The organism is Rhodoferax sp., assembly GCF_030646845.1.
In the GTDB taxonomy this organism is placed as follows: Bacteria; Pseudomonadota; Gammaproteobacteria; order Burkholderiales; family Burkholderiaceae_C; genus Rhodoferax.
The window spans coordinates 1-55,346 of sequence record NZ_JAUSLE010000007.1 but is presented as its reverse complement, the minus strand read 5'-3'; the positions used below and the strand labels follow the sequence as shown (position 1 = coordinate 55,346).

The window sequence follows — 55,346 nt, the reverse complement described above, 5'->3', positions numbered from 1 at the left end:
GACAGAAGCTGCAATCGGTCATTGGCGACCTGCAGTTGGTCCAGCGTGTTGTTCAGCTCTGTGGTGCGCGCCTTCACGCGCTGTTCCAGCTGGCGGTTGGCTTCTTCCTTGCCCCTGATCAGGGCTTCCTGTGACGCGCGCGCCTTTCGCTCGTGGGCCAGTGCCACGGCCTGGGCATTGACCCGCAGTGAGCGATCGGTATTGATGCGGTCTGCCAGCGTGAATGACAGCAGCACCACGAGCAGGACGATGCCAATTTGGGGCGCATGGTTGGTCCAGGCATTGAACGGTATCAAGCCGAATTTGCTGGCACTCAGAATGCCGATGCCGATCAACACGGCGGTCCAGGCCAGGCAATAGAAGCGTGCAAATCTGGCGCCACGCCACCACCGCCAGTAGCCCACGGTCAGCGCAATCACTGAGGCCAGTGCGCCAAGGATTGCGCCGATGCGGACTGTCACGTTGTAGGGCAGCACAAATGTCAGCACCAGCATCAGGGCGCTGGCGGTCGTCAGAACGCGCAGCAAGTAGAAGGCCGGCATCGAAAAGCTGCGCAGCTTGAGAAAGCTGCGGGCGAATAGGCAGGCGAACAAGGTCGCGCTGGAAATGAAGGTCGAGATGGCGAAGCTGTTCCAGCGAATGGCGCGCGGCCAGACGTAGGCAAAGGTGTAGCCGGTCATCGTGAAGTAAAAAAGCAGGAAGCTGGCAACGAAGCAGATGTAATAAAGGTAGTCAACGTCCCGCGTGGAGAAGAACACAAACAGGTTGTAGACAATCATGATCAGCAGGATGCCGATCACAGCGCCTTGTATGAGACTTTCGTCGTTGCCGGCCTCATGAAATTGGACCAGGTCCCAGATTCGAAACGGTGCCTCAATTGTTCCCGTCGAGGCCAGGCGGATGTAGATCAGGTTGGCCCCCGGCGCCAGGGTCAGGGGCATGATGAAACTCGGGTGGCGAACGGGCCGCTGTGCGAAAGGTTTCTCGTCACCCAGGGCGTAGCTGGTCTTGAGTTGCCCGCCTGCGTAATGGTAGAGCTGCACGTCGTCGATATACGGCTTGGGTAACTCGACGAGACGCCTAGCCTCTTGCGCGCCCTGGTTGTCAATCTGGAAACGAAACCAGTACGCGTCGTCGGTGAAACCAAAATTGGGAGACTGCCGGCTGATGGTTTGCCAGGGCTGGGCGGATGACATGACCTGCTGGCGTGTCAGGGCCCGGGAACTGTCCACCAGGACACCCATCTGGACGCCAACTTCGATGCGTCCGGGTGTCTGGGCTGAGACCTCAAAAACCGGAAAACTGGGAGCTGGACCGCTCTGGGCCATCACCTGCGCTGCAGCCGTCAGGCCAAAGGCACATGCCAGCAACCAGACAGCAGCCGCTCTTGAGTTGAAAGCGACTGCTATCCAGAAGTGTGCAAAAGAATAAGGTTGACGAGCCTTGACCCCGGCACTGGCTCTACAGTTAGGGCTGCTTGGTTCCCCATCTGACCCGGTTGGCCGCTTCACCATGCGGGAAGGCCCGTCAACCGATATTGTAGGGCAGAGTGACCGTCTCGTGCTTGCGCCATCTGCGCCATGCTGGTCACGCGAGTTCACGGATATGACGGGCAACGACCAAAAGCTGGGCCTTGTCCATGCGCACAATGAACTTTCGGCTCACCGAATTGATGAGCATCACCGCGCCGGACATGCCCAGACGCGCGGACTGCTCGACGACAAAGCCGACCTGGGCCAGTTTGAGAGCCCTCAGGTAGTAATAGTCCATGCCAGCCTGCGTCAGATCCGCCACCAGATCGGCCAAGGCGTCACCATGATTTGCCTTGTCAGGTGCTGCTTCAAGGGCAGCCAGTACGGCATGGGTTTTTGCTCGCAGCGCCTTCGAATGGTGGAAGCGCAGGGAGGGTTCGGCTGTGGCAGGGGCTGCCGCGGCTTTACTGCTGGCGGCAGGTTTGACGGTCTTGGCTGATTTCGCGGATGCCGCTGGCCTGGGTGCCGGTTTGGGCGCAGATTTTGCGGCGGTTTTTGCTGAACTGGCCATGATTTTTAGTCCATCTCTGGGCGCGGCGCAGCGGATTGAAGCGTTCACGCATGTATCGATCTTACGCTGCTGCCGGGGCGGGGCGAGGCAATCGGCGCGAAACGGACCTCTGGCTCTATCGTGGGTCGACAGCCTTAGAATCAAAGCATGTCCTATCTAGTGCTCGCCCGCAAGTACCGCCCCCGCAATTTCACGGAAATGGTGGGGCAGGACCACGTGGTGCAGGCGCTGACCAATGCGCTCACTACCCAGCGGCTGCACCATGCCTATCTGTTCACCGGCACGCGCGGCGTAGGCAAAACCACGGTGTCGCGCATTCTGGCCAAGTCGCTGAACTGCCAGGGGCCGGATGGTCAGGGCGGCATCACGGCCACGCCATGTGGCGTGTGCCAGGCCTGTACCGACATTGATTCGGGCCGCTTTGTGGACTACACGGAGCTCGACGCGGCCTCGAATCGGGGTGTGGACGAAGTGCAGTCGCTGCTGGAGCAGGCCGTGTACAAGCCGGTGCAGGGGCGCTTCAAGGTGTTCATGATTGACGAGGTGCACATGCTCACCAACACGGCTTTCAATGCCATGTTGAAGACGCTGGAAGAGCCGCCCGAGTATCTGAAATTTGTATTGGCCACGACTGATCCGCAGAAGGTGCCGGTCACGGTGTTGTCGCGCTGCCTGCAGTTCAATCTGCGCCCCATGGCCCCTGAGACCATCCGCGAGCACCTGCAGACGGTCCTGCAAACCGAGAACGTGCCGGCCGATGTGCAGTCGCTCAAACTGCTGGCCCGCGCGGCGCGCGGTTCCATGCGTGATGCCTTGAGTCTCACGGACCAGGCCATTGCCTTCGGTGCCGGCCAGCTGACTGAGGCCACCGTGCGTCAGATGCTGGGCAGTGTGGATCGCTCCTATGTGTTCCGCTTGCTCGAGGCCCTGGCCCACGGCGATGGCAAGACGGTGGTTGAGACCTCCGAGACCTTGCGCCTGAACGGCCTGAGCGCAGCCTCCACCCTGGAAGAAATGAGCGCGGTGCTGCAGCGCATGGCGGTCTTGCAGGCAGTACCCTCTGCTGCCGCCGAGACCGATGACACCGACCCGGAAGCGGCCGACATGGCCCGCCTGGCCGCGCTGATGCCTGCGGACGAGACGCAGTTGCTCTACAGCATCTGCCTGCACGGGCGCGGTGAGCTGGGGCTGGCGCCAGACGAATATGCGGCGCTGACCATGGTGCTGTTGCGACTGCTGGCCTTCAAGCCGCAAACGGGCCAACGGCCGGTGGCTGAAAAAAAAACTCTGAATAGTGCGCCGATCGAGGCGTCACGGGCGGTTGCGGCGCCTGCACCGGCAGCGCGACCCGTTCCGGTTCGACCCGTGCCCCCGCCACGGCCCGTGAGCTTGCCCGCGACGGTTGCACAGACTGTGCCGGCGGCCACTCAGTCGCGGGTCCCACCGTGGGAGGATGAGCCAAATATGGCTCCAGCCTCCGCAGAACATGCGCCGGTTGCTACAAAAAGTGAAGTTAATCCGGAACGCTCGCCGGAGCCACCGCCTGGCCAGCAGTTGCACGTGGTCACCACGCCCGTGGCGGCGGATCAGGTGCGGGATTATGAACAAAACAAGGCGATAGCCCCCGTCCAGTCAGCGCAAGATGCTACAAAAATAGTAGCAATTCCAGTGCGGGTGCAAGCGGATTCACGCATCGAAGCGGTGGCGGGTCAAGCCGCGGCCGTGGTGCTGATCCCTACCGAAGAGGGCGACTTCTGGCACCTGACGGTGCAGCAACTCATTGCCGGTGATGCCATCACCGCACTGGTGCGCGAGCTGGCATTGCAGTCGCAGCTGGTGGCGCGTGACACTGACCAGTGGCTGTTGCGGGTAGAGCGCGAGTCGCTCAACCAGCCTGGCAGCCGCGACCGGCTGGCGACTGCCTTGCAAGCGGCGGGTCACGGCGTGCGCCTGGTCGTGGAAATCGGCCGGGTCACCGACAGCCCGGCCCGGCGCAACGCGGCGGCGGCGGCCGAGCGGCAACTGGCGGCCGAAAAAATCATTTTTGACGATCCGTTTGTGCAAACCATGATGCGTGATTTTGGGGCGAAAATCGTGCCCGGCAGCATCAAGCCGGGTTGACCTAGATCGCCGGGCTCACCCGTTCAACGCATTTCAGTTTCAAACCTAAACCCAAGGAATATCCATGTTCAACAAAGGACAACTCGCCGGCCTCATGAAACAGGCTCAAGCCATGCAGGACAACATGAAAAAGGCCCAGGACGAACTGGGTTTTGTTGAAGTCACCGGAGAGTCGGGGGCGGGCCTGGTCAAGGTCACCATGAGCTGCAAGCACGACGTCAAGCGCATCACCATCGACCCCAGCCTGCTGGCGGAAGACAAGGACATGCTGGAAGACCTGGTGGCGGCAGCATTCAATGCAGCGGTGCGCAAAGCCGAAGAAACTTCGGCCGAGAAAATGGGCAAACTCACGGCCGGCATGCCCGGCCTGCCGGGCGGCATGAAGTTCCCATTCTGACCCTGCATGGCGGATACCAACTCAGTTGACGTCCTGATCCAGGCGCTGCGCCGCTTGCCAGGGGTGGGGGTGAAGTCGGCTTCACGCATGGCGTTTCACTTGCTGCAGCATGACCGGCCGGGCGCGCTGGAGTTGTCCCGTGCCCTGCAGTCCGCTGCCGAGTCTGTGCGGCATTGTGAGCGTTGTCACACGTTCACGCAGGCTGACATTTGCGCCACCTGCCTTGACCCGCGACGCGACGCCTCCAAGCTGTGTGTGGTGGAGACTCCGGCCGATCAGTCGGCACTGGAGCGCACCGGGGCCTACAAGGGGCTGTACTTTGTGTTGATGGGCAAACTCAGTCCGCTGGACGGCATTGGTCCCAAAGACATCGGCCTCAAGAAGCTGTTTGACCGCGCCTGCGATGGCACCGTGCAGGAAGTGATTCTGGCCACCAACTTCACGGCCGAAGGCGAGGCCACAGCCCACGTGATCAGTGAAGGTCTGAAGGACAAGGGTCTGCGTTTGACCCGCCTGGCGCGCGGCGTGCCGGTCGGCAGCGAGCTGGAATATGTGGATCTGGGCACCATCGCGCACGCGCTGGTGGACCGGCGCTGAGATATTCTGGCGTTATTTCAACAAGAGAATTGCATGACTTTCGCCCGTTTTACCGTTGCCTACGGGTGCGTCCTGATTGCCGCACTGCTTCCTATTGTTTGTGCGGCCATCGCCAAGTCAGGCATGTTTGGCAAACCCCGGCGCGAGGGTGGTTTTGACAATGACAATCCGCGCGCCTGGCTGGCCCGCCAATCCGATTGGCGCGCGCGCGCCAATGCGGCGCAGGCCAATAGCTTCGAGGCCCTGCCATTTTTTATCGGTGCCGTCATCATCGCCCACCAGTTGGGGGCGCACCAGGCCCGTCTGGACGTGCTGGCTTTTATCTACGTGGTTCTGCGAATGCTGTTCATCATGATGTACGTGGCGGGTCTCTCCACCGTGCGCAGCCTCGTCTGGACCCTGGCGTTTGCCGTGAACATCGGCATTCTCTTCGTCGGCTACCGTTAATCCTAAGTACAAACCCCTGCGGGATGTTCCCGATGCGGGGTTCGCCGTGGCTGACTAAGCTCATGACGAGTCAGAGGGAGAGGAATCGCCATGAAAAACATCGAGCTCAACCGTCGCACTTTTGCGTCTGCCGCCGCATTGTCGGTAGCGTCTTTGGTTGCGCCGGCACTGTGGGCGCAACCGCGGCTGGAAAAAACAAGGATTTCCATCGCCGTGGGGAGCAAGGCAGCCTTCTGTTACCTGCCGCTGACCATCGCTGAACAGCTCGGCTATTTCAAGGCAGAGGGCCTGGAGGTTGAAATCAGCGATTTCGCCGCTGGCTCGCGTGCTTTGCAGGCTGTTGTTGGCGGCTCGGCCGATGTGGTTTCGGGTGCCTATGAGCACACCATCAACCTGCAGTCGAAGGGTCAGAGATTCCAGGCCTTTGTGCTGCAGGGCCGTGCACCGGCCATCTCCATGGGGGTATCGCTCAAAAACATGCCCAACTACAGGACGGTGGCAGACCTCCGGGGCAAGAAGATCGGCATTTCGGCGCCAGGCGCATCGACCAATATGGTGGCCAATCTGATCCTGTCGCGTGCCGGTCTCAAGGCGGGCGATGTGAGCTTCATTGGTGTGGGCACGGCCGCAGGCGCGTTGAGCGCTTTTCGCGCCGGCCAGATTGACGCCATGAGCAATGTCGATCCGGTGATGACGATGCTGGAACAAAAGGGGGAGATCCGCATCATTGCCGATACGCGCACACTCAAAGGCACGTCCGATGTTTTTGGGGGCCCCATGCCGGCCGGTTGCCTGTACGCGCCACTCGAATTCATACAGAAAAACCCCAACACCGTGCAAGCCCTGACCTATGCCATGGCGCATAGCCTCAAGTGGCTGCAGACAGCGGGCCCCAGTGACATCATCAAAGCGGTTCCCGAATCCTACCTGCTGGGAGATCGGGCACTGTATCTGGCAGCGTTCAACAAAGTGCGCGAGGCCATTTCGCCTGACGGCATCATCCCTGACGAGGGTCCGCGTACCGCCCTGAAGGCGCTTGCCAGTTTCGATCAAGCGATCAAGGCGGACAAGATCGAACTCTCGAAGACCTACACCAACGAGTTTGCAAGGATGGCCAAAGAGCGCTACAAAGCCTGAGGCCCGCGTGTCCGACATCGCTTCTGCGGACACGGCAAATTGCGCGCCCGAATTTGCTACTGTTTGGCAACGCGGGTGGCCTTGACCGATTTTTGTCGCGCCTGCTGGACGGGCTTGCTCGTCCGATTTCCCTTGCTCCGGATCGATGTCTTGGCCCGCACCGGCAGAAACAGGACAATCTGTTGTCCGGCCTTGAAGGCTGCAGACGCGCTCACCTTGTTCCATTCGGCGACGCTGTCGGGGCTGACCCGGTAGCGCTTGGCCAGGCTTGCCACAGAGTCTTTTTTCCCGGCCTTGAGCACGGTTCGTTTCAATAGGATCTCAGGCGCCAAAGAGAGCTGGCCGTTGTCAGCCGCATGCGCTCCCACATCGGTCTCAAGGTGTTTTGAACGTGGCACCAGCAGGCTGGAGCCGGCCTTGATCACCACCCTGGGTGGGATGTTGTTGACACTGCGCAGCTCGACTTCCGTCATCCCAACCCGTTTGGCCGCATCGGCCGGCTTCATGGTGGTGGGCGCCAGCCAGACGGTCCAGCTGGCCAGGCGGCCGCCTCCGTAGGCTTCCAGATTTCTCTCAAATACCGAGGCGTTGTCCCATGGCAGCAATATTTGTGGCGTGCCTGCTGCCAGGATGACGGGGCGGCTGGCCGACGGGTTGAGCGCCTTGAAGTCTTCGAGTGAAACCTCGGCCAGCTTGGCTGCCAGCGCCACGTCGATATCGTGTTTGATATCCACCGTCTGAAAATAGGGATGGTTTCCGATGTCGGGCAGGCGAGAGTTGAACGCTTGCGGGTTAGCCACGATGTTTTTCACAGCCTGCAGCTTGGGCACGTAAAAACGGGTTTCCATGGGCATGTTGAGGTCGGTATAGGCGGTTCCCTGTCCCGCGCGCCGGTTTTTGGCGATGGCTCGGCCCACACTGCCTTCACCCCAGTTGTAGGCGGCCAGCGCCAGATGCCAGTCGCCAAACATGCCGTGAAGCTTTTGCAGGTAGTCCAGTGCTGCGCGGGTCGAGGCCAGCACGTCACGCCGGTCATCGCGGAAGGCATTCTGCTTGAGCTCGAAGTGCTTGCCGGTGGCTGGCATGAACTGCCACATGCCGGCTGCTTTGGCACTGGATACGGCCTGAGGGTTGAAAGCGCTTTCAATAAAAGGCAGCAGCGCCAGTTCGGTCGGCATGTTGCGCAGCTCCAGTTCCTCAACAATGTGGAACAGGTATTTATTGGAGCGTTCGGTCATGCGCAGGATGTAGTCGGGCCGGGTGCTGTACCACTGTTCGCGGTCGTGCACCAGGTCATTCTCCAGGTTGGGCATGGCAAACCCGCGCCGGATGCGCTCCCATAAATCGGCGGGCGGGGCCAGCTGGGCAACGGCTCTCGATGCGGCCTGGGCAGCTGTGATCGGCTGCAATACCCCACCGGGGATGACGGACCGGCGCGTGTTCGCGGCGGAGTCGCTGGTTGAACCCGTGGCACCGTAGATGGCGCCCGGGTCTGATGTGGTCGTCACGCCAGGGCTGGCACAGCCTGTCAGTATGACCAGGGCGGCCAAGCCCAAAACAGCAAAAAGTTTCATTGGTACTCGTTTTTCCATTGGCGAAGAGCGGCAAAGATGCTCACCTCGTCGCTGGCTGTTGCGTCAAATGCCTTGGCCGCCTGGATGATGCTGGCTTGGCGGGTGCGCAAAAAAGGGTTGATCTGACGCTCCAGCAGGATGGTGGAGGGCAGGGTGGGCTGCTGGCGGGCCCGCAAAGACTGGGCCTTTGCCGTGTAGTCGGCCAGCGCCTCATTGTCGGGGTCGACTGCGCTGGCAAATTTCAGGTTGCTCAAGGTGTATTCGTGCGTACAACACACCCGTGTGGCGCCTGGCAGGGCGGCCAGTGTGTCCAGCGACGCGAGCATCTGGGCCGGGCTGCCTTCAAACAGGCGCCCGCATCCGCCGCTGAACAGCGTGTCGCCACAAAACAGGAGGGGTGCTTCATCCACGTTCGCACAAAAATAGGCTATGTGCCCCGCGGTGTGTCCCGGGACATCGATCACATCGAAAGTCAATCCAAGAGATTGAAGCTGATCGTCGCCGGCGAGCCGGGTCAGCGGCTCAGGCATGACTTCCCGTGCAGGGCCAAACACTCTGGCGCCTGTGGCCTGGCGTAAGGCATTCACGCCGCCGGTGTGATCGGGGTGATGGTGCGTGACTAGAATGGCCTCCAGTCGCACGCTTAATCGCTGCAGGGCCTCAAGCACGGGTTGTGCATCACCGGGGTCAACCACCAGCGCTTGATGTCCGTCATGCAACATCCAGATGTAGTTGTCAGTGAAGGCGGGTAGTGGAATTAACTTCATGAACGATCAAATTATAGGTTTGCATGACTGGTTTCAGACGCCACCTGGGCGTTATCTGCTGGCGTGGGAACGTGCCCAACTGGATCTGGCCGTGGCCGATATTTTTGGTTTTCACGCGTTGCAGCTGGGTTTGACCGAACTGGACGCCCTGGCCGCCAATCGCATGCCGCATCGGTGGCTGGCCACCCAGGTTCCGGCGCCTGGGGCGGCCATTGTGACTGATTTCTCGGCCCTGCCGTTCCCGGCGAATAGCCTGGACCTGGTGGTGCTGCCGCACTCGCTCGAATTGGCGCCCGACCCTCACACCACCCTGCGCGAGGTTGAGCGGGTACTTGTGCCGGAGGGCCGGGTTGTGATCTGTGGTCTGAATCCTGTCAGCTTGTGGGGTCTGCGGCAGCGGCGTGCACACCTGTACCATCGGTTTGGCTTTGGCAAAATGTTTTTGCCTCAAGATGAGTTCATCGGCTATTGGCGCTTGCGCGACTGGCTTCGACTGCTGGGTTTCGAGGTGGAAGTCGGGCGGTTTGGCTGTTACCGGCCATCGCTCTCCAGTGAAAAGTGGCTGCAGCGTTTTGCGTGGATGGACCGGGCGGGTGATCGCTGGTGGCCAATTCTGGGCGCCGTGTATTTCCTGGTGGCCGTCAAGCGCGTGCACGGCATGACGCTGCTGAGCCCGGCCTGGAAGGCTTCCAGAGCGCTTGCATCTGCTCCTGCTTCTGTAGCAAATGGTGCAACTTTGGTAAGGGCTGAAGCCCTGAATGACAACAAAATGAGAGGCGTTGATTGAACACGATTGAAATTTACACCGATGGCGCCTGCAAGGGCAATCCGGGGCCAGGTGGTTGGGGTGTGCTGCTCAAATCGGCGGGTACGCAAAAAGAGCTGTTCGGTGGTGAGATGGGTACCACCAACAACCGCATGGAAATGACGGCGGTCATTGAAGCGCTGGCGGCCTTAAAGCGCCCCTGCCACGTGACGCTGCACGTAGACAGCCAGTATGTGCTCAAGGGCATGACGGAGTGGATTGCCGGCTGGAAAGCCCGGGGCTGGAAAACCGCCGCCAAACAACCGGTGAAGAACGTCGACCTGTGGCTGCGGCTGGACGAATTGGTCACGACATCGGGCCACAAGATTGACTGGCGCTGGGTCAGGGGTCATGACGGCGACCCTGGCAACGAGCATGCAGACATGCTGGCCAACCGGGGTGTTGAGCAGGCTTTGCGGCAGCGCTGAAGCCTCGACGTGCGCGGGGGTGTAAAGAGTCTGCAAAGTTGGGCTCCGGCCCTATTCAAGCAGGGACACTACGTAGTCTGGCTCGCGCGGGTACTGCTACATTGACAGCCTGATGTCACCGTTCTGGTTTTCTTGTCGGGTTTACTTTCCCTATCGTTGAGAAAAAACGCGTTCATGGCAAAAAAAATACTGTATCCGGTCGTTGCAGTGATCGGTATCGCGGCGGCGTCGGGGGCGGCTTGGTGGTATCAGTCGAAGCCCAAAGGTGCCCCGGAGATCGCTGGTGTGCCCGCTAACGCGTCCACCGTCGCAGGTGTGGAGGTCGCCCAGGCCAAAAGACTCGCGTTGCGCGACGCTGCCCAATCAGTAGGCAGCCTTCAATCACGCCAAAGCGTGATGTTGCGCCCCGAGGTCGCCGGGCGAATCAAGTCGCTGGGCTTTCGCGATGGGGCGCAGGTGCGCAAAGGTCAAGTGCTGGTGCAACTGGATGACACCCTGCAGCAGGCCGAGGTCAAACAGTCGTTGGCACAGGTCTCGATCGCGCAGGCGGCCCTCAAGCGCAACCAGGAGCTGGTGGCGGAAAACTTTGTGGCGCAGCGGGTCGTCGAGGAAAGCTCTGCCAATCTGCAGGTCGTCGAGGCGCAACTGACCTTGTCCCAGGCGCGCCTGTCGCGCATGGCCATTCTTGCGCCATTCAATGGCACGGTGGGTATCCGCAACGTCAACGTGGGCGATTACGTGAAAGACGGCGCGGATCTGGTGAACCTGGAAGACATCAGCAGCATGTATGTGGACTTCCGGCTGCCCGAGCGCTATCAAAGCAAGCTCAAGCCGCAGCAACCGGTGGAGCTCGCGCTCGATGCCTTTCCGGGACGGGCCTTCACGGCGCGCGTCGAGGCCATCAATCCACTACTGGACGCCAACGGCCGGTCTGTCAGTGTGCGTGCGGTCCTGCCCAATACCCTGGGGGAGACTGGGCAGGGTGGGCAACGTGCGGTCCGTCCATCTGGCAGTCTGGCGCCGCTTCGACCCGGTATGTTTGCGCGTGTAACCACCGTTTTTTCGGTCAATGAATCGGCCCTGGTCGTGCCTGAAGAAGCCATCGTGCCCCAGGGTGGGCGCCAGTTTGTGATCAAGGTCGTGACGCCGGAAGCGGTGCCCGGGACGGTTGCCGCGACTTTGCCGTCAGACACCAAATTCGTCTCGCTGCGGCAGGAGGTGAAGCTGGGTGTGCGCCAGCAGGGCATGGTCGAAATCACCGGAGGCTTGACGGAAGGCCAGACGGTGGTTGTGGCCGGGCAGCAGCGTTTGCAGCGTGACGGCACGCCGCTGCGCATTGTGACGCTGGGCCAGCCGGCCCAGGGTGCAGCGTCTGCGTCGGTATCTGTCGCGGCTTCGGTATCGGCATCGGCTCCAGCCGCCAGTCGTTGAGCGGTATCGGAGAGCACCATGCAACTGGCTGAAACCTCCATTCGGCGCCCGGTGTTTGCCACCGTGCTGTCCTTGCTGATTGTGCTGATTGGGGCCGTGTCTTTCAACCGGCTCTCAGTGCGCGAATACCCCAAGATTGATGAACCCGTGGTGTCAGTCTCAACTGCGTTTTCGGGTGCCTCCAGCGAGGTCATGGAAGGTCAGGTGACTAAGGTACTGGAAGACTCACTGGCCGGCATTGAAGGCGTGGATGTGATCACCTCGACCAGCCGGCAGGAGCGCAGCCAGATCTCGATCCGCTTTGCCCTGACCCGCGATGCCGACTCGGCCGCGGCCGATGTGCGTGACAAGGTCACGCGCGTGCGCCAGCGCCTGCCCCAAGGCATCGATGAGCCCGTGATCGCGAAGGTGGAGGCCGATTCTTTTCCCGTGATCTTTCTGGCCCTGAGTTCAGACACGCACACGGCCCTGCAGCTTTCCGAGATGGCCAACACGCTGGTCAAACCGGTGCTGCAGACCGCGCCCGGCGCGGCTGAAGTCAATATTTACGGCGAGCGCAAGTTTGCCATGCGCATCTGGGTTGACCCTGACAAGCTGGCGGCCTTTCGGCTCACCATTCAGGATGTTGAGGATGCCTTGCGGCGCTCCAATCTGGAAGTGCCTGCCGGGCGCATTGAGAGCAGGCAACGTGAGTTCAACGTGACGACCGCCACCGACCTGCGGCGTCCACAGGAGTTTGCGCAGGTGGTGATTCGGACCGTCAACGGCTTGCCGGTGCGCATTGCCGACGTGGCTCGTGTGCAGCAGGCGCCAGCAGATGAGCGTTCCAGTGTGCGTCTGAATGGGCGCGATTCCGTGGGTGTGGGCGTTGTTCGCCAAGCGACCGCCAACCCATTGGATCTTTCCAGGGGTGTACGGGATCTCATGGTCAAGGTGCAGCGCGACTTGCCGCCAGGTGTGCGAATCGATGTGGCCAATGACAATTCGGTGTTCATCGACCGTTCGATCAAGGCGGTCTTTCAGACGATCCTGGAAGCCACTGTATTGGTGGCACTGGTGATCTTTGTGTTTTTGCGCACGCTTCGGGCCTCGCTCATTCCGTTGATCACCATACCTGTTTCGCTGATTGGCTCATTTGCGCTGATGGCTCTGGCCGGTTTCAGCGTGAACACGCTCACCTTGCTGGCCTTGGTGCTGGCCATTGGCCTGGTGGTGGATGACGCCATCGTGATGCTGGAGAATATCTATCGGCATATTGAAGAAGGCATGGCGCCTTTCCAGGCGGCAATCAAGGGCGCCCGCGAGGTGGGCTTTGCGATTATTGCAATGACCATGACCCTCGTGGCAGTGTATGCGCCGCTGGCGTTTGCGCCCGGTCGCACCGGACGGCTGTTCACCGAATTTGCCCTGGCTTTGGCCGGAGCAGTGGTGGTGTCGGGCATTGTGGCGCTGACGCTGTCGCCGATGATGTCTTCATTGCTGCTCAGACACAACCCCAATCCGTCCCGTTTCGACCGGGGCATGGAAGGTGTCCTGCAAGCCGTGACCCGGGGCTACGGCCGCGTATTGGACTGGACGCTCAGACGTCGCTGGCTGGTGTTGATCGTGATGGTTGGCAGTGGTGTGGTGTCGTGGGTGGTGCTGGGCGATATCAAGCGCGAACTGGCCCCGATTGAAGACCGTGGCGTGGTGCTGGCGCAGGTCAGTGCACCGGACGGCGCGACACTTGACTACACCAACCGGTACGCCAGGGCGATCGAGAATATTGGCCAGAGCTACCCGGAGTTTGACCGCATATTCGCGAATGTCGGCAACCCGACGGTCGCGCAGGGCAGCATCTTCTTTCGCGCCAAGCCCTGGGAGGAACGCAAACGGACAACCCAGGAGATGGCGCGCGAGATGACACCACGGGTGTCTGCCTTGTCGGGCGTGACGGCGTTTCCGATCACACCGCCTTCGCTGGGGCAGGGCTTTCGTGAGCGGCCAATTAACTATGTGATCATCACATCGGACAGTTATCAGAACTTGTCCCAGGCCGTGCGGGAATTCCAGGCTGAGTTGGCCAAGAATCCGGGCTTTGTGCAGGTGGACACCGATCTGCGGCTGAACAAGCCGGAGATCAAACTGGAAGTAGACCGCGAACGCGCCGCCGACATGGGTGTGGGAGTGGACTTGATTGCCCGGGCGGTGGAGACCATGCTCGGTGGTCGCAATGTGACCCGTTACAAACGCGGTGGCGAGCAATATGACGTGATTGTGCAGACCAACCCGAGCGGCCGCGAAACGCCCGACGATATTGAGAAGATTTTCGTGCGCGGCAAGGGCGATGCCATGATTCCGCTCTCCGCTCTGGTGAAGATCAGCGAGGTGGTGGTTCCCCGCGAACTCAACCATTTTGGGCAGCGCCGCTCGGCGTCTATCACCGCCAACCTGTCCTCCAATTATTCGGTGGGCGAAGCACTCGACTTCATGGACGCCACAGCCAAAAAAGTGCTCAAACCTGGCTATGCCACGGATTTGAACGGCATCAGTCGCGAGTTCCGCAAGTCGGCGGATTCACTCTCCCTGGTTTTTGTTTTGGCTCTGGTGTTCATCTTCTTGGTCCTGGCTGCGCAGTTTGAGAGTTTTGTGGACCCGTTTGTGATTCTGCTGAGCGTGCCGCTGTCCATGGCCGGTGCTCTGCTGGCCCTGAAGTGGTCGGGTGGAACATTGAACGTGTTCAGTCAGATCGGCCTGATCACGCTGGTGGGTCTGATAACCAAACACGGCATTTTGATCGTGGAGTTTGCCAACCAGTTGCGCGAGCAGGGGCTGGACACGCTGCAGGCCATCAAGCGCTCGGCCTCGCAGCGGCTGCGCCCCATCATGATGACGACCGGTGCCATGGTGTTGGGCGCTTTGCCGCTGGCATTGGCTACTGGCGCGGGGGCCGAGAGTCGCCGCCAGATTGGCTGGGTGATTGTGGGTGGCATGAGCCTGGGCACTCTGCTCACGATCTTTGTGGTGCCCACCATGTACACGCTGCTGGCCCGCAAACTGGCTCCCGGTCCCCGGACTGAACCAGCGCTTGTGACCCCGCGGGCTGCGTCGGATGTGACCTGAATCAGATCACGCCGTCAAACATCATCACATCGACTTCGTCGCCCACAGTCACATTGCCCTGCGAGTGATGCAACACGATCAGGCCGTTGGCCCTGACCATTGAACTCAGCACGCCCGAGCCCTGGTTGCCCGTGGTTCTGACGCGCAGTGAGCCGTCGGGCGCGGTGGTTACGGTGCCGCGCTGGTACTCGGTACGGCCCGGTTTCTTGCGCAGGGCCTCCAGGCTGCGCGCCTTGAGCAGCGGTGGCGAAGCAGCCGTTTCGCCCATCATTTTCAGGAGGGCGGGGCGTACGAACGCCAGAAAAGTCACCATCACCGCCACCGGGTTGCCTGGCAGACCAAAGAGTACCGATTTTCCGATACGGCCCACGGCCATCGGGCGCCCGGGGCGCATCGCGATCTTCCAGAAGGCGACGTCGCCAAGCTTCTTCATCATCGCCTTGGTGTAGTCGGCTTCCCCCACACTGACGCCACCGCTGGTGATGATGGCATCGGCCTCGCCTGCCGCGCGGATGAATGCCGCCTCCAGCAGGGCAGGCTCATCGCGCACCACGCCCATGTCGATGACTTCGCAACCCAGGCGGGTCAGCAAGCCGAACACGGTGTAGCGATTGCTGTCGTATACGGCGCCTTCACGGGGCGGCTCGCCCAGGCTCAAAATCTCGTCTCCGGTAGAGAAGTAGGCCACACGCAGTTTGCGACATACCGGCAGCAATTCAATGCCCAAACTGGCCATGAGCCCAAGCGCAGCGGGCGTAAGCAGCTCACCTTTTTGTAGCGCCGGATGGCCCGCCAGGAGGTCTTCGCCAAGTTTTCGGCGGTTGTCGCCAATTGTTAATAAACCTGCAGGGACAACGATCACCTCGGGCTTTGTCGCAGCCTCGGTCGCCACGGTTGTCGGTTCAATATGGCGTGTCACGAACTCTTGCGGCACCACCGTGTTCAGGCCCGGCGGCATGATGGCGCCCGTCATGATCTTCACGCACTCACCCGGTTTGACGATGCCCGGCCAGGCTTTTCCGGCCAGCGCGGTGCCGACGACCGTTAGGCTAAGGGGCGCTTGTGCTGACAGTTGCGCCCCATCAAAGGCATAGCCATCCATGGCGGAATTGTCGTGGGCTGGCACGCTGATGGGCGAGATCACGTCCTGCGATAACACGCGCCCCAACGCCTGAAAGATTCCGACCTCTTCATGGTCAGCGACGGGCTCGATCAGGCGCGACAAGAATGCGTTGACATTACTGGCGCTCAAGGCCTGGGGGTCATAGCCTTCCAACTCAGCTGCGATGCTGGCAATGCTTTTCATGCTCAGGTGTTTTCCAGTTCGCGCAACTCCGCCAGCGTATTGGTATTGCAGAACGCCCGCGGGTCGTCACCGGGCAAATCAAAAGGTACGACCACCGTCTTGTGCAGGGCAGTCCATGCGTCAATCTTGCGGCCACCGTCCTGGGTGAACTTCACCAGGCTTTCCAGCAACTCCACGCGCAGTAGACAAAAGACAGGCTGGGGGCGGAGCTTCACATGGCCATCCTTGTCGACTTCAGGTGCGGCTGCCATGGCGATATCGGCGTCCTCCGACTCCAGCGCCTGGGCCAGCCGTGGTACGAGATCGAGTGGCAACAAGGGTGTGTCGCATGGCACGGTGACGAGCAAGGGCGTTTCACAGCGTTCAAGCCCGGTGAGAAAGCCCGCCAGTGGCCCCGCATAGTCGGCCAAACCATCAGGCCAGACCGCCGCGCCAAAAGACTCATAGGCTGCGAGATTGCGGTTGGCGTTGATCATGATCTGACCTACGCCCCCGCCCATTTGCAGGCGGGTCAGTGTGTGCAGGGCCAGCGGCATGCCGTTGAAGGCCTGCAGGCCCTTGTCCACGCCCCCCATGCGGGAGCCACGTCCACCGGCCAATATGAGGCCGGTAATGTCATTCGGGTTGATCAAGTCACCCTCCTATGTAGCTCATTTCGACCCGTCGGACCCCGGTCCCGCCATCGGGCGCCATGGCGCTTCGCAGTTCAGAATAACGATCCGTGCGGCCCTGCCAGATATGACCCACGGCAGAAGCCAGATCAGTGTCCGATTCTTTGGCACGAACCAGTGAACGCAGGTCATAGCCCTGGGCGGCGAACAGGCACAGATACAGTTTGCCTTCGGTCGACAGTCTGGCGCGGTTGCAGTCACCGCAGAACGCCTGCGTCACACTGCTGATGACGCCGATTTCACCCGCTGCCTTGTCGTGCTGACCCGAAGCGTCTGCATAGCCCCAGCGCTCGGCGGTCTCGCCTGGAGAAGACGGGTCGAGTTGCACCAGTGGCAGTTCGGCGTGGATGAGTTTGACTACATCCGCTGAAGGCAGCACCTCGTTCATGCGCCAGCCATTGGTGGCTCCCACGTCCATGTACTCAATGAAGCGCAGCACTATGCCGCTGCCCTTGAAATGCCGCGCCATGGGGAGAATTTCGTGCTCATTGGTGCCGCGCTTGACCACCATGTTGATCTTGATCGGACCCAGACCGGCGTCACGCGCCGCTTCAATGCCTGCCAGCACGTCGGCCACGGGAAAGTCCACGTCATTCATGCTGCGAAACACCGCATCATCCAGCCCGTCCAGGCTCACCGTCACGCGTTGCAGGCCCGCCGCCTTGAGGGCCCGGGCTTTGCGGGCCAGCAGCGAGCCGTTGGTGGTGAGCGTCAGATCCAGCGGACGGCCTTCGACCGTGCGCAATGCCGCCAGTTGTTCAATCAGCAACTCAATGTTCTTGCGCAGCAGGGGTTCGCCGCCAGTGAGTCGGATTTTTTGCACACCGTGGGCCACAAAAACTTTGGCTATTCGGGTGATCTCCTCAAACGACAGCAGGTCGCCGTGCGGCAGGTAGCTGTAGTCTTTGTCAAAGATTTCCTTCGGCATGCAGTAGTTGCAGCGGAAATTGCAGCGGTCCGTCACACTGATGCGCAAATCGCGCAGGGGCCGCCCCAGCGTGTCGGAAAGCAGGCCGGTTGCCGCGATGCGGGTCTTCGGCGCCAAGGCCGCAGCGGGGGTGAGCAGGGACGCCGAGCGCTGGTCAATCAGCGGCACGACGCGCGGCGTGTGGCGTTCAGTCATGGATGTAATCGCGCATGGCGCCAGAGTTAAACACAGCGCGCACCGTCAACCTCAAGACATACGCCACTGATAAACGCCGCTTCGTCGCTGGCCAGATATAAAACGGCGTTGGCTACATCCAGCGCCGTGGAGAAGCGGCCCAGAGGAATGCTGGTGAGAAATTTCGCCTTGCGTTCGTCGGTCAGGGGGCCGCCCGCAAATTCGGCAGCCAGACCTGTATCCGGGTTAAAGACCGGGTTGATGCAGTTCACCCGGATGTTGTCCGGTCCCAGTTCCGCGGCCAGTGACTTGGAGGTGGTAATCACCGCGCCCTTGGAGCCGTTGTACCAGGTCAGGCCGGGGCGTGGGCGCACGCCCGCCGTCGAAGCGATATTGATGAAGCTGCCGCCGCCCTGGGCGCGGAACACCGGCGTGGCGTGAATGGTGGACAGGTAGATGCTTTTCACGTTGACGGCATAGCACTTGTCAAACTCATCTTCGCTGACTTCGAGCGCGGGGCGATTGCGGTGCGTCCAGCCTGCGTTGTTGACCATCACGTCCAACCTGCCGTAACGCTGAACCGCGGCGGCCACCAGAGCCTGGACGTCGTCAGACTTCGTCACATCGGCCGCAAAAAACGAGGCGGTATTCCCCGTCGCCAAGATCTCGGCGACGACTTTTTCGCCAAGCACTGGATTGATGTCGTTGACAATAACCTTGGCGCCCTGTGCGGCCAGCCGCTTGGCGATGCCTTCGCCAATGCCTCCGCCAGAGCCGGTCACGATGATGGATTTGTTTTGGACGCGCAGGGTCATGTGTCTGGATATTGGTTGATGGTGCGGCGAATTGGCCTGTACGAAATGCGTATGTCAGCCCGCATCCTGAAAGCGGACTGGTGCCATGCTTCAGACCGAATTTTGGCACGTTTTCCGTGCACAGGCCTGACGGATAATGGCAGTCGAAATACCCATTCGAACCCTAGGGGCTGTGATTGATGACTCTCGACGACTTACTCGCTTCCGACACGGCGCTGCCCAGCATCCCGAAAATCATCGCGTTGCTGCTCAACGAGCTGGATCGCCCGGAACCTGATCTCAGAAAAATAAGCCAGCTGATCAATACCGACCCGATCCTGACGACGCGCTTGCTGCAGTTGGCCAACTCAGCGCAGTTTCAGTTGTCCAGCCAGATCAGCAGCGTGTCAGAGGCGCTCGCCCTGATGGGCCTTGATCAGGTTCGATCTCTGGCCACGGCAGCCGCTATTGCCGGTGCGTTCAGGGCGATCCCCGGCCTCGATATGAATCAGTTCTGGCGTTACAGCCTGAATGTGGCCAAATTGTCGCGCACACTGGGCGGCATGGTTCGGCAAAAACAGCCAGTGGCGTTTACTGCCGGGTTGATTCATGCCACTGGCGAACTGGTGATGCACCTGGGGATGCCGCAAAAAATGGCGGTCCTTAGCCAGGAGGTTGCGCCGCTCGGTCTGAAACGAGCCGCCGCCGAACGAAATTTATTGGGTTATTGCTACGCCGATGTGGGGGCCGGTTTTGCGCGAACCTGGAATTTTCCTCAGACCATTGTCGACGCACTGCAGCATCATTGCGCACCTTTCGAGAACGGCGTCTACGAGCCGATGGCCGGTATTCTTCATCTGGCGGCGTGGCGGGCCCGTGCCAAGGAAGCAAACTATGACCAGCACGACTTGACCCACAATTTCCCTGATGTGGTCGCGTTGGCACTCGGTATTGACATTGACATGGCGCTGCAGCAGGACCCGATTGACTGGACGTCCAGAGCAGAGGTCGCAGTGCTCGTTTAGCGGGTACTCTTGCGGATACGACCGGCCCGCGAGCAGCAGTCAGCGCAGGGGGGCTATCTGGGTGGGCGCAAAGTTGGGGGCGTGGCTCTGTGGGTCGGTTGGCACCGGGTTCGGTTTGGGGGCTTTCGCCGGACGCCTGGTATGGCGCCGGTCCAGAACGGGAACAATCCCGTCATCGGCCTGAGTCAGGGCTGGTTTAAGCCAGGATTTCGGGTCTGGCATCCGGGTGAAAGGACAGCCGCAATCGGGTGAAAAACGCCATGACACAATGTAGCCGGAATGATCGATGGACGGATCAAATCGATCCAGCCCGAGCAGCAATTGCTGTTGAAGCGTCGGGGCATAACGCAGCAGTTGCTCGTTCCATTTCATGACGATCAGTTGGATATGCAGCTCTTCTGCGCTGGGCGGGCGCGTGATGATGAAGACCTCACAGGCCAACCAGCCGGGGGGGATTCCGTGAAGCCGCAGCGTGTCTTTCAGGACGACCCGGATCAATTCGCGGCGAACGTTGCTGTGCTGCTGTTCACTGGAAGGTGCAACCGACACCGGTGCCGCGGGGGGTGGGCGGTCGTTTCCCGAGCGGGTGTTTTTCAGAAACTTGAACATGGTATTCCCCTCGGTTTGCAGACTTTATCAAGTTTAGCCGGGCTGGTTTGAGCGGACTGTGCGAAAAGTGGCGGAAGTCGCGAGTTTTTGCGACGGTTATCCGTGCTTGATCGCCACCGTCTTGAGCGTGGTAAAGCCATGGAGTGCCTCAAACCCTTTTTCGCGACCGTGGCCACTGGATTTCACGCCGCCAAAAGGGAGTTCCACGCCGCCACCGGCGCCGTAGTTATTGATGAAAACCTGACCGCTTCGGACGCGCCTGGCCATGCGAAATTGACGTGCCCCCTCAGCCGTCCAGACGCCGGCCACCAGACCAAAGGGTGTCGCGTTCGCCAACTCTACGGCATGGTCTTCGTCGCGAAACGACATGGCGACGAGGACTGGGCCAAACACTTCTTCCTGGGCCAGGCGGTGCATGGCTGGTACGTCGCGCAGCAGGGTGGGGGCCTGGTAGAAGCCGGTCTGTGGTGCTTCATCGACGACTTTGCCTTGGGCCACCATCTCAATATTGGCGACTTGGGCGTCGCTCAAAAAATCCCAGACACGCTGTTGCTGGCTCTGGCGAATCAATGGCCCCAGATCCAGGTCCAACGTAGCCGGGCCAACGCGCAGCTTTTCAAATTCATGTCCCAAACGCTCCAGCAGGGACTCGTAGATGACGTGATCAACCAGCAAACGCGAACCCGCTGAACAGGTTTGTCCTGCGTTTTGCACGATGCCGTTGATGATTGCGGGAACAGCTGCGTCAAGATCGGCATCGGCAAAGACGATCTGCGGGCTTTTCCCACCCAACTCCAGCGTGACCGGGCAATGGCGCTGTGCTGCGACCTGGCTGATGAGGGTACCGACCGAAGGGCTGCCTGTGAAGCTGATGTGGTCAATGCCCGGATGGCGTGCCAACGCGTCGCCCACTTCATGGCCATAGCCGGTCACGATGTTGATGGCGCCGGCCGGGAAACCCACTTCCGCCGCCAGTTGCGCCACACGCAGGAGTGACAGGCAGGCATCTTCTGCAGGTTTGATGACACATACATTGCCTGCAGCCAGAGCACCGCCTACGCTTCTGCCAAATATTTGCATCGGATAGTTCCACGGGATGATGTGACCCGTGACGCCATGTGGCTCGCGCCAGGTGAGCACGCTGTAGCCATCCTGATAGGGAATGGTTTCACCATGCAGCTTGTCACAGGCACCGGCGTAAAACTCAAAGTAACGGGCGAGCGCGGCCGCATCGGCGAGTGCCTGACGGGTGGGCTTGCCACAGTCGCGCTGTTCGATCAACGCGAGCTCTTCGGCATGTTCCGTGACCTTAAGTGACAGCCGCATGAGCAGGCGACCACGCTCGGCGGGACTGAACTTGCGCCAGACGGCCTCCAGACTCTGTCGCGCGGCGCGCACCGCGAAGTCAATGTCTGATGCGTTGCTGCGTTGGATTTCGTCGAAAGGCTGGCCATCCGACGGGTCCAGCATGGCAATGGTTCGACCAGACGATGACGGCAGTGACGCGTTGGCGATGTAGTTGAGTTGCATGAGCCTGATTCTCGACCATAAACGGTGCGCCTTCCCCCATCCGGTTTACTGGCTTGTTATGATGGCCGGACCCATTTCTTGCAGGGGGCCCAATGGGTTAGTGTTGACCTCGATCTCGTTGACGCGGGGCTGTCCGCTCCATGCGCGATAGACCACTAAATCGTTCACCAGCAAAACCAAGGCGTTGAAGCGCCATCCGGTAGTTTCGGTCCGGCGCGAAAAATTGGTGAAGTCGGCCAGCAGATTGCCGGTTCGCGCTTTCAGGATGCGCGAAGCAGAAATCTCCCAGCCTCGACAGGCATCGCGCGCTTCCAGACAGGCCAACACGCCCGGATCGAGATCTTCCCGTTTGAGCAGGGCGCTTGGAACAAATCGCCGCACGATGTCCGACTGCGTCAGGATGACTGTATTGGGCTGCTGTACCGGGTCAATCCCCAGTTTGGTCAGCGTAGCCACATCACTTTTCATGGGAACCAGTGCCTCGATGGCGTCGCGCGCCTCCTCGAAGGTTTTAAACGGCGATGACTCACTGCTTGCGCGCGGCAGCATGGATGAACAGCCGGCTACCAGCAATGCCAGTGACAACATGCACCCGCTATGAATGAGCTTACGTAGATTCAAGGTTGTACCTGCCTGTTTGAGTTGATCAAGTGAAGCGGACTGGAAGTCCTCGGCTCTCATACGCCACCAGCTTCATTATTGACCATGACTGCCATTCACCAATTGACTTTCATCAAGAAATCCTGTGTGCCCGAGGCTTGGTGGCGCATCTCCCGTTGCCCTGTTACTGCTGGCGCGGCGTCCCGATCTCAGGCCGCAACTGGCGTTTGGGTCCCCACGATCGAATACGCCTCGGTATGGCTTTGCAGCCAGTCGCGGGACAACTCGCTGGCCAACTGGTTGGGATGAAAGTCGGGTTGTTTGTAGGCGCGCCATGGCTTGTACGTCAGACGAATCATTCCACGCTGGCCGAACAGAAAGCTCGCGGCACTCTTCCAGGTGCGCCACTTCCAGAGTGTGCCGTCCCGATACAGGTTGTTGACGGTCTGGCGTAGCAGGTCTGATAGAAAGATGAACGTAATGCGTTTGAACCACTTGATGCGTGACTCGTCCGTGCCCCCCAACGCGCGATACAGATCAAACGCGGTGGATTTGTGCTCTGCTTCTTCGGCGCTGTGCCACAGCCACATGGTTTTCAGCCGCGTCTCCGTACCGTCAAACAGGTCCGGGTTGCTCAAGATCCAGTCGGCAAACACAGCAGTGAAATGCTCGGTGGCAGCGGTAATGGCCAGCCAGTGGCGCGGGTGAAAGCCATTGAGCAGCTTGAGCCGTTCCCGAGCCCGTGGCTCCCAGTCGTTGACCAAGCCATGCTTCTCGATTTGGACGTTGAACAAGCCATGAATGCGACGGTGGGTGGCTTCCTGCCCGATGAAACCCTGGGCTTCGATCCGGTACTTTTCCTGGTCGGCGGCAGAAAGAGTTTTGAGTCCAGTGCGCACCGAGTCGATGAAGAACTGTTCTCCGACCGGAAAACTCATGGACAGGGCATTGAACAGCGCGGTGCGAAAAGCGTCGCCACCAAACCAATGGCGCGCCACCGGAGAGTCAAGGTCAATCAAAAGGCGGCGTACAACGAGGTCAGTCATTTCGAGCTCCAGGGATCAGCGATGGTACTTGCGCGTACCGAAGATTTGCAGGGTGCATGTTCGCCATGGTACTGCCAAGGACTGGCTGCCGAAAGGGCCATGGCAGGCGCCGGGCCACAATAGCACTTCTTAAGATAAAAAACGGCGCTGGCCCTCATGAACAGGGCGTCTATAGCTATAAATAAGAGAGCAAAAAAAAGCCCGCCGAAGCGGGCTATCGGGCTGATCCGCAGGAATCAGCTGCCGTGGGTTACATCAGGGTCACTTCCACGCGTCGGGCTTCTGCAGCCGGGCCACCAGGCATGCTTTGCTCGGGTTTCTTGAGTTCGACCTTGTCTTCGGCGATGCCCGATGCCTTGAGCAGATCGCGCACGGCAAGGGCACGCTGCTTGGCCAATTCGGCATTTTTGGCTGGATCACCGCTGGCATCGTGGTAACCGCTGATCACGGCTTTCTTGCCATTCTTGACGGCCTTGATGATCTCGCTCAATGCCTCAGTGCCACCCGCAGCCACATCGGCTTTGCCGGAGGCAAAGTAGAACTTGACCACGCCGTTTTCAACTCTCACTGAAGCGCCATCGGCGACCGGCGCAGCCGCTGGCGTGGAAGCAGCCGGAGCCGTCACAGTAGTTGCTGCAGGCGCCTGCGCCACAGCTTGCCCGCCATGTATCTGCATCACCAGCGGCACGATCAGCAGGGCCACGATGTTGATGATCTTGATGAGCGGATTGATGGCCGGACCTGCCGTATCCTTGTACGGATCACCCACCGTGTCACCGGTCACAGCCGCCTTGTGGGTTTCAGAACCTTTGCCGCCGTGGTGGCCATCTTCAATGTATTTCTTAGCGTTATCCCATGCGCCGCCACCGGTACACATCGAGATCGCGACGAATAGGCCGGTCACGATGGTGCCCATCAACAAGCCCCCCAATGCGGCCGGGCCCAACAGCAGACCCACCAGAATCGGCACCACCACCGGCAGCAACGACGGGATCATCATTTCCTTGATGGCGGCGGTGGTCAGCATGTCCACTGCGCGGCCGTATTCAGGCTTGGCGGTGCCTTCCATGATGCCCTTGATCTCGCGGAACTGGCGGCGTACTTCAACCACCACGGCACCGGCCGCGCGGCCAACGGCTTCCATCGCCATGGCGCCGAACAGGTAAGGGATCATGCCGCCGATGAACAGGCCGATGATCACCATCGGGTCGCTCAGGTCAAAACTGATGGCTTTTCCGTACCCTTCCAGTTTGTGGGTGTAGTCCGCAAACAGCACCAGTGCGGCCAGGCCGGCAGAGCCGATGGCATAACCTTTGGTCACGGCCTTGGTCGTGTTGCCCACCGCATCCAGCGGGTCGGTCACATCGCGCACGCTTTTGGGCATCTCTGCCATTTCGGCAATGCCGCCGGCGTTGTCGGTGATGGGGCCGTACGCGTCCAGCGCCACCACAATGCCGGCCATGCTCAGCATGGAGGTGGCGGCAATGGCGATACCGTAAAGACCCGCCAGTGCATAAGCCGTGTAGATGGCCGCGCACACAAAGATCACGGGCCAGGCGGTCGAGCGCATCGACACACCCAGGCCGGCAATGATGTTGGTGCCGTGGCCGGTGGTGGAGGCTTGTGCGATGTGCTTGACGGGCGCGTACTGTGTGCCGGTGTAGTACTCGGTGATCCAGACCAGAGCGGCGGTCAGCACTAGACCAACGGCACAGGCACCGAACAGGGCCATCTGGCTGCCGCTTGCCTTGATCGCGTTGTCGGGGATCAGCCACTGCGTCACGAAGAAGAAGGCAACCAGTGACAGCACGCCTGCCACTGCCAGACCCTTGTACAGGGCCGGCATGACATTCTTCATTCCCGGCGAAGCCTTGACGAAGAAGCAGCCGATGATCGAGGCCACGATGGACACGGCGCCCAGCGCCAGCGGATAGACCACCGCGCTGGTGCCGGCACCGGTGACCAGCAGGGCACCGAGCACCATGGTGGCGATCAGCGTCACGGCATAAGTCTCAAACAGGTCAGCGGCCATGCCGGCACAGTCCCCGACGTTGTCGCCCACGTTGTCGGCAATCACGGCCGGATTGCGCGGGTCGTCTTCGGGAATGCCCGCCTCGACCTTGCCCACCAGATCGGCGCCAACGTCAGCGCCTTTGGTGAAGATACCGCCGCCCAGACGGGCAAAAATGGAAATCAGGGAGGAGCCAAAGGCAAAGCCGATCAGGGGGTTGAGCAGTTTGGCCAGGTTCCGGTCGGGCGTCAGGTTGCCGTTGCCGACCAGGAACCAGTAGAAGCCCGTGACGCCCAGCAGTCCCAGCCCGACAACCAGCATGCCGGTGATGGCGCCGCCGCGAAAGGCCACGTCCAGCGCCGGGCCAATGCCCTTGGTGGCGGCCTGCGCGGTGCGCACATTGGCGCGCACCGAGACATTCATGCCGATGAAGCCGCAAGCGCCGGACAGGACCGCTCCGATGACGAAGCCGACGGCGCTTAAAGAGTCAAGAAAGAAGTAGATAAGGATCGTCAGCACCACGCCCACGACGGCGATGGTCTTGTACTGTCGTGCCAGATAGGCGGCTGCCCCGGTCTGAATGGCGGCTGCAATTTCCTGCATTCGCGCGTTGCCAGCATCCTGGGAAAGAATCCAGCTGCGTGCCCAAAAGCCGTAAGCCACGGCAATGAACCCGCAAACAAGCGCCAAAATCAGCGCTGAGTTGCCTGTCATAAGAATCTCCTGTCGTTGTTTCGCTGAGTAGTGGTGCAACGCAAGCGGCACCACCGCTGCGTTGCTTCCTCGCCGCGAAACATCAACAGATCCTTGATGCAGACGATTGGCCAACCGGCGCACTTTACCGTGAAAATTACGGGTTTTCGGACTCCGCAAGTGGGGAGTAAGTAAAATCAGGGTTTATCCCGATGGGCCAAAAAACAACGAACAAAGGACCGCAGAGGTCCTTTTGTCATTGGTTCAACAATGGCCCGAGGACAGGCCTGTTTCCATAGACGCGTGGGTGATCTGGCCGGGTCATTCTGAAAATAGCCATCTTCACAACGTCATGACTGACGTTGAATTTCCGGGTGAGATCAGCCTTCGAAGTACCAGAAGCCCACAGCTCGAAAAGTTCAAATTCCTGATCCGGATTTAGTTTCTTTGGGCGACCAGGCCAGCGGCCCAACTTGATAGCCGCAACTTGCCCCGCAATCGAACGTTCCCGAATCAAACTGCGCTCAAATTCGGCAACACTTCCCAAGATATTTAGCATCAATTTTCCGGCAGGGCTTACCGTATCAATTGGTTCTGTAAGGCTTCGAAAGCCACATCCAGATTTTTCTATCTGCTCCAATATTGATAGCAAGTCTTTCAGACTCCGAGCCAGTCGGTCGAGCTTGTAGACAATCAAAAGATCATCTTTTTTGAGGGTTGCAAGAAGTTTTCTAAGCTCAATTCGTGCACCGATTGAACTTGTTTTTTCTTGATAGATTTTCTCGACGCCAGCCCGTTTTAAGGCGTCAATTTGAAGTGTCGTTTCTTGATCAGAAGTACTGACACGAGCATAGCCAAAAATCACGATTTCCCCTGAATGTCTATTGTTGCTATATTTTTTATAGCATTGTTTTTCTGTGATGAAAATTATAGGAAAAAGAGCGGTTTTTGAGTGAGTTTTAAAGGCAGGAAATGCAGGGCGTTTCCTTCGGACCGGGCTATATGGCCAAGCCACCATGAACGGGCTTTCATGGCCCTTCGGGTAACTATCCCTAACGCGTCGCACTCGACCGTGTTTGCCATTCTCTGTACGTTCCCTGATTTCTACGCCTTACGAGAGTCTGCCCCTGTTCGTCGTGGCCTGCGTGGGGTATTCATAAATCTGTATTGATGGCGCTTCGCGCTAGTCGATTTACAAACCTTCCCCACACATTCCCCGCCGCCCTGGTGCCGCCACTCTACAGGCGAAGAACTCAGGGAAACGGTGACACAGAGAGCCGACAAAACGGCCAGCGCAACTCCACCAGGAGAAGGCTCTGAATCTAGGGACCCGGTAACTTTTGAAGGCAGAAAACCATGATTGCAAAAAACTACATCAAGTACCCCGAAGCCCTGCGCTTTCAGTGCGAAATGTTTTCGAATGGCTACCACAATAGCCCGCGAATCATGCGCCTGGTGGAAGTCATTTTTTCATGGACGCCAACAATCCCGGCCTGGTTCACCAGCGCCAGGACCAAGGCAAAACAACTAGTAAAGGCTTGGAAAAAAATGCAATCTGAAATGTTCGACAAACGCGGCCAGGTCGTGACTCCAGAGGCTCCAATGGACCCTATCAAAGCCCTGATCTTGAGTGCAGAGCATTGCGGGGTATGCCTTCGAAACACCTCACCCGCAATCGGCCACAGTTGGACAAACAATAGCCAGGAATACCGAAGCTTTTGCAGCATGGCATGGGACGGAGCACCCAGTCACGCCAAATGGGGACGCTTGGAAGGCCACCGAGAATATTCGGCCTATTGGGGCGGCAGCGTATCCGAGGACCGCTACGCAAACTAAAACCTAATGCTTGAAGAAGCTAAGAATGAATACTGCCCCAACACAAATGGCCGCGAAGAGAAGAAACTGAAGAACAGGATGCCAGGAGCGGTCAGGTTTGACATAGTACGGATTGTGTCGAATATCCGAAGAATCTAACTTTGATGATTGAGCCTTTGGTTCTAAACCAGCACGCTCACGAAGTAAATCCCTATACCAGTCACGATCTTGCATTCCCATAGACACCCCCATGTTGCAAAGAAGTGTAATAGAAGGCATTAACGACGCCTGGACATGAAAGCCAGCGTATCCAGATCACCCACAAAACGCGCCGGGTCTGGAGGGTCTGCCAACACCGCCAGGTCAGCCTTTTGACCAGGCTCAGAATGACCCAGAATATGCGCCTCACAGAATCCCGGCTCAACATCCACCACCACCCCGGCCACATCCATGCAAGCACACGCTTTGCGGGTCTGAACACAACCCGACACCACCGGCAGCGCCTGGGCGACCACTTCACCAGGTATCACCGGAGCAGACGCACCAGGAAACGGACCAGGCGCGAAGCGAGGGACAATTTTCGAACCATCGGCAAGGGTAACGGTTTCCGTAATTTTCTCGCCATTAACAATTCTCGTTGTTGTCTTTTCATTCGGAGACTTGGCAACATCTGACACTTTGCCGAGAGCGCCGCTCATGCGCTCATAAGCCAACGGCCCGGCATATGCCAGGCCACCCAAGGCCAGCAGACCGAAATAGGCAATGGCCGGAATTCTGACCGTGGGCTTGGTATGCAACTGCGCCGACTTGTAAAGGCTGTAAGCCTTTTTCGGATGCATGAACACCTTAGACGCGACACAGGTCCGTGTGTTGCCGGGATTCTCGCAATGGTCCCACTCGTAACACATGGCGACGGTTTTCGTGATGCGCCGCAAGTGCAAATGTTGATTGACCAGGCGACGGATATTCGGGTCAATCAGCATTGGATGCTGCGTGACGAGGACAATATCGACGCCCAGGTGACGATGGGTTTCAAGGGCCATGATGCACTCAGGCACTTTAGAACCAAAGGCCCGCGCCCGCCAAACTTCCTGCACTTCGTCATACAGAATCACCGCGCCAGGCTTGGCCCATTCATGCCAGGTATTCAGCGCGTCCGCATCGATCTTGATGTGCTCGACAAGCAAATCCTTGATGTTCGAATACAGCACCCGATTAACAGCCGGCAATGACTGGTCAGATTGTTCGACCACCGAACCAGGCACAGGCCGGGCAAAATTCCACACCGCATAAAGCGATTTCCCCGCGCCTGGTGTTCCCGTGATTAGCGTCAACATTACTTGGTCACTCCGAGAATTTTGGTCGCGTTCGCAATCTGCCACATGGCAACCCGCGTAGTCACCGCCCCGAAAATAATCCCCAGGGCAACGCCCAGGCCCGCCAGGAGGCCCAATTGCAGCCCCGCCGCTGGCAATGCCATAGCCTGGGAGATAAACGAGCTTTTAAGCTGCCCCAGGACCGCCGTAACGCCCACGATGGAAACGACACTAAACCCCAAGGCAATCAAAATTCGCGCCACCAATGGGGCCATCATCAGCCCGAGCCATGTACCGATACCCATGATTTATTCCTGCTTGATTGGTGCAATGATGAAAAACGCCGTAAGGAACGCGAACAGAATCAGAATCGGGCGGACCCAGGTCGTGAGAAAGTTGCAATAAGGCGTGAAGGAAATAGACCCATCCGTCAAAGATGTATGAAAGGTAATGGGCGAAGGACAGGAACCCGCGCCGAGGCCTAAATCCTCCTCGACATACGTCACAACCTTTTCAATTTTCGGAACTTCGGTTTTATCCAGGTCCAGCTTGGAACAGCCAGCAGAATCCGGATTTTTCTCGCACTCGCTTTGCTTGTCCTGGTCAGTGGCAGGCGTCACCGTGGTGACCGAAGTACTCTTGACAGAGTTGTCCACGTTGTAGGTCGTGGTGTTCGTAACATTCGACGTGTTCGTGATCGTGTTGGTCGAGGGCGAAAAATTCATTGTGGTTTTCGTGACAGTGCGTGTCCCATCAGGATTCACCGTAGACGACTCAGGACCATCAATCGAAGCAGGCCCCGTTATCGTAGGCTGCGGCAAAGGAATCTCACCGCCACGGTCCAAAATCTCCTGCGTCACGCCAGCCGGAGGAGGCCGCGCAGACATATAGGGCGCAATGTCATCCATCGACGACGGCAGCCAGCTACCAGGCGTAGTCGCCCCCTTAGTCATCACACCGTAATAAGTGCAATAGCACTGCGGCGACGAATAGGTGAAATCAGTATCACTCGCCGACATGACCGTGAAATTAGACGGCGAGTGCGTCGAATTGAACCAAGCAACGAACGTAGTCGCCGCACCCAGCGCGCTCGTACCATCCGAACTATGGCCCGCGTGAGTCGCGGTGTACGTAGTAGTCGGGTCACTCTGACGCTCAAGCCCGGTCCCCGAAGGATTCACACGCCCCCCGGAATCCGTCAACCAATTGGCGATAAACGGAGCGGCGAACAACGCCACACCCAAAGGACCGCCAGCAATCGCCGCCACCGCATCAACGAGCGTAGTCGCTGGAACCTCATAACCCGCCTGAAACGGGTATTTTGTGCCAGCGAAAAACACATCGCCCCCGCCGTGATAGGTCGTCATTGTCGGACCACTGGCGGCAACCTTCGCACCGTAATTGCCAGCAGGAACCCAACCCGACATGTTCTCAGGCTGCTTAACGGCCCCGAGGAAAGAACCAGCCTGAGCAGAAGTAGAACCAGGGCTAACAGTCGCAACTTTGCCAGTGGTGGCAATGTTGAAATTCTTAAAACCCTGAAGATTCGACGCTGCGAACGCTACCGGAGCGCCAGCCAAAGCGACAGCAACAAGCCCGCCATTAACCAGAAATTTTGAATAAGTGAAAAATCGGAGTAAGACATTACAAACCCTCATGATTGCCCCAAAAAATTCGTTTCAGCCTGGACGCCACCGCGACAACCACCAAAAACCCCAAGAACAGAGCGAAATACTCCATTGAAAGCGACGTGCCCGCGTCAAAATTGCAATCAACGAAGCCAGGATAATCACCAACGCTATCACCCGACCAAACCCCGTTCTGATACGCCGACATCGAGTAACCCTCAGGGCCATACGGACCGACCACACCCCAGCAGTAATATTCAGTCGTCACAGAGGAAGAAGTGGCTACAGAGATATGCAAGTTTGAACAAAACACACTCTTAGCCAAATCAAGCGACGGGTAACAAACACCAGCCAGCAAGGAACCCATTTTTAATCCCGGTACGTGTAGGTTCGGCGACCCGAACTGTCATCGACCGCATCAAAGGACCGGCCACCATTTTTCGAGACTCGCTCACGATGAACATGCGAACCATCCTCGAAACGGTACGTGTTCCACCTGGTTGACGCGCCAGGTGCAGAAGTATTGACGCCGAACCGCGCCGCGATCAGGGACGCCGCCCACAATGCCAACCCCGCCAACAACAACGCCTGCCACATGGACAAAAGCGTAGTTGTCAGCGACGAAATCACCGCAGTCAACGCGGGAGACAGTGCCGCATTCGCAGCGACACTGAACCCCAAAGCCGCCAGTAAAACAAGCAGCTTGCGCATGATTTAGCGAACGCTGAAGCGCTTGTAAATCAGACGAGCCACCCAGATGGCAGCGCCAGCGGTGGTCAGGGCTGCGAACAGTGCCAGCAGATCAGTTTGGGCGGCAGTGATCGCAGTCGTGACAGCAGCGTCCAGGGCAGCATGAGCAGGCACAGCCACCATGGAACCAACACCAGCACCAACCACAGCCAAACGGGCAAAGAGAGCTTTTTTCATTTCAGTAACTTTCATCAAAACACCGGAAAATCCCGGTCCGAAATCCTCGACCTTTTGACCAGACTGAAGATTTCCGACTGCGCTTTTCAGGTCTCATAAACCGCAGAACTCTCACAGCCAGGACACTCCAACTCCGGCTCGAAATCCTCGTTTTCCCCACCCGCCACCGCATCAGGGTCCACCTTGAAAGACTGATAAGGGCCAGTCAAACCACAATCACCACATGAAAATTCAGCCATTTTTTTCTCCTAAAAAAAAGCAACCAACCAGGCGTTAAGCCGATGCGCAGACCACACCGCCAGCGGAAACCCAACAAGCAGCAAGCCAAACGTCATGACATTGAGACTAATCATCGAACTCCCCTTCTAAAACCGCGTAATCGTTGACAGTGCCCAGCCGGTCCAGGTCAATCAACACCGGCTCGTCGTCAGAATCACAGTTGTCCTGGACAAGTTGGTGCGCCGTCTCCACATCCGCAACAACCCCGCCGCCAGCCTCACGCAATGAAGCCACCCACACCGGGGACCCGTCATCAATGGACGGGCACAAAAAACGCCCGGTCGATTTCGATTGAATGAGGAGGCGCATGATTTTTTACGCCGCTTTTTTGCCAGCGTCAGGCACAACCATAGACAGCGGACGAATGGCAACCAGGGTCAACTTCACGCCGTCCTCTTTCGCCGCATCCATGTCAAAAGTGGCAGTGGCCTTGCAAGGCAGCGCCGCGCCCAGGTGCGCCCACTTATCGAACTCCTTCGCATCACCCAACTTGAAAGGGCGAGTGACACGACCCAGGGAACGACCCGCGCCGTTTTCTTTCAAATCCACCTCACAATGAAAGGTTGTAGAACTGAAAGGTTTGCCCTCGAAAGTGCCAACAGATTCCTTGATTGCGTGGACGACCACTTCGCTATTTACCTGCATGATTTTTCCTTTACCCCTAGTTGACGGTTAAGCGAATGCCGGGGAACATTCAACCGATGGAAACGACTTCAGCCGTGAGAACGCAGCAGAGAATGACGCCGCAATTTCAGACTCAGAAAATTTTTGCAACCGACCAGGCCGCTTTTGATGCTCGACCAATTCCCACAGTTGAGACTCGCTCAAATACTTGACCGCGACACCAAACGAGGCCGCCGCCGTTTCGAGCATCCAACGAGCATTGCGGGTGCATTCAGCCAGCACGGTTTCTATCTGAAGCCTGGGCGTTGTCTTGACCGGCTCGGGCGAGACAATCGCATCAGCCTTAAGCAACATGGAGGCGTGCCAGTCCGAAGCACCGGCAAAAAAATCAGCAGGACGCCGCAACATTTCAGACGACAACACGCGCAATTTATTACCGTAGCGAAGCTCGATGCGCAGCCATTCGGAATTGCTTTTTTCGCCAAAAAGTTGATCGCCTTTTTCGTAGGCATTGGTGATTTTTCCAGCTTCGCGGGACCCGATATACAGACTACGGTCATGCCCGTTTTCCCAATCGCCGACCATGTTGAATTTCAACTTTCGCCCGCCCACATTGCACAGGCCAAGCCGATAGTCAGAGCGAATCGAATCAATGCCGCCCTCGATGCCATCAAAGAAATCAAGCGCCAGGTCACAGCGGGTAACGTCGCCCTGGTTCTCGTCAATCAGATCAGCGATGCGAAAATTCCACCCAATATCGGCAAAGGTGCAGGCAGTACCGAACAGATTGCAATGGATTGTTTTTGCCTGGCTTTGCTGCCTGGGCGATTCACTGGACGCAAGGAAACCGACCCAGCCGCATTCAGCGCCATTCAACTCAATAGACCAACGGAATTTATAGAAATCAATGCCTTTGCGAGGCTCAACCGCAACGCTGAATTGAGGACCCAGCGCAGCAGCCACATTCAACGCCAACTCGTGCGCCTGGGCCGCCGCTTGGAACTGCTCAACCGCCTCAAAATCCCTCAGTGGCATACGCCGCTCGACACCCTGACGGACCATTTCCGCCTCCTTTAGGCGATATTCCTCCAGGGAAAAATTCGCGCTCAATTCCAAAGGCCTCGGGAAAAGGGAATCAATGGAAGGAGTCGCAACATTACGCCGGAGAGTGGTGAACCGGACCCAATCCAAATGGACCGGAGACTTCGACGCCTGACGTTCAGCCAGCAAACGCAGCTTGACCGCAGAACCATCCAAAACCAAATGAGACACGTCAGGCCGGCTCATTTGGCGACCTCGGAGGTTATCCCCGTATTACCAACGGGGGGCGCTTCGCGCAGAACTACGGCGGCGCGCTGCGCGTGCCGCTCGCCGCAGTTCCGCGCTGCGCTTTCTTGCGACAGCAGACGAAGGCCCAAAGAGGCCAGGAATTGACTATCCAGAAAATCGGCGACTTGACGCCACTGATGCGAATTGCGCTGGTTACGACCGCTCTGGTGTGCTTGACGCTGCATTTCGATTTGTCTGGTAAAGTTCGTTTTAGGAAATCTGAATTAATTCAGGTTTTCTGAAATGTACACGAAATTTAAGGAAATCTGAAATGCAGATTAAAAATTTGATCGACCGCGCCAAAGACGCTTCAGCGAAAAGCCTGGGACAACTGGCAGCAGATATGCACGTGAAGCAGTCAGCAATCACCGCATGGAAGAAGGGCGACTATCGACCCGGCCCAAGCCAGATCATTTATTTGGCAGAGTGCGCAAAAATTCCCGCACTTGAAACACTGGCCGAAATTGAGTCAGAAGCAAACCCCGACATGGCCGGATTTTGGAAGAAAGCAGTAAGAGAACTCAGGCAAAATCAGGGTTAATCCCTAGCACTTACTGATTTAACTCAATCCAAAGACTCCACCATGTCCCTTGACAACGTCACCCCCGGCAAGAACGTCCCCCAGTCCTTCAATGTGATCATCGAAATCCCGATGAATGCTGACCCCGTCAAGTACGAGGTGGACAAGGCCACCAGCGCCATTTTTGTGGATCGCTTCATGAGCACGTCGATGCACTATCCCACCAACTATGGGTATGTGCCCAAAACGATCTCTGGCGACGGAGATCCGGTAGACGTGCTCGTCATTACGCCTGTGCCGCTGATCCCTGGCGTGGTGGTGACTTGCCGTGCCATCGGCATCCTGAAGATGGAGGATGAAGCCGGTGAAGACGGCAAGGTATTGGCAGTCCCGATCGACAAGATCTTGTCGATTTACTCCCATTGGCAAAAGCCGGAAGACCTGAATCCGCTGCGCCTGAAAACCATCGCGCATTTCTTCGAGCACTACAAGGATCTGGAACAGGGTAAGTGGGTCAAGATTTTGGGCTGGGAAGGCCCCGAGTCGGCCCAGAAAGAAATCATGGACGGCATTGCCAACTACAACAAAGAACAGAACTGATATTTAGCCCTTGGCCCACGTTTGATGGGCCTTGGTAGCTACTAAAAAAAGCGTCTGATGGTGGGAACACCGCAGGCGCTTTTTTTTGAAACGGAGTTTCAGCGGCTGGGGTCCGGAAAAATCATCCCATGTAGCCCGCGCTTGCGCTCAAAGCGTTTCCACTGGCCTTCGGGTTGCGAGAGCCGGTCCGCCAAAGCCCACCAGGCGCTGGGATTGAGTCCCAGCCCCACATGGCTGGCGATGACTTCCACGTTCTCGGTGTGCGGATTGTCCTGACATGGCGCCTGAATGCTGGCAGGCCAGGCCACGACGCCATCGGTGCGGGAAAAAATGGACGTGGTGGGTACAGGTGGTGCACCCGGCAGGTCGAACTGTTCGACCTCGCGGTGAATATTGCGTCCGCTGGTGAGTTCGTATAGGCGCGAGGCATTGGTGCTTTGCTGCAAACCAGCAAAAGGGGTACCCATCGTGACGACGCCGCGCACGCAATTCGGCAACTCTTTGGCCAGTTCCCGTGCATAGATGCCACCCAGGCTCCAGCCAACCAGGCTCACTTTGTTGCCTGTCATCTGAAAGGTGTCGATGACTTGTTGCCTGGCTGCCTGCAAGACGCCTGCGCGTGGGCCAAAGTTGAATCCCTGGTTCCAGCCTGATGCGTCGTAACCCAGGTTTTCAAGAAAGCTGCGCATGGGCATGGTCGAGCCATCACTGGCTGACAGGCCGGGAAACACAATGACCGAGTGGCCATCGCCGACCGGGGCTCGCCGCAGCAAGGGCCAGGACGGGATAAGCAAGCCCAGCTCCCAGGGTGCCCGAAATTCCATGGCGATCAACCAGGGGCTTGGCGCTGAAGGATGGTTGCCGGTGTCGCGTTGTTGCCTGGTCGTCATGTCGTCGCTGGTTGTTGAAGAGAGTATCAAGCTTCGGGATTCTTTCTAACCCGAGTTAACGAGGGCTTAACAGTAGCAGTTTTTGGTTTATCGGCGCTCACTGGGAGGCCTCCTTTAGAGGCTGGCCTCTTCGCCTTCGTCACCTTGGCGACCGTTCCGTCCTGGTATGTCCGGGCTTTTGCGGCGTTTGCAAGGGGGCCTTTCGGTTTGACCTTGACCGCCTTGGTCTGTGCCGGGGTCAGCAGGTGGCGACCTTGCTCAAACGCCTGAACCAGTGCGTCGGTCAATTCATGGACCTCGGGCACCGCTTTTTTGTCCGCAATCACGCCAAAGTCCACGAAACCGGCGTAGGTCTGGATCGTGATGTTGAGCGCGACGCCGTGAATCACGATCGACAGGGGATGGTAGGTGAGCATTCTTGCTCCGGCCATGTACAGGGGCACCTGCGGGCCGGGCACGTTGCTGATGACCAGGTTGGCCGGCATGGGCAGACGGTGCGACAGCCCTGTTGCGCTGTACACCTTGAAAGCGGCCTTGGCGACTCCGCCGACCACCCACGGTGCGAAGAGGGAAGGGTAGTCGGTCGGAATGACTCCTTTCAGGTCAACGATCGCGTGCTTGACCTTGGTGGTGGACGTCATGATGGCTTGCAGGCGCTTCATCGGGTCGGCGAACTGAGTCCCCAGTTCCACCACGGTCATTGACGCCTGCGTGTTCAGGTCATTGTTGCCCTTTTCTCGCAAGCTGATCGGCATGGCGGCCAGCAATGACTTCTTGGGGATGCCGCCGTGTTGGCTCAGGTAAGTGCGCAGGGCCGTGGCGCAAATCCACAGCACGATGTCGTTGAACGAGCCGTCCGCCGCCTTGGCCATGGCATGGCAGTCCGCAAATGAAACGCGGGCTGTGCCGAATGTACGTTCAGACGTGACCGCCACGTTGAAATCCGTCATGGGGGCCAGATCAAGCGGGAGCTTGGGGCGTGCCCTGGCGCCAGTTCCACTCAGGGACTGTTTTAGCAGCGTGCCGCCCACAGCCTGGACCGCGTGGGGGAGTGCCTTGACCAGTTTGATGTATTGCGCCAGTGAGTTGGACAACACCGCCCCGATCATTTCGCCAGTCTTGAGATTTTTCTTGTCGTCATCGTCGAGCGCCTTGTCAGGTGGGGGCACTTCGCGCGGGCTGGCACTGATGTCCATGATCGCGTTCGTCAGCACAGTCCCGCCCTTGCCGTCCAGCGTGGCATGGTGGACTTTGGAATACACGCCAGCACAAATGCTGCCGTCCGGGCGTTTGATGCGCTCAAACACGTGGAATTCCCAAAGGGGGTGGCGGCGATCCATCAGGTGACCGTGCAATTCAGCGCACTTCTCTTCGGCCTGGCGAAGCGTCAAGGTCTTGCCCTTGACCTGTCGAATATGAAAATCAAGATCAACATCCTTGACCTGGATCCATATTGGGTGGCCGAGGTCAAGCGGCATGAGCCCCAGCTTGCGGCTGAAGATGGGCGCCAGATGCATGCGCCCTGCAATATGCGCCTGCATCGCCTTGTGCAGACTGCCCTTGAAACCTGATGGCAGTTCATACAGCGCGAACGAGCCAATATGCATCGGCGTCTCGGGCGTCTCAAGATACAGGAAAAGTGCGTCGAGGCCGCTGAGTGTGTCCATGATTGATCTCCTTTTGCAAGGTTAACCTCTGGCGGGGAAATGCGCCACGGGGGAGTGTCCCGCACGTGTATCATGCTCCGATTGACCCTCCGGCAGCAAAGGAATCGACGCCATGGAAACGATGCAAAAGAAAACCTCAAATACCTTTCAATCGGGTGCGCCCGCCGCACAAGCCGTGGCGGATGCTGGCCAATATCTCACTCTGCGGCTGGGTGGCGAGGAGTATGCGATCGACATCCTGCGCGTGCAGGAAATCCGTTCTTATGAAGAGCCGACCCGTATGGTCAATGCGCCGGCATTCATCAAAGGCGTGATCAATCTGCGTGGGGTCATCGTACCGATCGTGGATCTGCGTCTCAAGCTCAACATCGACAATGTTGAGTACAACGAGTTCACGGTGGTCATTATTCTGAACGTGCGTGGAACGGTCATCGGCGCAGTGGTGGACGCCGTGTCAGATGTGGTCACGCTGACCTCGCAGTCCATCAAACCGGCGCCCCAGTTCGAAACGTCCATTGACTCCCGCTTCATTACCGGCCTGGCGAACGTGGGCGAGCGCATGCTGATTGTGATGAACATGGAAGCTCTGATGAGCAACGCTGAAATGGGAATGGTGTCGGCCGCATTGCAGTCTTGACTGGGGCGTTTCTCCGGCTCTAGGGTGTTCAGGTTCCGGGGTCGTTCCGAAAGGGCGTGCGCTGAACCAGGTCGTCAAGGTACTGGTCGATGCCCTGGTCTTCCCGCTCCAGGAATCGTTCCACGGCGTCGGCAAAAGCCGGGTGGGCCAACCAGTGGGTGCTGGTGGTTTTGACCGGCAGCAAGGCCCGCGCCATCTTGTGTTCTCCCTGGGCTCCGCCCTCAAACCGCTGGTAGCCGTGCTCAATGCACCATTGCAGCGGCTGGTAGTAGCAGGCCTCGAAGTGAAGGCAGTTCACCCGTTCCAGTGCGCCCCAGTAACGCCCATAAGCGACGGCCTCCTTCTTGGTTGAGCCATTTTGGCCATTAGCCCCCGTGGAATAAGCGTTGATAGCTATCAAACTTGTAGCAATTGCTTGGCCGTCCCGTTCCGCGACAAACAGCAGCCAGTTCTCGGGCATGGTGTTGGCCATGCGGCGAAAGAAGTCGCGGTTCAAATAGGGTGCGTTGCCGTGCTCCAGGTAGGTGCGCTCATAGCAGCGGTAGAAGAAATCCCAGTCCTGCTCCGAAATTGAGGTCCCCTCTGACCAGCGGAAGGTGACGCCCGCGTCACTCACTTTGCGACGTTCCTGCCGGATTTTCTTGCGCTTTTCCTGGGAAAGCGATGCCAGAAAGCTGTCAAAGTCAGCATACGCCGGAGTCGTGTTGGTCCAATGAAATTGCACGGTGTGCCGCAGCATCATGCCGGCGTCAAGACAAGCCGGAATGTCCTCAGCGCCTGCAAACAGCAGGTGCAGGGAGGACAGTTGTTCCCCTTCACACCACTGGATGAGCGCTTTTGCCAGCACCGCACGGTCAGCGGTGGTGCGCGCCATCAGACGGGTTCCGGGTACGGGTGTGAACGGTACCGCCACGACGGCTTTGGGGTAGTACGCCAGGCCATGCTGCGCATAGGCATTGGCCCAAGCCCTGTCAAACACGTATTCACCAAATGAATGGGCTTTGACATAGACGACACAGGCACCGACCATCTGGCTGTCCCGCTCGAGGATGATGAAGTGGGGTGTCCAGCCCGTTGCGGGCGTGGCACTGCCACTGGCGTGCAGCGCTGCCAAGTACTCATGCCGCATGAAGGGGGTGGCGGCAGGCTGCATGCTCAACAGTTCGTTCCAGTTTGCGGCATTCACTTCATCGGGTGAATTCAGTACCCGGATGACATAATCGTTCGGCTCGTATTTCACTGGCGGTTCATTCCTCTCACTTCGGCGCTACATGACACTCAAACTCTGCGTTGCCCAACTCAATTTCGTCGTTGGCGACCTGGCTGGCAACTCGCAAAAAATCATCGACGCAGCGCGTTCGGCCTACGCTGATGGCGCTCGCCTGTTGCTGACGCCGGAACTCTCCATTTGCGGCTACGCTGCGGAAGACCTGTTTCTTCGCCACGCTTTTATCGATGCCTGCGATGATGCCGTGAAAACAGTGGCCCGAGCACTGGCTGGGTTAAAAGACATGACCGTGGTCGTCGGGCACCCGACCGGGGGTGACAGCCGCACCCGATCAGTGGTGGTGCAAAGCCGTCACAACGCCGCCAGCGTATTGTCTGAAGGCGCCGTGGTGGCCACCTATGCCAAGCGGGAACTGCCCAATTACCAGGTGTTTGACGAGCGACGTTATTTCACGCCAGGCGAGGGCGTCTGCGTGTTTGAAGCCGGCGACGCCGGTAGCAAGGTCAAAGTGGGTCTGCTGATCTGCGAAGACGCCTGGTTTGAAGAGCCCGCGCGGTTGACCAAGCAGGCTGGCGCCGAGATGCTGGCCGTCATCAACGCGTCGCCGTTTCACGTGGGCAAGGGCAACGAGCGCGAACAGATGATGCGCGCGCGGGTGCAGGCCTGTGGCTTGCCGCTGGTGTATGCCCACCTTGTGGGAGGCCAGGATGAAGTGGTTTTTGAAGGCCACTCGTTTGCGCTCAATGTGGACGGCATAGTGGCTGGTCGCGCGCCGAGTTTTATAGAAAATATGCTGCTAGTCCACGTCAGCCGTGCGCAAGGTGCTATTGATTTTATAGCGGAAGTGGCACCTGAGCGATCTCCCGAAGCCGACCTGTGGGACGCCCTGGTGCTGGGCGTGCGCGACTACATCGGCAAGAACGGCTTCCCCGGCGTCATTCTGGGTTTGTCCGGAGGAATTGACTCGGCGCTGGTGCTGGCGGTGGCGGTGGATGCGCTTGGCAAAGACCGGGTTCGCACCGTCATGATGCCGTCCCCCTACACGGCGGACATCAGCTGGATTGACGCGCGCGACATGGCGGCGCGTCTGGGCGTTCGTTACGACGAAATCTCGATCGTGCCGGAGTTTGATGCTTTCAAGAGCTCTTTAGCGGGTGCGTTCAAGGGGCTGGCGGAGGATACGACTGAAGAGAATATTCAGGCCCGCATTCGGGGTACGCTGCTGATGGCGCTGTCCAACAAGTTTGGCAGTATCGTCCTGACGACCGGCAACAAGTCCGAGCTGGCCACTGGCTATTGCACGCTGTATGGCGACATGGCGGGGGGCTTTGCTGTCATCAAGGATCTGGCCAAAACCACCGTGTTCAGGTTGGCACGCTGGCGCAATGCCAACGATCCCTATGGCACTGGCAGCGAGCCGATTCCGGATCGCATCATCACCCGCCCGCCGAGCGCCGAGTTACGCCCCGACCAGAAAGACCAGGACAGTCTGCCACCCTATGAAGTACTGGACGCGATTCTGGAGCGTTACATGGAGAACGATCAGAGCATAGAAGACATCATTGCCGCGGGGTTTGCCCGAGCTGATGTGGAGAAGGTGACGCGCCTTATCAAGATCAATGAATACAAGCGCCGGCAGGCGCCCGTGGGGATTCGCGTTACCCATCGCAGCTTTGGCAAGGATTGGCGTTATCCTATTACCAATCGCTTTCGCGCTTAAAGATTAAGGACCCCCCATGAAACAGATCACCGCCATTGTCAAACCGTTCAAACTCGAAGAAGTGCGTGAAGCCCTTGCCGAATGTGGCGTCACCGGGCTCACCGTCACCGAGGTCAAGGGTTTCGGTCGCCAGAAAGGCCATACCGAGCTCTACCGGGGTGCGGAGTATGTCGTTGACTTCCTGCCCAAGGTCAAAGTGGAAGTGGTTGTGAAGACCGACGACGTGGATCGTTGCGTGGACGCGATCGTGAAGGCCGCCCACACGGGCAAGATTGGTGATGGCAAGATATTCGTGACTGCTGTGGAACGTGTGGTGCGCATCCGCACGGGCGAGCAGGACGAGTCGGCTATCTAGATTTTATCAAGCCGAGGTTTGGTGGAAAGGCCTGCTGCCTCCACCAGCTTCTTTAGCAGGGACACGGGCTCGGTGTCCGAGCGGATCAAATCCATCTGCCAGTCGCCCATGAACTGCTGTTCAACTGACGAGTTCAGAAAGCCCAGCAACTGGTCGTAGTAGCCTGCCGTGTTGAGAAGCCCTATCGGTTTGTCGTGATAGCCCAGTTGGCGCCAGGTCCAGACTTCAAACAGTTCCTCAAAGGTGCCGATGCCACCGGGCAATGCCAGAAACGCATCGGCGCGTTCGGCCATCATGCGTTTGCGGTCGTGCATGGTGTCCACGATGTGCAATTCGGTGCAATCCCGGTGGGCGCATTCTTTCTCCACCAGCGCTTTGGGGATGACCCCGACCACCCTGCCACCTGCCCGCAGGGTGGCATCGGCAACGACACCCATGAGGCCGCCCCTGCCACCGCCGTATACGAGTTGTCCTCCATGCTCTCCGATCCAGGTCCCCACTTCCTGTGCTGCGGTTGCGAACTCAGGGTTCAGACCGGGTCGCGACCCACAATACACGCAGACCGAAAATGCCGGATTCATGAGGTTTTTCGACTCACACGGGGAGCGGAAATCAGCCGGGTGCCCGCCAGCGCGTCATGCCAGAACTGCTGTTGTGGATGAAAGCGGCTCAGGACAGCCCATATTGCCACCCATCCGAGGATGATGACGACAGACTCAGCCCCCGACAGATTGAAAGGCGAAACCGCGGCCAGTGCAGGCAGGAACCAGAGCCAACTCAGGACGTAGCGAAGCAGCGCGCGGGCTTGCGTGATGGGTTGACCGGAGCGGTCGACTACACGTATGTCCCAGGTCTTCATGGCCAAAGTTTGCCCCTTGGCCCATAACCAGACGAAGTAGATACCGAAGACGACGAAAAGAAACGCCTGAAGGGCATGTCGGTTGTCCATGGCATTGCGGGTCTGGCTCAGGGTGCCAAACAGGTAGCCGGCAATGAAAACAACGCCGAACATCAACATGCCTTCATACAGCCAGCAGGCCATGCGGCGGGCAAGGCTGGGAGCCTTCAACTCAGGATTCATTCAACCAATACCATCCGCATTCAGTTTTTCTGCACGGGCGCAGGTTCAACCAGCGGCTGTGCATGCGGAAGCAAGGTATTGCGATTCACTGCATGGTTAGCGGCAGACACTCGAGGTACCTGCATCGGTGCTTTTCTGGTCATGGGAACGATCGCCAGTTTTTGAGGCGGGACAGGTTTTGCGGCAGCCGCTGCGCCGGTCGGTTTGGGCGCGGCTGAAATTGCGAGTTTTTTCCTGTCTTCCGGGCTAAGCGCCTGGTAGGCCTGCCAGGTGGCCGTTTTCTGGCTCGGTGTGAGTGCCTTTGTCTTGGCAAAATTCAATCGCGCCTGATCACGCTGCTGCTGGCTGAGCGACACCCACTCGGCCATGCGGCTATGCAGTTTGGCCTGCTCTGCCGGCGCAAGAGTCGGATAACTCGCGGCGATCGCAATCCATTTCCGCTTTGGACCTTCGCCCAGGCTTTTCCAGTTTGCTGCCAAGGGCTTGAGGGACAACTGCTGGGATGGCGTCAAATCCTGCCACTCCGGTTTGGTGGAAATCTTCAGCGTACCGGTATTTTTCGCCAGGGCAGGCGAGGGGGGTGTTTTGACCGAGGGCTGTGCCAGCGGCGGTGTTGCAGCCACTGCTTGAGCCAAGGCACAGGAAGCTGACGTGCTTAACGCCGCGAGAAAGAAAAATGCGGCTCCACAAACCACTGCATTCGCGGTGAATGGATGGTTGGGTTGATGGGATGCGCGCATGAACATAAATATGTCCAATCTATTGATTCTGTCCGGAACTGACCTTGACGAACTGTGTAAACCCCGGGTCGGCATAAGCTGCCGGAGGAAGGTCGTCTGTCAATAACGCGGCATCAATTTCGGCAAGCTCATTAGCCCGATTGTCATCTTGGATGATATTGATGGCGATCAGGCCAAAAACAAGCGCCAGAAGTGGAATGGCAGCGGCAAGACGACCCCACCACCCAAGATGCTCATTTCCAAATGTGATTGTTCCCGTACCGCCAGACACCGCCAGACTGCTGGCTGTCCGTGCGACGGCCATCTTCCGTCTTCCCAACGCCTGCGCCCGGGCGGCGCGCAAGCGCTCGGAGATGTCGTATGGCAGATCGTCAGCAGCATCAGAAAGGCGCGCCGTAACGAGTAACCCAAAACGATCCTGTGCAACCTGATTTTGATATTGATACGAATTGGTCATAGTGTTATTCCCTTCGCCCTCAATGCTTTGCCGAGGGCCTGAACTGCCCGCGAACAGTGTGTTTTAACACTACCTTCCGAACAACCCATGGCCGCAGCAGTCTCTGCTACGTCCAATTCCTCCCAATAACGCATGAGGAAGGCTTCGCGTTGACGGGCCGGCAATTCCTGGACTTCCGTTTCTATCTCACGCAAGGTTTGTGCCCGTTGCGTTGAACTCTCTGCACTTTCTGTCTGATCTGAGTGGCTTTGAACGTTTAAAGTTTCCAGGAGATCAAATTCTCCGTCCTCCCCTGCAGATTCGAAATCGCTCATGTTCGAAAAAAGTGCGTTTCGCGTCTTCTGTCGCCTGAACCAGTCCAAGGTGCAATTGGACAGGATGCGCTGAAACAGCATTGGCAGTTCTGCGGCCGGTTTATGTCCGTAGTGTTCGGCCAGTTTCATCATGCTGTCCTGCACGATGTCCAGCGCCGATTCCTCGTTCCTAACGTGGTAGACCGATCGCTTGAACGCGCGCTTTTCGACGCTTTTCAGAAAATCCGAGAGTTCTTGTTCAGTTGCCAAGAGGTTTGTGCCCTAGAGCGGCCGTGAATTTGGGTTGTCCCGATTTTTTGGCGTGCTCAAAGTAAATTTGAGTGCTTTTTGAGCCAATTATCGCATCCGGACGGGGTTTTTTCGGTTTCGCTCAGGCGTTTCAATTGGTGCGGTGCGATAATGAAAATTGCAAATAAAAAGGCAAACGGGTCATGGTCCGGCGCAAGAATCACTGCGCTTATGGCTTTGACCTTAAGTCCCGACGCGACTCCACAAGTGTTTGCGAAGGGGCACCCAAGGTTTTTCGTCAGAGAAATTCACAAAGGTTCATCATGGAAATATCAAAAGCTGAAATTGCTTCGGCAACAGCGACTGTCGCCCAAACTCCCGCTACCACGTCGAATGAGCTTCGTGGGGCCGAGATTCTCGTCAAAGCCTTGCAGGCTGAAGGCGTCAAGTACATCTGGGGTTATCCCGGCGGTGCGGTGCTTCACATCTACGACGCTTTTTACAAGCAGGACACCATCCAGCACATTTTGGTGCGGCACGAGCAGGCTGCGGTTCACGCCGCCGATGGCTATGCACGTGCCACTGGCGAAGTAGGCGTGGCGATGGTCACTTCCGGCCCGGGGGTTACCAACGCGATTACCGGCATTGCCACGGCCTACATGGACAGCATTCCCATGGTGATCGTGACCGGCCAGGTGCCTACGCACGCCATTGGTCTTGATGCGTTCCAGGAATGTGACACTGTTGGCATCACCCGCCCCATTGTGAAGCACAATTTCCTGGTCAAGGACGCGCGTGACTTGGCCGAAACCATGAAGAAGGCCTTTCACATCGCCCGTACCGGGCGGCCTGGTCCTGTTGTGGTGGACATTCCAAAAGACGTGTCGTTCAAAAAGGTCGCCTATTCAGGCTACCCTGAGACCGTGGAGATGCGATCCTACAACCCCGTTCGTAAAGGCCACGGAGGCCAGATCCGCAAGGCGCTGCAGTTGTTGCTGGCCGCCAAGCGCCCTTACATCTACACAGGTGGCGGGGTCTTGTTGAGCAACGCCTCGGCAGAGTTGCGCACCCTGGTCGACATGCTCGGCTATCCCTGTACCAACACCTTGATGGGTTTGGGCGCGTATCCGGCAAGTGACCGGAAGTTCCTGGGCATGCTGGGCATGCACGGAACAGTAGAAGCCAACAACGCGATGCAACATTGCGACGTACTACTGGCAGTTGGCGCGCGCTTTGATGATCGGGTGATTGGCAATCCCAAGCACTTTGCCCAAAATGAACGAAAAATCATTCATATTGACATCGATCCGTCCAGCATCTCCAAGCGAGTGAGAGTGGATATCCCGATTGTGGGGGACGTCAAGGATGTGTTGTCCGAGATGATTGCGATGATCAAGGAAGGTGCTGCCAAGCCTGATGCCAACGCGCTGGGTGCTTGGTGGGACACCATTGAGGGTTGGCGCAAGCGCGATTGTCTGAAATATGATCATGGCAAAGGTGACGTGATCAAGCCGCAATATGTGGTTGAAACCTTGTGGAACATGACGAAGGACGTCGAAACCTACATCACCTCAGACGTCGGCCAACACCAGATGTGGGCAGCACAGTACTACCGGTTTGACGAGCCGCGCCGATGGATCAATTCGGGTGGTCTGGGAACCATGGGCGTGGGCATACCCTACGCCATGGGCATCAAGTTGGCCAAGCCTGAAGCTGAAGTTTTTTGCGTTACGGGAGAAGGCTCGGTGCAAATGTGCATCCAGGAGCTCTCGACCTGTCTGCAGTACAACACCCCAATCAAAATAGTGGCGCTCAATAATCGGTACCTTGGCATGGTGCGCCAATGGCAAGAGATCGATTACGAGGGGCGCTACAGCCACAGCTATATGGACGCATTGCCAAATTTCGTGAAGTTGGCCGAAGCCTATGGGCATGTCGGTATGCTGATTGAAAAGCCGCAAGACGTGGAGCCCGCTTTGCGCGAGGCGCGCAAGCTCAAGGATCGAACCGTGTTCATGGATTTCCGTACCGATCCCACGGAGAACGTGTTTCCCATGGTGAAGGCTGGCATGGGCATCACCGAAATGTTGCTCGGTTCGGAAGATCTTTAACCCACTTATTCTGACGAATCTATTGCCTGCCAAGCCCTGCGGTTACCACCGCAGGGGGAGGGCAGCGAAAAGAGGAATCTCACCATGAAACATATCATTGCAGTATTGCTGGAAAACGAGCCCGGCGCTCTTTCGCGCGTCGTAGGTCTTTTTTCGGCGCGAGGTTATAACATCGAGTCTCTTACCGTGGCACCCACAGAGGATCCAAGTCTGTCACGCATGACAATTCAGACGACGGGGTCCGACGATGTCATCGAGCAGATTACGAAGCACCTGAACCGCCTGATCGAAGTGGTCAAGGTGGTGGATCTGACGGAGGGGGCGTACATCGAGCGTGAACTCATGATGGTCAAAGTGCGCGCGGTGGGCAAGGAACGCGAAGAAATGAAGCGCATGGCTGACATCTTCCGGGGCCGCATCATCGACGTCACCGAGAAAAGCTACACGATTGAGTTGACTGGAGATCAGTCAAAAAACGACGCGTTTCTGGAGGCCATTGAACGTGGCGCAATTCTGGAGACTGTCCGCACCGGCTCTAGCGGCATTGGTCGCGGCGAACGTATTTTGAGAGTTTAAATTTTTACAACGGAGAGAGAAATGAAAGTTTTTTACGACAAAGACTGTGATCTGAGTCTCATCAAAGGCAAGACGGTTGCGATCATTGGTTACGGCAGCCAGGGCCATGCCCATGCCCAGAATCTGAATGACAGCGGCGTGAAGGTTGTCGTTGGATTGCGCAAGGGTGGCGCCTCCTGGCCCAAGGTCGAAAAGGCCGGCCTCAAAGTTGCGGAAGTGGCCGATGCGGTCAAGGCTGCCGATGTGGTCATGATTTTGTTGCCTGACGAGCAAATTGCGGCGGTGTATACGAACGACATTGAACCCAACATCAAGCAGGGGGCGTCCCTGGTGTTCGCGCACGGTTTCAACGTTCACTACGGTTTGGTGAGTCCTCGCGCAGATCTGGATGTATGGATGGTGGCGCCGAAGGCCCCCGGCCACACCGTGCGCGGTACCTATGCACAGGGTGGCGGTGTTCCCCATCTGATTGCCATTCATCAAGACAAGTCTGGTCGTACACGCGACTTGGCCCTGAGCTATGCCATGGCCAACGGTGGCGGTAAGGCTGGCATCATTGAAACCAATTTCCGCGAAGAAACTGAAACTGACCTTTTTGGCGAGCAGGCAGTTTTGTGTGGTGGCACGGTTGAGTTGATCAAAGCTGGTTTCGAAACCTTGGTCGAAGCTGGGTACGCACCGGAAATGGCCTATTTTGAGTGCCTGCACGAACTGAAATTGATTGTGGACATGATTTATGAAGGCGGCATCGCCAACATGAACTACTCCATCTCCAACAATGCCGAATATGGCGAGTACGTGACCGGCCCGCGGATTGTCACCAGCGCCACTAAAGACGCGATGCGTCAGTGCCTGAAAGACATTCAGACGGGTGAATACGCCAAGAGCTTCATTCTGGAAAACAAGGCGGGCGCGCCCACCTTGCTGAGCCGTCGCCGCTTGACGTCCGAGCATCAGATTGAACAAGTCGGTGAGAAGCTCCGCGCGATGATGCCCTGGATCAAGAAGAACAAGCTGGTTGACCAGACTCGCAACTAGACTGTGATACGACCCTCGTAACAAAGGCCACTTCGGTGGCCTTTGTTACTATGCAAAGCAGGAGACCAATACCATGCATGACGGGAACGAAACAGAGCTTGTCGAGGACGTCGCCGTAATGGTGAAAAAGCGTCGAAAGGGCATCTATATTTTGCCCAACCTGTTCACGCTGGCTGCACTTTTCGGTGGTTTTTATGCCATTGTCATGGCGATCAATGGGCGATTTGATCTGGCTGCCATAGGTGTCTTTTGTGCCATGGTGCTTGATAGCCTTGATGGGCGAGTGGCGCGCATGACCAACACGCAAAGCGCGTTTGGTGAGCAGATGGATTCACTGTCGGACATGGTGTCCTTTGGCGCCGCGCCCGCGATCATTGCCTATGTATGGGCGCTTCAGGGTTTGGGTCGCTGGGGCTGGATTGCCGCCTTTGTCTATTGCGCATGTGCTGCCTTGCGTCTTGCAAGATTCAACGTGAATACTGCGGTCGTGGACAAACGCTTTTTTCAGGGTCTGCCGTCCCCGGCTGCAGCTGCACTGGTTGCCGGGTTCATCTGGTTGATGACTGATCTTGGTGTGAAGGGCCCGACGGTGGCATGGCCGATGTTTGCACTGGCCTTGTATTCGGGATTGACCATGGTGACTAACGTCCCGTTTTACAGCTTCAAAGGTGTCCACATGAAGAAGAGCGTGCCCTTTGCCGTGATTGTGCTGATTGCACTGGTTATCGCCGTCATCAACATTGATCCGCCCATTGTCCTGTTCTCTATCTTTGTTGCCTATGGGTTCAGTGGGTACGCAATTTATGTCTGGCGCAAAGCCAAAGGTATGCAGACCAGTGTTATCAGCACGTCAACGCAGGAGCCCGATGAAAGAGGGCTTCATGAGTAACGATCCGGCATGCGGCGGGCCTCCTTACACTTCACAACAAGTTGTGATACATTGACACTATGAAAAAAATGTTGCTAGCACTACTGCTATCGCCGAACGGGCGGAGACGGTAGCGCACGCGCTCACCAAAACCAAAAGCCCGTATGCATCCGCAACGGGCTTTTTGTTTTATGCACCGACTTTAGATTGCGGATTTTGAGGAACACAGGAGAAACCAGATGGCTGATAAATTGATAATCTTTGATACCACATTGCGTGACGGCGAGCAGTCGCCCGGTGCATCCATGAACAAGGATGAAAAGCTGCGTATCGCGCGTCAGTTGGAGCGTCTGAAAGTTGATGTCATTGAAGCTGGTTTTGCAGCGAGTTCAAATGGTGACTTCGAGGCAGTGCAGTGCATTGCGAATGCCATCAAAGATTCGACCATTTGCTCACTGTCCCGCGCCAATGACCGGGACATCTCACGCGCGGCGGAAGCACTCCAAGGAGCCAATAGCGCCCGTATCCACACCTTCATTGCAACATCGGCGTTACATATGGAGAAGAAGTTGCGGATGACGCCTGACCAGGTGTTCGAGCAGGCCAAGCTTGCAGTGCGTTTCGCGCGCAATCTTGTCAACGATGTTGAGTTCAGTCCGGAAGACGGCTACCGAAGTGATGTTGATTTTTTGTGCCGCGTGATAGAGGCCGTAATCAGCGAGGGGGCCACGACGATCAACGTGCCTGATACGGTGGGTTACGCCGTGCCGGAACTCTACGGCAATTTCATCAAGAACCTGCGTGAGCGCATTCCAAATTCGGACAAGGCCATCTGGTCAGTTCATTGCCACAATGACTTGGGCATGGCTGTCGCGAATTCGCTGGCGGGTGTGAAGATCGGCGGCGCTCGTCAGGTGGAGTGCACGATCAATGGTCTGGGTGAACGCGCCGGCAATTGCAGCCTGGAGGAGGTTGTTATGGCAGTCAAGACCCGTCGGGACTATTTTGGACTCGATTTGGGTATTGATACCAAGCATATTCTGGCTGCAAGTCGCATGGTCAGCCAGACCACGGGTTTTGTGGTTCAACCCAACAAGGCGGTGGTCGGTGCAAATGCATTCGCCCACGCCTCTGGCATTCATCAGGATGGAGTTCTCAAGGCGCGCGATACCTATGAAATCATGCGGGCGGAGGATGTCGGCTGGACAGCAAACAAAATTGTGCTTGGAAAACTCAGTGGGCGCAACGCGTTCAAGCAGCGCCTGCAGGAGTTGGGTGTGCAGTTGGAGAGCGAGGCAGACGTCAACAATGCCTTCGCCAAATTCAAGGAACTGGCTGATCGGAAGAGCGAAATATTTGACGAAGACATCCTGGCGCTGGTAAGTGATGAAAGCGTGACACACGACAAGGAGCAGTATGGATTTGTCTCTCTCTCGCAACACAGTGAAACTGGCGAGCGTCCTCAGGCCTGCATTGTTTTTACCGCGGATGGAAAAGAGGTTAAAAGCTCTTCGGATGGAAATGGCCCGGTTGACGCATCGCTAAAAGCCATCGAGGCACATGTCAAGAGCGGTGCGGAGATGGTGCTCTATTCTGTAAACGCCATCAGTGGTTCGACAGAAAGCCAGGGTGAGGTCACGGTGCGTCTGCAAAACAGCGGGCGGGTGGTGAATGGTATCGGGGCGGACCCGGATATCGTTGTGGCGTCCGCCAAAGCCTACCTGAGCGCCCTCAACAAACTGCACAGCAAGGCTGATCGGGTGGCCGCCCAAGGCTAAGATAAACGCCCGTTTTAGGTTCTTGTTTAAGAAAGTCGCGCAAGTATTTGATATTGCGCGACTTTTTTGTATAAACTGCAATATTAAAGAATAATTCCGGAGATGAATACATGTTCTGTTCTCATCACATCACGTTTGGAAATGTTTTGCATCGAATACTATTTTTCTTGGGCCTGACGTTTTTTGTTGTTGCAGTCTCGCTGCCGCAGGCCAATGCCGCGCAAGGGAAGCGCCAGGTTGTCAAGGTATCGAAGGTATCCAAGAACATGGTCGTTGCAAAACGGAAAGTCTCCAGGACATTTGGAACTGTGAGGCGCAAGTCTGTGGTTCGTGCTGAGGCCGTGCCGATGCGCCCGTCGTTCGGGCAAATTGCGGGTCTGCATGGCGCGCAAGACGCACTGGACTTGAAGTCTAGCGTGGCATTGGTGATCGATCAGGATACCAGTGAGGTGCTGTTCAGCAAAAATGATCAAGCCGTCTTGCCGATTGCCTCTCTCACCAAACTCATGACGGGTTTAGTTGTCAGTGAAGCGCGCTTGCCCATGAACGATGTGATCACAATTTCCCAAGCTGATGTGGACACCGAAAAAGGCAGTTCATCGCGCCTGAAAGTGGGCACTGAGTTGACCCGCGGCGAGCTGCTGCATTTGGCTTTGATGTCGAGTGAAAATCGCGCTGCGCATGCGCTTGGGCGCACTTTCCCGGGTGGTTTGCCAGTCTTTGTTGGCTTGATGAATGCCAAGGCCCAGGCGATCGGCATGAACGATACCAATTATGCAGAGCCCACCGGACTTTCCAGCAAGAATCAGTCCAGCGCCCGTGATCTGGCCAAACTGGTCAATATTGCGTATGGCGATCCAACTTTGCGTGAGCTATCTACGTCACCCGCCCACCAGGTAGCGGTCGGTAGCCAGACGCTTCAATACAACAACACCAATCGCCTGGTGAAGAATCCGTCTTGGGACATCGGTTTGCAAAAGACTGGCTATATTTCCGAGGCGGGTCAGTGTCTGGTCATGCAAACCAAAGTTGCCGGTCGCAAGCTCATCATGGTGTTTCTCGATTCGGCAGGCAAACTCAGTCGTCTGGGTGATGCTGAACGCGTTCGGCGTTGGGTGGAGTCGATTCCGTCCGCAAAATCGAGCTTGGTTCCTCTGGCTGGTGCTGCCACAGGTGGCGTCTTGGCGACGGTCCGTTAGTCGCCGATTCGTTGTCAGCGCGCCAATTCAGGCTTGTAGCCCAAAGTCGTTGATATTTCCCGGGCGGTGGCCTGCAGTTTAGGCAGCCATTCTTCTTCAAGTCGACCGGCTGGAGCGGAGATGGACAAGCCAGCTACCAATGTGCCTTGGTCGTCGTAGATTCCCGCGGCCATGCAGCGCACACCAAGTTCAAGCTCTTCATTGTCGTGTGCATTGCCGTACTGGCGCACTTTCGAAAGTTCTCGTTCCAATGCCGGCAACTGGGTGAGGCTATTCTTGGTGTGACCGCTCAAGCCAGTACGTGCGGCGTATGCGCGGACTCGTTGTGGATCGTCGGCCGCCAGGAACAGTTTTCCCACCGAGGTCAGGTGCAGTGGGGCACGCCCGCCGATCGCGCGAACCACCTGCATCCCGGACCGCTCGCTGTAGGCACGCTCGATATAAACAATCTCGTCGCCCTGGCGCATGCTCAAATTCACGGGTTGCTGTATCAATTTGTGCAATTCCCGCATCGGCACCAGTGCCGCATCGCGGACATTGAGACGGCTCTTGACCAGATTTCCCAATTCAAGCAGGCGCATGCCCAGCCGGTAATTGCCAGGTTGGGGGCGGTCAACAAAGCGGCCGGTCGCCAAATCATTCAGCAAGCGATGTGTAGTGGACGGGTGCAGACCGGTCTTTTCGCTGATTTCTTTCAGTGAAATCGCCTCTTCCCTGGAGGCCAAGACGTCCATGAGGGCAAACATGCGCTCAATGACTTGAACGGTTGGGGTAGTCGCAATGCCGGGATCTGTTTTTCGCATGAGTACTCCTGATTAGCGCAGTATTCATTTTACTTTGTGAAATGACCGGTTGCGTTGTGAAGGAGTCAGCGTGGGTTGCCGGGAGCCCAGGTGCCTGCCAGGAGAAACTCCAGGGGAGCAAATCTTGCCTTGTAATTCATCTTTTGGCTTTCGTTGATCCAGTAGCCCAAGTAGACATAAGGTAGCTTTAGTGTCTTGGCTTGGGCAATCTGCCAAAGGATGCTGTATGTGCCGAAACTGCTATTGGCCTGAGGCTCATAGAAGGTGTAAACGGCCGAAATGCCATCGTCGAGCACGTCAACGATCGAGACCATTTTCAATAGACCCGGCGAACCATCGGCGAGTGTTTCGCGGAATTCAACCAGCCGCGAGTTCACCCGACTTTGCAATAGAAATTGCGTGTACTGGTCGATGCTGTCCTGGTCCATGCCGCCACCAGCGTGCCGCCCGTTTTGATAGCGCAGATACAGGCTGTAATGTTCCTGTACAAAACACAGTTTCAGCACTCTGGCCTGCAGATCAGAATGACGTGCCCACGCGCGTCGCTGGCTCCTGTCTGGCTGGAATTCATTTGCAAGAACCCGTAGCGGGGTACACGCGCGGCATCCGTCGCAATAGGGGCGGTAGGTGAACATGCCACTGCGCCGAAAGCCTTTGCTAACCAGTTCGGAGTAGGTGGCGTTGTTGATCAGATGGCTGGGGGTTGCCACTTGAGACCTGGCCTGCCTGTTCGGAAGGTAGCTGCACGGGTAAGGCGCTGTTGCATAGAACTGCAGCGCTTGTAGCGGGAGGTCCTTGAGATGCGTCACGTTTGCGTTGACTTGGAAGGCAGTAGGTCTCGCCAGTATAGGGGGTCAAAGTGCCAGACAAGGCTCCTCTGAGTGATGCCGGCCGCAACTCGTTGGACGAACAGATCTCGGGGGATTTCCCGTGCGCCGAGGGAAGCCAGATGACGGGTGTTCTGTTGGCAGTCAATCTGCCGGACGCCATGGTGGCGGCAAAAACTAACCAGCGCGGCAAGCGCAATCTTGGAGGCGTCAGTCGAGCGACTGAACATGGATTCACCAAACACCGCTTTCCCGAGCGCAACGCAGTACAGCCCCCCGACCAACTCGCCGTTGACCCATGTTTCCACGCTGTGGGCATAGCCGGCCCGATGCAGCTCGCCATAGGCTGCGATCATGTCAGGCACGATCCATGTGCCCGCCTGGCCCTCGCGGTGACTGGTTGAGCAGGCTTGAATGACCTGTTCAAACGCCGAGTCCATTCGAATTTCGCAGTTCGCCGTTCTGCGGAATTTCTCGAGAGTTTTTTTGAATGAAGCGTGCAGCCGAAATTCGGAAACGTCCAGGACCATTCTGGGATCAGGGCTCCACCAAAGCGTAGGCTGCCCGTCGCTGAACCAGGGGAAAATCCCATGGCTGTATGCACGGATTAACGTGTCGACATCCAGCACACCGCCTGCGGCCAGCAGGCCCGGCGCAGGAGAGTGTTCGCCCCAAGCCTCACTGGTGGGAGGGAAGTCCTGACCCGGATCAAGCCAGCGAAGGGGTGGAGGTTGAGACGGCATGGGCGAACTGTATCCGATGGGGTGGTCGCGCAGCACGTGGTTCCTTTTCTCGATTTCCCTTTGTTTATTCAAAGCGAAATGACCGTTTTTCGGGGGAATCAGTGCTGTGACCCGTTACAATACCAGCATGTCGGGGCGTAGCGCAGCCTGGTAGCGCATCTGGTTTGGGACCAGAGGGTCGAAGGTTCGAATCCTTTCGCCCCGACCATATATAACGTTTCTTTGCTATATTTTTAATAGCAACTGTCTAAGAAATTCACAAGTGTCTAAGAAATCACCGGGTTGCCCCGGTCTTTCTGGCTGTTTTGTGACGTACATAGTCGCTCGTTTGAGTCTGCGTTGAGTGTCCGCCCATACGCTGAGCTTGTCCTATTCCCCGAGTTTCATCTACATCCGTCAGCGCCTTTGCCCTGATATCGTGAAAGTGAACTCCAGCGACGCCGGACCTTTTAACCGCTCTTTTCCAGGCCGTTGATGCGCCCGAATACGTGAACTGCTGAGCGCCTAGGGTTGTGAACATCCAGCGGGCTATGTCTCTTCTCTTAAGCACTTTGAGCCTTTCGACCACGTTACGCAACTTCGGCGTCCATTCAATCAGCACTTTCGCACCGGTAGAGCCTGAGACCTTGCTGGGTTCGAAAAGGATGCCGTCGCGGCCGAGCTCCGACCACTTGGTTGACGACAATTACCTTGGCCGGTTGACGACAACTATGTTGGCCGGTTAGAGGCCTACACCGGGCGGGTCCGGGAGGCGGGGCTACCGTTGGACCTTCGAACAGATATCGAAGGTAAACGGCATGCCCGGCAAGAGA

General features: G+C 57.7%; 58 protein-coding genes, 1 tRNA gene and 1 other RNA gene (1 of these 60 running past the window's edge). 24 read left to right on the top strand and 36 right to left on the bottom strand.

What is annotated here, in order from left to right; translation table 11 throughout:
* From Q7T10_RS02045 to Q7T10_RS02035, 3 genes are all read right to left on the bottom strand, one after another.
* Window positions 1–1,328: the 5' portion of a diguanylate cyclase gene (locus Q7T10_RS02045; protein WP_304745369.1), read on the bottom strand. 514 nt of this gene lie to the left of the window's left edge; the window shows 1,328 of its 1,842 coding nt (coding positions 1–1,328); it begins with the start codon at window positions 1,326–1,328; the stop codon falls past the left edge of the window.
* Between the two features lie 104 nt (window positions 1,329–1,432).
* Window positions 1,433–1,529: signal recognition particle sRNA small type (ffs, locus tag Q7T10_RS02040), an RNA gene on the bottom strand.
* A gap of 58 nt (window positions 1,530–1,587) precedes the next feature.
* The gene (locus Q7T10_RS02035) at window positions 1,588–2,043 is read right to left on the bottom strand and encodes a hypothetical protein (RefSeq protein ID WP_304745367.1); all 456 of its coding nucleotides are present in this window, start codon (window positions 2,041–2,043) and stop codon (window positions 1,588–1,590) included.
* Window positions 2,044–2,190: 147 nt separating this feature from the next.
* On the opposite strand from Q7T10_RS02035, the gene dnaX reads away from it, so the two are divergent.
* From dnaX to Q7T10_RS02010, 5 genes are all read left to right on the top strand, one after another.
* The gene (gene dnaX / locus Q7T10_RS02030; RefSeq protein WP_304745365.1) at window positions 2,191–4,164 is read left to right on the top strand and encodes a DNA polymerase III subunit gamma/tau; all 1,974 of its coding nucleotides are present in this window, start codon (window positions 2,191–2,193) and stop codon (window positions 4,162–4,164) included.
* Window positions 4,165–4,228: 64 nt separating this feature from the next.
* Complete coding sequence (locus Q7T10_RS02025) at window positions 4,229–4,561, top strand: YbaB/EbfC family nucleoid-associated protein (RefSeq protein WP_304745362.1); 333 nt, start codon at window positions 4,229–4,231, stop codon at window positions 4,559–4,561.
* A 6-nt stretch (window positions 4,562–4,567) separates the two neighbouring features.
* Window positions 4,568–5,158 carry a recombination mediator RecR gene (gene recR / locus Q7T10_RS02020; protein ID WP_304745360.1) on the top strand — a complete coding sequence of 197 codons (591 nt, stop codon included), beginning with the start codon at window positions 4,568–4,570 and terminating at the stop codon, window positions 5,156–5,158.
* 33 nt (window positions 5,159–5,191) lie between these two features.
* Window positions 5,192–5,605, top strand: a complete 414-nt coding sequence (locus tag Q7T10_RS02015; RefSeq protein ID WP_304745358.1) for an MAPEG family protein — start codon at window positions 5,192–5,194, stop codon at window positions 5,603–5,605.
* Between the two features lie 90 nt (window positions 5,606–5,695).
* Window positions 5,696–6,742: an ABC transporter substrate-binding protein gene (locus Q7T10_RS02010; RefSeq protein ID WP_304745356.1), complete on the top strand. Its 1,047-nt coding sequence runs from the start codon at window positions 5,696–5,698 to the stop codon at window positions 6,740–6,742.
* Between the two features lie 56 nt (window positions 6,743–6,798).
* On the opposite strand, the gene Q7T10_RS02005 is transcribed toward Q7T10_RS02010, so the two are convergent.
* Window positions 6,799–8,316: a transglycosylase SLT domain-containing protein gene (locus Q7T10_RS02005; RefSeq protein WP_304745353.1), complete on the bottom strand. Its 1,518-nt coding sequence runs from the start codon at window positions 8,314–8,316 to the stop codon at window positions 6,799–6,801.
* Complete coding sequence (gloB, locus tag Q7T10_RS02000; protein ID WP_304745351.1) at window positions 8,313–9,083, bottom strand: hydroxyacylglutathione hydrolase; 771 nt, start codon at window positions 9,081–9,083, stop codon at window positions 8,313–8,315. Before gloB ends, Q7T10_RS02005 begins: the two co-directional genes overlap by 4 nt.
* On the opposite strand from gloB, the gene Q7T10_RS01995 reads away from it, so the two are divergent.
* The 4 genes from Q7T10_RS01995 to Q7T10_RS01980 all read left to right on the top strand — a co-directional run bounded on the left by Q7T10_RS01995 (window position 9,082) and on the right by Q7T10_RS01980 (window position 14,849).
* Window positions 9,082–9,870, top strand: coding sequence for a class I SAM-dependent methyltransferase (locus Q7T10_RS01995; RefSeq protein ID WP_304745349.1), 789 nt, complete (start codon window positions 9,082–9,084; stop codon window positions 9,868–9,870). The two genes, gloB and Q7T10_RS01995, sit on opposite strands and share 2 nt — an antisense overlap.
* Window positions 9,867–10,316, top strand: a complete 450-nt coding sequence (gene rnhA, locus Q7T10_RS01990; RefSeq protein ID WP_304745347.1) for a ribonuclease HI — start codon at window positions 9,867–9,869, stop codon at window positions 10,314–10,316. The genes Q7T10_RS01995 and rnhA overlap by 4 nt, the downstream gene beginning before the upstream one ends.
* Window positions 10,317–10,490: 174 nt before the next feature.
* The gene (locus Q7T10_RS01985) at window positions 10,491–11,747 is read left to right on the top strand and encodes an efflux RND transporter periplasmic adaptor subunit (protein ID WP_304745345.1); all 1,257 of its coding nucleotides are present in this window, start codon (window positions 10,491–10,493) and stop codon (window positions 11,745–11,747) included.
* An 18-nt stretch (window positions 11,748–11,765) separates the two neighbouring features.
* Window positions 11,766–14,849, top strand: coding sequence for an efflux RND transporter permease subunit (locus Q7T10_RS01980; RefSeq protein ID WP_304745343.1), 3,084 nt, complete (start codon window positions 11,766–11,768; stop codon window positions 14,847–14,849).
* Between the two features lies 1 nt (window position 14,850).
* On the opposite strand, the gene glp is transcribed toward Q7T10_RS01980, so the two are convergent.
* From glp to Q7T10_RS01960, 4 genes are read right to left on the bottom strand one after another with little or no spacing between them, the layout of a single operon-like run.
* A complete protein-coding gene (glp, locus tag Q7T10_RS01975) occupies window positions 14,851–16,155 on the bottom strand; it encodes a gephyrin-like molybdotransferase Glp (protein WP_304745341.1) in 1,305 nt (434 codons plus the stop codon).
* A 2-nt stretch (window positions 16,156–16,157) separates the two neighbouring features.
* Window positions 16,158–16,787: a molybdenum cofactor guanylyltransferase MobA gene (gene mobA / locus Q7T10_RS01970; RefSeq protein ID WP_304745339.1), complete on the bottom strand. Its 630-nt coding sequence runs from the start codon at window positions 16,785–16,787 to the stop codon at window positions 16,158–16,160.
* Between the two features lies 1 nt (window position 16,788).
* Complete coding sequence (moaA, locus tag Q7T10_RS01965; protein WP_304745337.1) at window positions 16,789–17,949, bottom strand: GTP 3',8-cyclase MoaA; 1,161 nt, start codon at window positions 17,947–17,949, stop codon at window positions 16,789–16,791.
* A gap of 26 nt (window positions 17,950–17,975) precedes the next feature.
* Window positions 17,976–18,737 (bottom strand): SDR family oxidoreductase, encoded by a 762-nt coding sequence (locus tag Q7T10_RS01960; RefSeq protein WP_304745738.1) that lies wholly within the window; start codon window positions 18,735–18,737, stop codon window positions 17,976–17,978.
* A gap of 185 nt (window positions 18,738–18,922) precedes the next feature.
* Here Q7T10_RS01960 and Q7T10_RS01955 point away from each other — a divergent pair, with 185 nt between their 5' ends.
* Window positions 18,923–19,747 carry an HDOD domain-containing protein gene (locus Q7T10_RS01955; protein WP_304745335.1) on the top strand — a complete coding sequence of 275 codons (825 nt, stop codon included), beginning with the start codon at window positions 18,923–18,925 and terminating at the stop codon, window positions 19,745–19,747.
* A 39-nt stretch (window positions 19,748–19,786) separates the two neighbouring features.
* Here Q7T10_RS01955 and Q7T10_RS01950 read toward each other — a convergent pair whose 3' ends face one another.
* The 6 genes from Q7T10_RS01950 to Q7T10_RS01925 all read right to left on the bottom strand — a co-directional run bounded on the left by Q7T10_RS01950 (window position 19,787) and on the right by Q7T10_RS01925 (window position 27,254).
* Window positions 19,787–20,356, bottom strand: coding sequence for a hypothetical protein (locus tag Q7T10_RS01950; RefSeq protein ID WP_304745333.1), 570 nt, complete (start codon window positions 20,354–20,356; stop codon window positions 19,787–19,789).
* 96 nt (window positions 20,357–20,452) lie between these two features.
* Window positions 20,453–21,886: an aldehyde dehydrogenase family protein gene (locus Q7T10_RS01945; protein ID WP_304745331.1), complete on the bottom strand. Its 1,434-nt coding sequence runs from the start codon at window positions 21,884–21,886 to the stop codon at window positions 20,453–20,455.
* 45 nt (window positions 21,887–21,931) lie between these two features.
* Window positions 21,932–22,507, bottom strand: coding sequence for a hypothetical protein (locus Q7T10_RS01940; RefSeq protein ID WP_304745329.1), 576 nt, complete (start codon window positions 22,505–22,507; stop codon window positions 21,932–21,934).
* Between the two features lie 188 nt (window positions 22,508–22,695).
* On the bottom strand, window positions 22,696–23,532 hold the full coding sequence (locus Q7T10_RS01935) for a metal-dependent hydrolase (RefSeq protein WP_304745327.1): 837 nt from the start codon (window positions 23,530–23,532) through the stop codon (window positions 22,696–22,698).
* 250 nt (window positions 23,533–23,782) lie between these two features.
* A complete protein-coding gene (locus tag Q7T10_RS01930) occupies window positions 23,783–26,257 on the bottom strand; it encodes a sodium-translocating pyrophosphatase (protein ID WP_304745325.1) in 2,475 nt (824 codons plus the stop codon).
* A gap of 235 nt (window positions 26,258–26,492) precedes the next feature.
* The gene (locus Q7T10_RS01925; protein ID WP_304745323.1) at window positions 26,493–27,254 is read right to left on the bottom strand and encodes a recombinase family protein; all 762 of its coding nucleotides are present in this window, start codon (window positions 27,252–27,254) and stop codon (window positions 26,493–26,495) included.
* 338 nt (window positions 27,255–27,592) lie between these two features.
* On the opposite strand from Q7T10_RS01925, the gene Q7T10_RS01920 reads away from it, so the two are divergent.
* Window positions 27,593–28,072 carry a hypothetical protein gene (locus Q7T10_RS01920; protein ID WP_304745321.1) on the top strand — a complete coding sequence of 160 codons (480 nt, stop codon included), beginning with the start codon at window positions 27,593–27,595 and terminating at the stop codon, window positions 28,070–28,072.
* A 257-nt stretch (window positions 28,073–28,329) separates the two neighbouring features.
* On the opposite strand, the gene Q7T10_RS01915 is transcribed toward Q7T10_RS01920, so the two are convergent.
* The 3 genes from Q7T10_RS01915 to Q7T10_RS01905 are packed head-to-tail and all read right to left on the bottom strand — an operon-like array spanning window position 28,330 to window position 31,025.
* Window positions 28,330–29,388, bottom strand: a complete 1,059-nt coding sequence (locus Q7T10_RS01915; RefSeq protein ID WP_304745319.1) for a zonular occludens toxin domain-containing protein — start codon at window positions 29,386–29,388, stop codon at window positions 28,330–28,332.
* The gene (locus Q7T10_RS01910) at window positions 29,388–29,672 is read right to left on the bottom strand and encodes a DUF2523 family protein (protein WP_304745317.1); all 285 of its coding nucleotides are present in this window, start codon (window positions 29,670–29,672) and stop codon (window positions 29,388–29,390) included. The genes Q7T10_RS01915 and Q7T10_RS01910 overlap by 1 nt, the downstream gene beginning before the upstream one ends.
* Before the next feature lie 3 nt (window positions 29,673–29,675).
* Entirely contained in the window at window positions 29,676–31,025 is a 1,350-nt protein-coding gene (locus tag Q7T10_RS01905) for a virulence factor TspB C-terminal domain-related protein (protein WP_304745315.1), read from the bottom strand.
* A gap of 457 nt (window positions 31,026–31,482) precedes the next feature.
* On the opposite strand from Q7T10_RS01905, the gene Q7T10_RS01900 reads away from it, so the two are divergent.
* Window positions 31,483–31,713, top strand: coding sequence for a hypothetical protein (locus Q7T10_RS01900; protein WP_304745313.1), 231 nt, complete (start codon window positions 31,483–31,485; stop codon window positions 31,711–31,713).
* Here Q7T10_RS01900 and Q7T10_RS01895 read toward each other — a convergent pair.
* The 6 genes from Q7T10_RS01895 to Q7T10_RS01870 form a co-directional block, all read right to left on the bottom strand.
* Entirely contained in the window at window positions 31,710–31,922 is a 213-nt protein-coding gene (locus Q7T10_RS01895; protein WP_304745311.1) for a major capsid protein, read from the bottom strand. The genes Q7T10_RS01900 and Q7T10_RS01895 overlap by 4 nt on opposite strands.
* Before the next feature lie 86 nt (window positions 31,923–32,008).
* The gene (locus Q7T10_RS01890; RefSeq protein WP_304745309.1) at window positions 32,009–32,161 is read right to left on the bottom strand and encodes a hypothetical protein; all 153 of its coding nucleotides are present in this window, start codon (window positions 32,159–32,161) and stop codon (window positions 32,009–32,011) included.
* A gap of 106 nt (window positions 32,162–32,267) precedes the next feature.
* On the bottom strand, window positions 32,268–32,510 hold the full coding sequence (locus Q7T10_RS01885) for a hypothetical protein (RefSeq protein WP_304745307.1): 243 nt from the start codon (window positions 32,508–32,510) through the stop codon (window positions 32,268–32,270).
* Between the two features lie 6 nt (window positions 32,511–32,516).
* Window positions 32,517–32,846: a hypothetical protein gene (locus Q7T10_RS01880; protein ID WP_304745305.1), complete on the bottom strand. Its 330-nt coding sequence runs from the start codon at window positions 32,844–32,846 to the stop codon at window positions 32,517–32,519.
* 27 nt (window positions 32,847–32,873) lie between these two features.
* Window positions 32,874–34,112 (bottom strand): replication initiation factor domain-containing protein, encoded by a 1,239-nt coding sequence (locus Q7T10_RS01875; protein WP_304745303.1) that lies wholly within the window; start codon window positions 34,110–34,112, stop codon window positions 32,874–32,876.
* Window positions 34,109–34,339: a hypothetical protein gene (locus Q7T10_RS01870; RefSeq protein ID WP_304745301.1), complete on the bottom strand. Its 231-nt coding sequence runs from the start codon at window positions 34,337–34,339 to the stop codon at window positions 34,109–34,111. The genes Q7T10_RS01875 and Q7T10_RS01870 overlap by 4 nt, the downstream gene beginning before the upstream one ends.
* Window positions 34,340–34,425: 86 nt before the next feature.
* Here Q7T10_RS01870 and Q7T10_RS01865 point away from each other — a divergent pair, with 86 nt between their 5' ends.
* Entirely contained in the window at window positions 34,426–34,695 is a 270-nt protein-coding gene (locus Q7T10_RS01865; RefSeq protein ID WP_304745299.1) for a helix-turn-helix transcriptional regulator, read from the top strand.
* Window positions 34,696–34,737: 42 nt separating this feature from the next.
* Window positions 34,738–35,274 (top strand): inorganic diphosphatase, encoded by a 537-nt coding sequence (gene ppa / locus Q7T10_RS01860; RefSeq protein ID WP_304745297.1) that lies wholly within the window; start codon window positions 34,738–34,740, stop codon window positions 35,272–35,274.
* Between the two features lie 98 nt (window positions 35,275–35,372).
* Here the strand turns inward: ppa and Q7T10_RS01855 are convergent, their stop codons facing one another.
* Window positions 35,373–36,164 carry an alpha/beta fold hydrolase gene (locus Q7T10_RS01855; protein WP_304745295.1) on the bottom strand — a complete coding sequence of 264 codons (792 nt, stop codon included), beginning with the start codon at window positions 36,162–36,164 and terminating at the stop codon, window positions 35,373–35,375.
* A gap of 26 nt (window positions 36,165–36,190) precedes the next feature.
* Window positions 36,191–37,831 carry a wax ester/triacylglycerol synthase family O-acyltransferase gene (locus tag Q7T10_RS01850; RefSeq protein WP_304745293.1) on the bottom strand — a complete coding sequence of 547 codons (1,641 nt, stop codon included), beginning with the start codon at window positions 37,829–37,831 and terminating at the stop codon, window positions 36,191–36,193.
* Between the two features lie 121 nt (window positions 37,832–37,952).
* On the opposite strand from Q7T10_RS01850, the gene Q7T10_RS01845 reads away from it, so the two are divergent.
* Window positions 37,953–38,468, top strand: a complete 516-nt coding sequence (locus Q7T10_RS01845; RefSeq protein WP_370653718.1) for a chemotaxis protein CheW — start codon at window positions 37,953–37,955, stop codon at window positions 38,466–38,468.
* Between the two features lie 28 nt (window positions 38,469–38,496).
* Here Q7T10_RS01845 and Q7T10_RS01840 read toward each other — a convergent pair whose 3' ends face one another.
* Window positions 38,497–39,708 carry a GNAT family N-acetyltransferase gene (locus Q7T10_RS01840; protein WP_304745288.1) on the bottom strand — a complete coding sequence of 404 codons (1,212 nt, stop codon included), beginning with the start codon at window positions 39,706–39,708 and terminating at the stop codon, window positions 38,497–38,499.
* Window positions 39,709–39,739: 31 nt separating this feature from the next.
* Between Q7T10_RS01840 and Q7T10_RS01835 the strand changes: the two genes are divergently transcribed.
* Together Q7T10_RS01835 and Q7T10_RS01830 are read left to right on the top strand one after the other, a co-directional pair.
* Complete coding sequence (locus Q7T10_RS01835) at window positions 39,740–41,416, top strand: NAD+ synthase (protein ID WP_304745286.1); 1,677 nt, start codon at window positions 39,740–39,742, stop codon at window positions 41,414–41,416.
* Between the two features lie 16 nt (window positions 41,417–41,432).
* Window positions 41,433–41,771, top strand: coding sequence for a P-II family nitrogen regulator (locus Q7T10_RS01830; protein WP_304745284.1), 339 nt, complete (start codon window positions 41,433–41,435; stop codon window positions 41,769–41,771).
* Here the strand turns inward: Q7T10_RS01830 and Q7T10_RS01825 are convergent.
* Genes Q7T10_RS01825 through Q7T10_RS01805 form a run of 5 tightly spaced genes read right to left on the bottom strand, consistent with a single transcriptional unit; the run spans window position 41,768 to window position 44,612 of the window.
* Window positions 41,768–42,352, bottom strand: coding sequence for a TIGR00730 family Rossman fold protein (locus Q7T10_RS01825; RefSeq protein ID WP_304745282.1), 585 nt, complete (start codon window positions 42,350–42,352; stop codon window positions 41,768–41,770). The genes Q7T10_RS01830 and Q7T10_RS01825 overlap by 4 nt on opposite strands.
* Entirely contained in the window at window positions 42,349–42,852 is a 504-nt protein-coding gene (locus Q7T10_RS01820; RefSeq protein WP_304745280.1) for an RDD family protein, read from the bottom strand. Before Q7T10_RS01820 ends, Q7T10_RS01825 begins: the two co-directional genes overlap by 4 nt.
* Before the next feature lie 20 nt (window positions 42,853–42,872).
* Window positions 42,873–43,598, bottom strand: a complete 726-nt coding sequence (locus Q7T10_RS01815; RefSeq protein WP_304745278.1) for a DUF3106 domain-containing protein — start codon at window positions 43,596–43,598, stop codon at window positions 42,873–42,875.
* A 13-nt stretch (window positions 43,599–43,611) separates the two neighbouring features.
* Window positions 43,612–44,049, bottom strand: a complete 438-nt coding sequence (locus Q7T10_RS01810; protein ID WP_304745276.1) for a DUF3619 family protein — start codon at window positions 44,047–44,049, stop codon at window positions 43,612–43,614.
* Entirely contained in the window at window positions 44,046–44,612 is a 567-nt protein-coding gene (locus tag Q7T10_RS01805) for an RNA polymerase sigma factor (protein ID WP_304745274.1), read from the bottom strand. Before Q7T10_RS01805 ends, Q7T10_RS01810 begins: the two co-directional genes overlap by 4 nt.
* A gap of 302 nt (window positions 44,613–44,914) precedes the next feature.
* On the opposite strand from Q7T10_RS01805, the gene Q7T10_RS01800 reads away from it, so the two are divergent.
* The 6 genes from Q7T10_RS01800 (at window position 44,915) to Q7T10_RS01775 (ending at window position 52,161) form a co-directional block, all read left to right on the top strand.
* Complete coding sequence (locus tag Q7T10_RS01800; protein ID WP_304745272.1) at window positions 44,915–46,702, top strand: acetolactate synthase 3 catalytic subunit; 1,788 nt, start codon at window positions 44,915–44,917, stop codon at window positions 46,700–46,702.
* Window positions 46,703–46,786: 84 nt separating this feature from the next.
* Entirely contained in the window at window positions 46,787–47,278 is a 492-nt protein-coding gene (gene ilvN / locus Q7T10_RS01795; protein WP_304745270.1) for an acetolactate synthase small subunit, read from the top strand.
* A gap of 21 nt (window positions 47,279–47,299) precedes the next feature.
* On the top strand, window positions 47,300–48,316 hold the full coding sequence (gene ilvC / locus Q7T10_RS01790; protein WP_304745268.1) for a ketol-acid reductoisomerase: 1,017 nt from the start codon (window positions 47,300–47,302) through the stop codon (window positions 48,314–48,316).
* Window positions 48,317–48,389: 73 nt separating this feature from the next.
* Window positions 48,390–49,205 (top strand): CDP-diacylglycerol--serine O-phosphatidyltransferase, encoded by an 816-nt coding sequence (pssA, locus tag Q7T10_RS01785; RefSeq protein WP_304745266.1) that lies wholly within the window; start codon window positions 48,390–48,392, stop codon window positions 49,203–49,205.
* 218 nt (window positions 49,206–49,423) lie between these two features.
* A complete protein-coding gene (locus Q7T10_RS01780; protein ID WP_304745264.1) occupies window positions 49,424–50,962 on the top strand; it encodes a 2-isopropylmalate synthase in 1,539 nt (512 codons plus the stop codon).
* Window positions 50,963–51,072: 110 nt separating this feature from the next.
* On the top strand, window positions 51,073–52,161 hold the full coding sequence (locus Q7T10_RS01775) for a serine hydrolase (RefSeq protein ID WP_304745262.1): 1,089 nt from the start codon (window positions 51,073–51,075) through the stop codon (window positions 52,159–52,161).
* A gap of 14 nt (window positions 52,162–52,175) precedes the next feature.
* Here Q7T10_RS01775 and Q7T10_RS01770 read toward each other — a convergent pair whose 3' ends face one another.
* From Q7T10_RS01770 to aat, 3 genes are all read right to left on the bottom strand, one after another.
* Complete coding sequence (locus Q7T10_RS01770; protein WP_304745258.1) at window positions 52,176–52,964, bottom strand: IclR family transcriptional regulator; 789 nt, start codon at window positions 52,962–52,964, stop codon at window positions 52,176–52,178.
* A gap of 65 nt (window positions 52,965–53,029) precedes the next feature.
* Complete coding sequence (locus tag Q7T10_RS01765; protein WP_304745256.1) at window positions 53,030–53,773, bottom strand: arginyltransferase; 744 nt, start codon at window positions 53,771–53,773, stop codon at window positions 53,030–53,032.
* Window positions 53,770–54,534 carry a leucyl/phenylalanyl-tRNA--protein transferase gene (gene aat, locus Q7T10_RS01760; protein WP_304745736.1) on the bottom strand — a complete coding sequence of 255 codons (765 nt, stop codon included), beginning with the start codon at window positions 54,532–54,534 and terminating at the stop codon, window positions 53,770–53,772. Before aat ends, Q7T10_RS01765 begins: the two co-directional genes overlap by 4 nt.
* A gap of 131 nt (window positions 54,535–54,665) precedes the next feature.
* On the opposite strand from aat, the gene Q7T10_RS01755 reads away from it, so the two are divergent.
* Window positions 54,666–54,742 (top strand) — tRNA-Pro (locus Q7T10_RS01755).
* A gap of 66 nt (window positions 54,743–54,808) precedes the next feature.
* On the opposite strand, the gene Q7T10_RS01750 is transcribed toward Q7T10_RS01755, so the two are convergent.
* Window positions 54,809–55,102: a tyrosine-type recombinase/integrase gene (locus tag Q7T10_RS01750; protein ID WP_370653717.1), complete on the bottom strand. Its 294-nt coding sequence runs from the start codon at window positions 55,100–55,102 to the stop codon at window positions 54,809–54,811.
* Between the last annotated feature and the right edge of the window lie 244 nt (window positions 55,103–55,346).

Excerpts from the sequence above, each read along its gene's own strand:
- ppa (WP_304745297.1), top strand. The coding sequence starts at position 34,738 with ATGTCCCTTGACAACGTCACCCCCGGCAAGAACGTCCCCCAGTCCTTC.
- Q7T10_RS01985 (WP_304745345.1), top strand. The coding sequence starts at position 10,491 with ATGGCAAAAAAAATACTGTATCCGGTCGTTGCAGTGATCGGTATCGCG.
- Q7T10_RS01845 (WP_370653718.1), top strand. The coding sequence starts at position 37,953 with ATGCAAAAGAAAACCTCAAATACCTTTCAATCGGGTGCGCCCGCCGCA.
- pssA (WP_304745266.1), top strand. The coding sequence starts at position 48,390 with ATGCATGACGGGAACGAAACAGAGCTTGTCGAGGACGTCGCCGTAATG.
- ilvN (WP_304745270.1), top strand. The coding sequence starts at position 46,787 with ATGAAACATATCATTGCAGTATTGCTGGAAAACGAGCCCGGCGCTCTT.
- Q7T10_RS01950 (WP_304745333.1), bottom strand. The coding sequence starts at position 20,356 with ATGTTCAAGTTTCTGAAAAACACCCGCTCGGGAAACGACCGCCCACCC.
- Q7T10_RS02025 (WP_304745362.1), top strand. The coding sequence starts at position 4,229 with ATGTTCAACAAAGGACAACTCGCCGGCCTCATGAAACAGGCTCAAGCC.
- Q7T10_RS01830 (WP_304745284.1), top strand. The coding sequence starts at position 41,433 with ATGAAACAGATCACCGCCATTGTCAAACCGTTCAAACTCGAAGAAGTG.
- Q7T10_RS01895 (WP_304745311.1), bottom strand. The coding sequence starts at position 31,922 with ATGAAAAAAGCTCTCTTTGCCCGTTTGGCTGTGGTTGGTGCTGGTGTT.
- recR (WP_304745360.1), top strand. The coding sequence starts at position 4,568 with ATGGCGGATACCAACTCAGTTGACGTCCTGATCCAGGCGCTGCGCCGC.
- Q7T10_RS01920 (WP_304745321.1), top strand. The coding sequence starts at position 27,593 with ATGATTGCAAAAAACTACATCAAGTACCCCGAAGCCCTGCGCTTTCAG.
- aat (WP_304745736.1), bottom strand. The coding sequence starts at position 54,534 with ATGCCGTCTCAACCTCCACCCCTTCGCTGGCTTGATCCGGGTCAGGAC.
- Q7T10_RS02005 (WP_304745353.1), bottom strand. The coding sequence starts at position 8,316 with ATGAAACTTTTTGCTGTTTTGGGCTTGGCCGCCCTGGTCATACTGACA.
- Q7T10_RS01945 (WP_304745331.1), bottom strand. The coding sequence starts at position 21,886 with ATGCAACTCAACTACATCGCCAACGCGTCACTGCCGTCATCGTCTGGT.
- Q7T10_RS01875 (WP_304745303.1), bottom strand. The coding sequence starts at position 34,112 with ATGAGCCGGCCTGACGTGTCTCATTTGGTTTTGGATGGTTCTGCGGTC.
- Q7T10_RS01930 (WP_304745325.1), bottom strand. The coding sequence starts at position 26,257 with ATGACAGGCAACTCAGCGCTGATTTTGGCGCTTGTTTGCGGGTTCATT.
- ilvC (WP_304745268.1), top strand. The coding sequence starts at position 47,300 with ATGAAAGTTTTTTACGACAAAGACTGTGATCTGAGTCTCATCAAAGGC.
- glp (WP_304745341.1), bottom strand. The coding sequence starts at position 16,155 with ATGAAAAGCATTGCCAGCATCGCAGCTGAGTTGGAAGGCTATGACCCC.
- Q7T10_RS01775 (WP_304745262.1), top strand. The coding sequence starts at position 51,073 with ATGTTCTGTTCTCATCACATCACGTTTGGAAATGTTTTGCATCGAATA.
- Q7T10_RS02035 (WP_304745367.1), bottom strand. The coding sequence starts at position 2,043 with ATGGCCAGTTCAGCAAAAACCGCCGCAAAATCTGCGCCCAAACCGGCA.
- Q7T10_RS01850 (WP_304745293.1), bottom strand. The coding sequence starts at position 37,831 with ATGGACACACTCAGCGGCCTCGACGCACTTTTCCTGTATCTTGAGACG.
- Q7T10_RS01880 (WP_304745305.1), bottom strand. The coding sequence starts at position 32,846 with ATGCAGGTAAATAGCGAAGTGGTCGTCCACGCAATCAAGGAATCTGTT.
- Q7T10_RS01995 (WP_304745349.1), top strand. The coding sequence starts at position 9,082 with ATGAACGATCAAATTATAGGTTTGCATGACTGGTTTCAGACGCCACCT.
- Q7T10_RS01780 (WP_304745264.1), top strand. The coding sequence starts at position 49,424 with ATGGCTGATAAATTGATAATCTTTGATACCACATTGCGTGACGGCGAG.
- Q7T10_RS01820 (WP_304745280.1), bottom strand. The coding sequence starts at position 42,852 with ATGAATCCTGAGTTGAAGGCTCCCAGCCTTGCCCGCCGCATGGCCTGC.
- Q7T10_RS01915 (WP_304745319.1), bottom strand. The coding sequence starts at position 29,388 with ATGTTGACGCTAATCACGGGAACACCAGGCGCGGGGAAATCGCTTTAT.
- Q7T10_RS01855 (WP_304745295.1), bottom strand. The coding sequence starts at position 36,164 with ATGACGACCAGGCAACAACGCGACACCGGCAACCATCCTTCAGCGCCA.
- Q7T10_RS01925 (WP_304745323.1), bottom strand. The coding sequence starts at position 27,254 with ATGGTGGCTTGGCCATATAGCCCGGTCCGAAGGAAACGCCCTGCATTT.
- Q7T10_RS02015 (WP_304745358.1), top strand. The coding sequence starts at position 5,192 with ATGACTTTCGCCCGTTTTACCGTTGCCTACGGGTGCGTCCTGATTGCC.
- Q7T10_RS01935 (WP_304745327.1), bottom strand. The coding sequence starts at position 23,532 with ATGACTGACCTCGTTGTACGCCGCCTTTTGATTGACCTTGACTCTCCG.
- Q7T10_RS01800 (WP_304745272.1), top strand. The coding sequence starts at position 44,915 with ATGGAAATATCAAAAGCTGAAATTGCTTCGGCAACAGCGACTGTCGCC.
- Q7T10_RS01885 (WP_304745307.1), bottom strand. The coding sequence starts at position 32,510 with ATGCGCCTCCTCATTCAATCGAAATCGACCGGGCGTTTTTTGTGCCCG.
- Q7T10_RS01955 (WP_304745335.1), top strand. The coding sequence starts at position 18,923 with ATGACTCTCGACGACTTACTCGCTTCCGACACGGCGCTGCCCAGCATC.
- Q7T10_RS01770 (WP_304745258.1), bottom strand. The coding sequence starts at position 52,964 with ATGCGAAAAACAGATCCCGGCATTGCGACTACCCCAACCGTTCAAGTC.
- Q7T10_RS01865 (WP_304745299.1), top strand. The coding sequence starts at position 34,426 with ATGCAGATTAAAAATTTGATCGACCGCGCCAAAGACGCTTCAGCGAAA.
- Q7T10_RS01815 (WP_304745278.1), bottom strand. The coding sequence starts at position 43,598 with ATGTTCATGCGCGCATCCCATCAACCCAACCATCCATTCACCGCGAAT.
- gloB (WP_304745351.1), bottom strand. The coding sequence starts at position 9,083 with ATGAAGTTAATTCCACTACCCGCCTTCACTGACAACTACATCTGGATG.
- moaA (WP_304745337.1), bottom strand. The coding sequence starts at position 17,949 with ATGACTGAACGCCACACGCCGCGCGTCGTGCCGCTGATTGACCAGCGC.
- dnaX (WP_304745365.1), top strand. The coding sequence starts at position 2,191 with ATGTCCTATCTAGTGCTCGCCCGCAAGTACCGCCCCCGCAATTTCACG.
- Q7T10_RS01905 (WP_304745315.1), bottom strand. The coding sequence starts at position 31,025 with ATGAGGGTTTGTAATGTCTTACTCCGATTTTTCACTTATTCAAAATTT.
- Q7T10_RS01810 (WP_304745276.1), bottom strand. The coding sequence starts at position 44,049 with ATGACCAATTCGTATCAATATCAAAATCAGGTTGCACAGGATCGTTTT.
- Q7T10_RS02010 (WP_304745356.1), top strand. The coding sequence starts at position 5,696 with ATGAAAAACATCGAGCTCAACCGTCGCACTTTTGCGTCTGCCGCCGCA.
- Q7T10_RS01980 (WP_304745343.1), top strand. The coding sequence starts at position 11,766 with ATGCAACTGGCTGAAACCTCCATTCGGCGCCCGGTGTTTGCCACCGTG.
- Q7T10_RS01890 (WP_304745309.1), bottom strand. The coding sequence starts at position 32,161 with ATGGCTGAATTTTCATGTGGTGATTGTGGTTTGACTGGCCCTTATCAG.
- Q7T10_RS01910 (WP_304745317.1), bottom strand. The coding sequence starts at position 29,672 with ATGGGTATCGGTACATGGCTCGGGCTGATGATGGCCCCATTGGTGGCG.
- Q7T10_RS01870 (WP_304745301.1), bottom strand. The coding sequence starts at position 34,339 with ATGCAGCGTCAAGCACACCAGAGCGGTCGTAACCAGCGCAATTCGCAT.
- Q7T10_RS01835 (WP_304745286.1), top strand. The coding sequence starts at position 39,740 with ATGACACTCAAACTCTGCGTTGCCCAACTCAATTTCGTCGTTGGCGAC.
- Q7T10_RS01825 (WP_304745282.1), bottom strand. The coding sequence starts at position 42,352 with ATGAATCCGGCATTTTCGGTCTGCGTGTATTGTGGGTCGCGACCCGGT.